Annotated in this window: 40 protein-coding genes, 1 tRNA gene and 1 pseudogene; 25 read left to right on the top strand and 17 right to left on the bottom strand. The window is 71.0% G+C overall.

Going from position 1 to position 54,667, the window contains the following annotated elements; genetic code table 11:
- From GU5_RS0108950 to mtrA, 4 genes and pseudogenes are all read right to left on the bottom strand, one after another.
- A pseudogene (locus GU5_RS0108950) lies at window positions 1–390 on the bottom strand (hypothetical protein); the annotation flags it as partial.
- Between the two features lie 111 nt (window positions 391–501).
- Window positions 502–2,262: an LpqB family beta-propeller domain-containing protein gene (locus GU5_RS0108945; RefSeq protein WP_010525245.1), complete on the bottom strand. Its 1,761-nt coding sequence runs from the start codon at window positions 2,260–2,262 to the stop codon at window positions 502–504.
- Window positions 2,259–4,166, bottom strand: a complete 1,908-nt coding sequence (mtrB, locus tag GU5_RS14940; RefSeq protein WP_010525244.1) for an MtrAB system histidine kinase MtrB — start codon at window positions 4,164–4,166, stop codon at window positions 2,259–2,261. The genes GU5_RS0108945 and mtrB overlap by 4 nt, the downstream gene beginning before the upstream one ends.
- Before the next feature lie 69 nt (window positions 4,167–4,235).
- Window positions 4,236–4,925, bottom strand: a complete 690-nt coding sequence (gene mtrA / locus GU5_RS0108935; RefSeq protein ID WP_010525243.1) for an MtrAB system response regulator MtrA — start codon at window positions 4,923–4,925, stop codon at window positions 4,236–4,238.
- A gap of 330 nt (window positions 4,926–5,255) precedes the next feature.
- Between mtrA and GU5_RS17070 the strand changes: the two genes are divergently transcribed.
- The 9 genes from GU5_RS17070 to GU5_RS0108890 all read left to right on the top strand — a co-directional run bounded on the left by GU5_RS17070 (window position 5,256) and on the right by GU5_RS0108890 (window position 14,518).
- Window positions 5,256–6,614 (top strand): collagen-like protein, encoded by a 1,359-nt coding sequence (locus tag GU5_RS17070; protein ID WP_010525242.1) that lies wholly within the window; start codon window positions 5,256–5,258, stop codon window positions 6,612–6,614.
- Between the two features lie 13 nt (window positions 6,615–6,627).
- Window positions 6,628–7,377, top strand: a complete 750-nt coding sequence (locus GU5_RS14935; RefSeq protein ID WP_158217721.1) for a DUF4129 domain-containing protein — start codon at window positions 6,628–6,630, stop codon at window positions 7,375–7,377.
- Window positions 7,374–8,849, top strand: coding sequence for a DUF4350 domain-containing protein (locus GU5_RS16380; RefSeq protein ID WP_010525240.1), 1,476 nt, complete (start codon window positions 7,374–7,376; stop codon window positions 8,847–8,849). The genes GU5_RS14935 and GU5_RS16380 overlap by 4 nt, the downstream gene beginning before the upstream one ends.
- A complete protein-coding gene (locus GU5_RS0108915) occupies window positions 8,830–9,906 on the top strand; it encodes an AAA family ATPase (protein ID WP_010525239.1) in 1,077 nt (358 codons plus the stop codon). The genes GU5_RS16380 and GU5_RS0108915 overlap by 20 nt, the downstream gene beginning before the upstream one ends.
- Window positions 9,906–11,213, top strand: coding sequence for a DUF58 domain-containing protein (locus tag GU5_RS0108910; RefSeq protein WP_010525238.1), 1,308 nt, complete (start codon window positions 9,906–9,908; stop codon window positions 11,211–11,213). The genes GU5_RS0108915 and GU5_RS0108910 overlap by 1 nt, the downstream gene beginning before the upstream one ends.
- A 112-nt stretch (window positions 11,214–11,325) precedes the next feature.
- Window positions 11,326–12,474, top strand: a complete 1,149-nt coding sequence (mnmA, locus tag GU5_RS0108905; RefSeq protein WP_029514160.1) for a tRNA 2-thiouridine(34) synthase MnmA — start codon at window positions 11,326–11,328, stop codon at window positions 12,472–12,474.
- A gap of 19 nt (window positions 12,475–12,493) precedes the next feature.
- Entirely contained in the window at window positions 12,494–12,913 is a 420-nt protein-coding gene (locus tag GU5_RS14925) for a chorismate mutase (RefSeq protein ID WP_139084399.1), read from the top strand.
- Window positions 12,910–14,019: a hypothetical protein gene (locus tag GU5_RS14920; RefSeq protein ID WP_010525235.1), complete on the top strand. Its 1,110-nt coding sequence runs from the start codon at window positions 12,910–12,912 to the stop codon at window positions 14,017–14,019. Before GU5_RS14925 ends, GU5_RS14920 begins: the two co-directional genes overlap by 4 nt.
- 10 nt (window positions 14,020–14,029) lie before the next feature.
- The gene (locus GU5_RS0108890) at window positions 14,030–14,518 is read left to right on the top strand and encodes a DUF664 domain-containing protein (RefSeq protein WP_010525234.1); all 489 of its coding nucleotides are present in this window, start codon (window positions 14,030–14,032) and stop codon (window positions 14,516–14,518) included.
- A gap of 115 nt (window positions 14,519–14,633) precedes the next feature.
- Here the strand turns inward: GU5_RS0108890 and GU5_RS0108885 are convergent, their stop codons facing one another.
- On the bottom strand, window positions 14,634–15,860 hold the full coding sequence (locus GU5_RS0108885; protein ID WP_010525233.1) for a cysteine desulfurase family protein: 1,227 nt from the start codon (window positions 15,858–15,860) through the stop codon (window positions 14,634–14,636).
- A gap of 44 nt (window positions 15,861–15,904) precedes the next feature.
- Here GU5_RS0108885 and GU5_RS0108880 point away from each other — a divergent pair, with 44 nt between their 5' ends.
- From GU5_RS0108880 to GU5_RS0108870, 3 genes are all read left to right on the top strand, one after another.
- Complete coding sequence (locus GU5_RS0108880; RefSeq protein ID WP_010525232.1) at window positions 15,905–16,909, top strand: J domain-containing protein; 1,005 nt, start codon at window positions 15,905–15,907, stop codon at window positions 16,907–16,909.
- Between the two features lie 46 nt (window positions 16,910–16,955).
- Window positions 16,956–17,492: a TrmH family RNA methyltransferase gene (locus tag GU5_RS0108875; RefSeq protein ID WP_010525231.1), complete on the top strand. Its 537-nt coding sequence runs from the start codon at window positions 16,956–16,958 to the stop codon at window positions 17,490–17,492.
- A 62-nt stretch (window positions 17,493–17,554) separates the two neighbouring features.
- Window positions 17,555–19,270: an anti-sigma factor domain-containing protein gene (locus GU5_RS0108870; protein WP_010525230.1), complete on the top strand. Its 1,716-nt coding sequence runs from the start codon at window positions 17,555–17,557 to the stop codon at window positions 19,268–19,270.
- 33 nt (window positions 19,271–19,303) lie between these two features.
- Here GU5_RS0108870 and GU5_RS0108865 read toward each other — a convergent pair whose 3' ends face one another.
- Window positions 19,304–20,113 (bottom strand): PIG-L deacetylase family protein, encoded by an 810-nt coding sequence (locus tag GU5_RS0108865; protein ID WP_010525229.1) that lies wholly within the window; start codon window positions 20,111–20,113, stop codon window positions 19,304–19,306.
- Between the two features lie 7 nt (window positions 20,114–20,120).
- A complete protein-coding gene (locus tag GU5_RS0108860) occupies window positions 20,121–21,833 on the bottom strand; it encodes a trypsin-like peptidase domain-containing protein (RefSeq protein ID WP_010525228.1) in 1,713 nt (570 codons plus the stop codon).
- A 397-nt stretch (window positions 21,834–22,230) separates the two neighbouring features.
- On the opposite strand from GU5_RS0108860, the gene GU5_RS0108855 reads away from it, so the two are divergent.
- The 5 genes from GU5_RS0108855 (at window position 22,231) to GU5_RS0108835 (ending at window position 27,960) form a co-directional block, all read left to right on the top strand.
- Window positions 22,231–23,775, top strand: a complete 1,545-nt coding sequence (locus GU5_RS0108855; protein ID WP_139084395.1) for a hypothetical protein — start codon at window positions 22,231–22,233, stop codon at window positions 23,773–23,775.
- Window positions 23,776–23,890: 115 nt separating this feature from the next.
- Window positions 23,891–24,709 carry a PspA/IM30 family protein gene (locus tag GU5_RS0108850; RefSeq protein WP_029514157.1) on the top strand — a complete coding sequence of 273 codons (819 nt, stop codon included), beginning with the start codon at window positions 23,891–23,893 and terminating at the stop codon, window positions 24,707–24,709.
- Window positions 24,710–24,890: 181 nt separating this feature from the next.
- On the top strand, window positions 24,891–25,796 hold the full coding sequence (pdxS, locus tag GU5_RS0108845) for a pyridoxal 5'-phosphate synthase lyase subunit PdxS (RefSeq protein WP_010525225.1): 906 nt from the start codon (window positions 24,891–24,893) through the stop codon (window positions 25,794–25,796).
- Window positions 25,793–26,377, top strand: a complete 585-nt coding sequence (gene pdxT, locus GU5_RS0108840) for a pyridoxal 5'-phosphate synthase glutaminase subunit PdxT (protein ID WP_010525224.1) — start codon at window positions 25,793–25,795, stop codon at window positions 26,375–26,377. The genes pdxS and pdxT overlap by 4 nt, the downstream gene beginning before the upstream one ends.
- A 158-nt stretch (window positions 26,378–26,535) precedes the next feature.
- Window positions 26,536–27,960, top strand: a complete 1,425-nt coding sequence (locus tag GU5_RS0108835; RefSeq protein WP_010525223.1) for a hypothetical protein — start codon at window positions 26,536–26,538, stop codon at window positions 27,958–27,960.
- A 42-nt stretch (window positions 27,961–28,002) separates the two neighbouring features.
- Here the strand turns inward: GU5_RS0108835 and GU5_RS17630 are convergent, their stop codons facing one another.
- Window positions 28,003–28,671 (bottom strand): NINE protein, encoded by a 669-nt coding sequence (locus GU5_RS17630; RefSeq protein ID WP_083830435.1) that lies wholly within the window; start codon window positions 28,669–28,671, stop codon window positions 28,003–28,005.
- 235 nt (window positions 28,672–28,906) lie between these two features.
- Window positions 28,907–28,980: transfer RNA gene (locus GU5_RS0108825), tRNA-Met, on the bottom strand.
- Between the two features lie 241 nt (window positions 28,981–29,221).
- On the opposite strand from GU5_RS0108825, the gene GU5_RS0108820 reads away from it, so the two are divergent.
- Entirely contained in the window at window positions 29,222–29,671 is a 450-nt protein-coding gene (locus tag GU5_RS0108820) for a DUF2231 domain-containing protein (RefSeq protein WP_010525221.1), read from the top strand.
- 231 nt (window positions 29,672–29,902) lie between these two features.
- Here GU5_RS0108820 and GU5_RS0108815 read toward each other — a convergent pair whose 3' ends face one another.
- Together GU5_RS0108815 and GU5_RS0108810 are read right to left on the bottom strand one after the other, a co-directional pair.
- Window positions 29,903–33,073, bottom strand: a complete 3,171-nt coding sequence (locus GU5_RS0108815) for a UPF0182 family protein (RefSeq protein ID WP_010525220.1) — start codon at window positions 33,071–33,073, stop codon at window positions 29,903–29,905.
- A gap of 117 nt (window positions 33,074–33,190) precedes the next feature.
- Window positions 33,191–34,390 (bottom strand): PDZ domain-containing protein, encoded by a 1,200-nt coding sequence (locus GU5_RS0108810; RefSeq protein WP_139084393.1) that lies wholly within the window; start codon window positions 34,388–34,390, stop codon window positions 33,191–33,193.
- Window positions 34,391–34,581: 191 nt separating this feature from the next.
- Between GU5_RS0108810 and GU5_RS0108805 the strand changes: the two genes are divergently transcribed.
- Together GU5_RS0108805 and GU5_RS14910 are read left to right on the top strand one after the other, a co-directional pair.
- Window positions 34,582–36,210 carry a zinc-dependent metalloprotease gene (locus GU5_RS0108805; protein ID WP_010525218.1) on the top strand — a complete coding sequence of 543 codons (1,629 nt, stop codon included), beginning with the start codon at window positions 34,582–34,584 and terminating at the stop codon, window positions 36,208–36,210.
- A gap of 11 nt (window positions 36,211–36,221) precedes the next feature.
- Entirely contained in the window at window positions 36,222–36,857 is a 636-nt protein-coding gene (locus tag GU5_RS14910) for a M48 family metallopeptidase (protein WP_010525217.1), read from the top strand.
- Window positions 36,858–36,929: 72 nt separating this feature from the next.
- Here GU5_RS14910 and GU5_RS0108795 read toward each other — a convergent pair whose 3' ends face one another.
- The 4 genes from GU5_RS0108795 to GU5_RS0108775 all read right to left on the bottom strand — a co-directional run bounded on the left by GU5_RS0108795 (window position 36,930) and on the right by GU5_RS0108775 (window position 42,815).
- On the bottom strand, window positions 36,930–39,110 hold the full coding sequence (locus tag GU5_RS0108795) for a UvrD-helicase domain-containing protein (RefSeq protein WP_010525216.1): 2,181 nt from the start codon (window positions 39,108–39,110) through the stop codon (window positions 36,930–36,932).
- Window positions 39,107–40,201: an NAD(+) diphosphatase gene (gene nudC / locus GU5_RS14905; RefSeq protein ID WP_010525215.1), complete on the bottom strand. Its 1,095-nt coding sequence runs from the start codon at window positions 40,199–40,201 to the stop codon at window positions 39,107–39,109. Before nudC ends, GU5_RS0108795 begins: the two co-directional genes overlap by 4 nt.
- 129 nt (window positions 40,202–40,330) lie before the next feature.
- On the bottom strand, window positions 40,331–41,512 hold the full coding sequence (locus GU5_RS16375; protein WP_010525214.1) for a sensor histidine kinase: 1,182 nt from the start codon (window positions 41,510–41,512) through the stop codon (window positions 40,331–40,333).
- Window positions 41,513–41,825: 313 nt separating this feature from the next.
- On the bottom strand, window positions 41,826–42,815 hold the full coding sequence (locus tag GU5_RS0108775) for an arsenic resistance protein (RefSeq protein WP_010525213.1): 990 nt from the start codon (window positions 42,813–42,815) through the stop codon (window positions 41,826–41,828).
- A 127-nt stretch (window positions 42,816–42,942) separates the two neighbouring features.
- On the opposite strand from GU5_RS0108775, the gene GU5_RS14895 reads away from it, so the two are divergent.
- From GU5_RS14895 to GU5_RS0108755, 4 genes are all read left to right on the top strand, one after another.
- Window positions 42,943–44,727, top strand: coding sequence for a phosphotransferase (locus GU5_RS14895; RefSeq protein WP_083830433.1), 1,785 nt, complete (start codon window positions 42,943–42,945; stop codon window positions 44,725–44,727).
- A 262-nt stretch (window positions 44,728–44,989) separates the two neighbouring features.
- Window positions 44,990–46,249: an MFS transporter gene (locus GU5_RS0108765; protein WP_010525211.1), complete on the top strand. Its 1,260-nt coding sequence runs from the start codon at window positions 44,990–44,992 to the stop codon at window positions 46,247–46,249.
- 280 nt (window positions 46,250–46,529) lie between these two features.
- The gene (locus GU5_RS14890; protein WP_050806647.1) at window positions 46,530–48,851 is read left to right on the top strand and encodes an AAA family ATPase; all 2,322 of its coding nucleotides are present in this window, start codon (window positions 46,530–46,532) and stop codon (window positions 48,849–48,851) included.
- A 384-nt stretch (window positions 48,852–49,235) separates the two neighbouring features.
- Window positions 49,236–50,360 carry a DNA cytosine methyltransferase gene (locus tag GU5_RS0108755; protein WP_010525209.1) on the top strand — a complete coding sequence of 375 codons (1,125 nt, stop codon included), beginning with the start codon at window positions 49,236–49,238 and terminating at the stop codon, window positions 50,358–50,360.
- Here the strand turns inward: GU5_RS0108755 and GU5_RS0108750 are convergent.
- The gene (locus tag GU5_RS0108750) at window positions 50,351–52,033 is read right to left on the bottom strand and encodes a restriction endonuclease FokI C-terminal domain-containing protein (protein WP_139084392.1); all 1,683 of its coding nucleotides are present in this window, start codon (window positions 52,031–52,033) and stop codon (window positions 50,351–50,353) included. The two genes, GU5_RS0108755 and GU5_RS0108750, sit on opposite strands and share 10 nt — an antisense overlap.
- A gap of 89 nt (window positions 52,034–52,122) precedes the next feature.
- Between GU5_RS0108750 and GU5_RS0108745 the strand changes: the two genes are divergently transcribed.
- The gene (locus GU5_RS0108745; RefSeq protein ID WP_010525207.1) at window positions 52,123–52,542 is read left to right on the top strand and encodes a DNA mismatch endonuclease Vsr; all 420 of its coding nucleotides are present in this window, start codon (window positions 52,123–52,125) and stop codon (window positions 52,540–52,542) included.
- A gap of 15 nt (window positions 52,543–52,557) precedes the next feature.
- Here the strand turns inward: GU5_RS0108745 and GU5_RS0108740 are convergent.
- The coding region (locus GU5_RS0108740; RefSeq protein ID WP_029514153.1) for a 3'-5' exonuclease at window positions 52,558–54,667 on the bottom strand (2,110 nt) is incomplete at its 5' end.

Genomic DNA, 54,667 nt, shown 5'->3' with positions numbered 1-54,667 from the left:
GATGTGCTCGTGATCCTTGAAGCCCAGCACGGCGCGGGCGACGACGCCGTCGTAGCGCCCGGCGGCGGTGACCGGGAGCACCTCGGGATGCGAGTCGCCGGCGGGATCGCGGCGGTGGACGATCGGCAGGGCCATGGCCTGGCGTTCGGCGGGGCGCGGCCGTGCCAGCGCCCGGCGCAGGTCCTCGGCGCACGGGGAGCACAGCTGCCGGCCCTCGGCCCCGCAGCCCAGACACCACACCGGCACCAGCAGGCCCGCGGCGTCGTCGACCGCGCGCCGCAGGCCGTGGCCTGGGCGGGAGAACCAGAGCCGGTCGAGCAGCGCGGCCGGCCGGGCGGCATCACGCGGACCGAGAGGGGCATCCGGCGGCTCGGACGGAAGGTGCTCCATGACGGCCAGCCTGCCCGGCCTCGGGCCCGAGGACCAGCCGGAATCCGCCCCTGTGGAGAGTCCGGCGTGTCGCCGCCTGCGGCACGCTCGGCCGGCGTCTTCAGCGTGCGCTCACCCTGCGTAGGCGTAGTCGCGCAGCGCGACGTCCTGATCGTCCAGATTCCATATGTCGCCGGGAAGGGTGACCACGGAGGAGTCCGGCGTCTCGGCCATCAGCTCGAGGTCGGCCCCCTCGCCGGTGGAGACGTTGCGCACCGCCAGCAGGACTTCGCCCACGTCCTCGGTGGTCATGTCCAGCGTGACCCGCTGGATCTGCACCGCCTCATCCTCGACGCCGCCGGGCTGCCAGACGACCAGCGCGTCGTTCGCGTCCCAGCGCACGTGTTCGATCTCGACGGTGGTCGGCAGCGCCATCGGAGTGGTCAGCCCCCGCGGGATCCCCTCGGAGTCGCGGACGACGCCGGCGACGTAGAGCGTCCGCTCGCCGCCGTCGTCGACGACCATCGCCGCGCGGGCCCCGTCCTGGGCGATGCGCAGCGAGGTGATCTCCCGGCCGTCGAGCCAGTCGGCGCTGACCTTCACCGCTGGAGCCTCCATCGACTCGTCATAGGGCACCGCGTGGATCGTGGCGCCGGAGTCGGAGTTGCTGACCGTCCAGGTCCAGCCGTCGTTGTCCATCGAAGGCCGGGAGAGCGCCTCCCCCTCGACCACCGACACCGCGGACCGGTCGGGGCGCACGTGATAGAGGTTCTCGCGGTCGCCGTCGAGGAAGGCGTAGACGTCGTCGGCGGCCTCGGGCATCGCCGGAGCCTGCGGATCCAGGTCGGAGATGTCCGGCAGCCCCGCGATCGACAGCGTCTGCAGCCCCTCCAGCAGCTTCAGCCGCCCGTCGTGCACGCCGACCTGCAGCGACTGGACCTCCGGACGATGGGTGATGCCGAGCGCCTCGAGGCTGCTCGAGCCGTCGAAGGTCCACTGTCCGGCACTCAGGTCGACGTCGCCGACATCCGGCAGCCCGTCGAGCGACAGGCTCGCCTGATGGCGCATCAGACTCCGCTCCTCGGCGGTGGTGCCGGCGATGCGCTCGGAGTCCAGCTCGATCGTGGTCGCCCCGTCCTCGCCCTCGAAGGGGCCTCTGGTCATCACCGCGCCGTCCGGGAAGGCAGAGTCCACCGCGGACTGCAGATAGGGGGCGGGTCCGTCGAGCAGCGCGCGCATCGTCTCGGCGGCGACGTCGCGGCCGCGCTCCATGAACCATCGGCGGTCGGGCACGGTGTACTCGTGCTGTCGGTCGTAGAAGTAGAGCGTGTGGGCCCGGAACGTCTGCGAGAACGCCGTGCTGCTGAGCATGATCCCCTGCGGCGCCTCGGCGATCCGCCATTCGCCGTCCTCACCGTCCTCACCGTCCTCACCGTCCTCACGGGTGAGGGTGAACTCCACCGAGTCCGGTGAGGAGGTCCGCGGGGTCATGATGCCGTTCGCGTCCACGGAGGAGTCCACGCCGACCTGCACCGAGTAGGTGTCGTCCCCCTCGGAGAAGATCGCGGGATCCGAGGTGTAGACCAGCGTGCGCTCCGTGGGGCGCCACTGCTGCGAGGCCTCCTCGGTGAGGTACTCGCGGGCGACGGCGAAGTCGTCCTCGGCGCCGACGCCGGCCTTGATGAAGTCCCGGATGATCGTCTCCGCCGTCGCGCCGGGCTGCGGGGAGGCGGGCTGGCTGAGGTACTGCGTGTCGTCGTCCGACTCCGGCTGCGAGGTGCCGACCGGCCCGCTGGTCGGAATCATCGGTGCGCAGGCCGAGACGAGCAACAGCGCCGTCGCGAGGACGACGGCCAGCAGCGCGGTCGCCCGACCGCGACGTCCGGTGCTCATGCGTCCGCCTCCTCGGCCGTCGGGTCCTGCGGGTCCTCGTCGTCGCGCGGCCGGCGGCCGCGCTCCTCTCGCTCGTCGCCCTCCCCATGGTCCGCGGCGACGGCCGTCGTGTCATCCGCGGCGCCGTCGACGCCGTCGGCACCGTCATCGCTGCCGGCGCCGACATACGAGGACTGCTCGCCCAGCGACTGCTCGGTCAGCCGATCGTACGCCGTCGCGCCGGCCGACGGCCCGACGACCTCCGACCCGCTGACCGATCGGCGGTCCGAGGCGCGGTAGACCGGCGGCAGCGCCAGCGGCGAGGCGCGATAGGGCACGTCCTGGCGGCGCGGCAGCACCAGGCGGAAGCAGGCGCCCTGTCCCTTCTGCCCCCAGGCGTCCAGCGCGCCCTGGTGCAGCCGGGTGTCCTCGGTGGCGATGGACAGTCCCAGCCCGGATCCCCCGGTCGTGCGGGCCCGCGCCGGATCGGCGCGCCAGAAGCGGTCGAAGACGTGGCCGACCTCCGAGGGGCTCATCCCGATGCCGTGGTCGCGGACCGCCAGACCCACCGCCGTCGGCGAGGAGGCGATGACCACGTCCACCGGACGCCCCTCGGAATGCTCGACGGCGTTGTTGACCAGGTTCCGCAGGATCCGGTCGATGCGCCGCGGGTCCACCCGCGCGACGAAGTCCTCCCCCTGGACGACGATCGACAGCTTCGCGTCCTGCTGGTCGGCCAGCGGCAGCGCCGAGGTCAGCACCTCCTCGGCCAGGCTGCGCAGGTCGACGTCGGTCAGCGCCAGCTCCGCGGCCCCGGCATCGAAGCGCGACATCTCCAGCAGGTCGCCGAGCAGCGCCTCGAAGCGCTCGACCTGGTGATGGAGCAGCTCGGCGGAGCGCTGGTTGACGACGTCGAAGTCGTCCTTGGACTGATGCAGCACCTCCGAGGCCATCCGCACGGTCGTCAGCGGGGTCCGCAGCTCGTGGGAGACGTCGGAGACGAAGCGCTGCTGCATCTTCGACAGGTTCGCCAGGCGCGTGATCTGCTCCTGCAGGTTGGAGGCCATCCGGTTGAAGGAGATGCCCAGTCGGGCGATCTCGTCCTCGCCGCGAACAGCCAGGCGCTGGTCGAGCTGGCCGGCGGCGATCCGCTCGGAGACCTCGGCGGCGTGCGAGATCGGCTTGACCACCGAGCGCGTCACCCAGGCGACGATGGCCATGTTGAGCACCAGGACGGTCAGGCCGGCCAGCAGCAGGATCCGCAGGAAGAAGGTCAGCGTCTCCTGCACGGTGGAGAAGTCGTAGACGAAGTACAGCCCCCAGGCCTCTCCGGGCGGCAGATTGACCCGAGTGCCGAAGACGACGCCGGGCACCTCCTCGCCGTCGTCCCCGATGGACACCGACTGCCAGTACTGCGCGTCGCCGTCGGCCACCGAGGCGGCCAGCTCGTCGGAGACGACGTCGCTGATCGCGTCGTCGGTCGCCGACGCCTGCACCCAGGACCTCTGCTCGGGGTTCAGCGGCTCCAGCAGGATCCCGCGGCGCAGCTCGGAGCCCTCGTCGGCCAGCACCCCGATGGTGTCGTCGACGCTGCGCTCGGCCTCGGTGGGGTTGGAGGCGGACAGCTCGTTGAACAGCTGCTTGCCCTGCTCCAGACCGCTCACCGCCTGCAGCTCGACCTGGTCGAAGCGCTCCTGGAAGAGTCCGGTGGTCACCTGCTGGGTCAGGAAGGCCGCGACGAGCAGCGTGCTGACCAGGGTGAGCACGCCGGTGAAGGCGACGGCGCGGAACAGCAGCGAACGTCCCCACAGCCGCGGCAGCCGCGACACGGCGCGCCACAGCCGACGCCCGGCGCCGCGGCGGGGCTCGCCCTCGGCCCCCTCGGACGCGCGAGCGGACTCCTCCGCCTCGACCGGCGGGATCACCGGGATCGAGCCCGTGGTGGTCGCGACGGCGCGCGAGGCGGAGGCCCTGGTCTCCTCCTCAGCGATGACCTATCCCTGCCCTCCGGCCTTGTAGCCCACGCCGCGCACGGTCTGGACGATCTCGGGGTTCTCCGGATCCTTCTCGATCTTCGAGCGCAGCCGCTGGACGTGGACGTTGACCAGTCGTGTGTCGGCCTGGTGCTGATAGCCCCAGACCTCCTCGAGCAGCATCTCCCGGTTCCACACCTGCCAGGGCTTGCGCGCCAGCGCAGTCAGCAGGTCGAACTCCAGCGGGGTGAGCGAGATGCTCGTGCTGCCGCGCCGGACCTCATGGCCGGCGACGTCGATGCTCAGATCTCCGATGGTCAGCGGCTCGTCGCCGTGGCGCTCGACATGCTCGGTCGGTCGCAGCCGCGCCCTCACCCGAGCGACGAGCTCGGCGGGCTTGAACGGCTTGGGCACGTAGTCGTCGGCGCCGGCCTCCAGGCCGCGGACGACGTCGGCGGTGTCGGACTTCGCGGTGAGCATGACGATCGGAGTGTCGGCCTCCTCGCGCATCTCCCGGCAGACTTCGATGCCGTCCTTGCCCGGCAGCATCAGATCCAGCAGGACGAGGTCGGGTCTGGTCGTCCGGAAGGCCTCGAGAGCCTCGTCCCCGGTGACGCAGAAGGTGGGTTCGAAGCCGTCGTTGCGCAGCACGATGCCGATCATCTCGGCCAGCGCCTCGTCATCGTCGACGACCAGAATCCTGGCTTTCATCCGCACTCCTGTTCCTCAGTCCCCTGGCTCAGCTGACGTGTGCGGTCAGGATATATGACGACCCCGCGTCACCGGCGACTCCGGCGCGGGATCCGCGTCCCGGCGGAGCCCCCGACGAGACCCTGTGTGGAGTCGATTCCTCCACAACCCTGAAGTGTCGCCTGCGAACTGCACCCGGCGGGCTATAGAGTGAGGAGCGGGACGGAGACGGCCGCAGGCCCGGGACGACGCCGACGCCGCGCCGCCGCGCGACCGCCTCCGCCCGCCTCGGCCGGCGTCGCGCCGACACCCTCCACAGATCACTCCGACGGGGTCGAGGACACGGATGACATGGAAGATACCGATGACCTGGACGCCGTGCGGCCCACGGCGCCGGAGTCCGCTCAGGAGGATGACGTGACCCAGCCCCCTTCGTCCTGGGGCCCGCAGGGCCCCCACGCCGGACCGGGCGCCGCCGCGGGCGATCCGGCCCGCCCCGGCGCCGTCTTCCCGCTGCGCCGGATGAGTCTCGGCGAGGTGCTCGGCGGAGGGACCGCGATGCTGCGCCATGCGCCGAAGGCGGTGCTGGGGCTGCCGGTGCTGGTCGGCCTGGTCACCTTCCTGCTGCTGATGCTCGCCCAGGTGCTCTTCCCCGCCCCGCTGGCGACCTTCGAGAACCAGATGATGGTCTCCACCTGGTCGGAGGATCAGATGTTCTCCGCGCTGGCGGAGTCAGTTCCGTACTACACGGCGACTGTTGTGATCACCATCCTGCAGAACCTGCTGCTGACCGTGGGCTTCGCGCTGATCGTGCTGCCGACGATGCGGGCCGCCTGGGGCTGGCGCACCGAGTTCCTCCAGACGCTGACGCTGCGCCGCGACCGGATCGGAGCGCTGATCGCCAATGTGCTGCTGCTCGCGGTGACCGGCGTGCTGGTGACCGTCGTCGCGGGCACGGCGGCCATCCTGGTCACCGCCCTCACCTTCGGCATCGGCGCGCTGCTCGCTCTGCCGGCCTTCCTGCTGCTGGGCCTCTGGATGACTGCCGGGCTGATGTACGCGCCGATGATCGTGCTCGTCGAGCGTCGCGGCCCGATGGAGTCCCTCGGCCGCTCCTGGGCGCTCAGCACCGGCCGCCGGTGGGCCACGATGGGCACGCTGGCGCTGCTCCTGCTCATGGTCTTCGTCGCCAGCACCATCCTGGGACTCGTCGCCGGGATGATCGGCGCCGCCGGCGCCGGCAGCTCGGTCTCCCCCGGCGGCGTCACCGAGCCGGGGATCGGGTCGACGATCACCCTGGCGGCCGGCACGCTGATCACCACGATGACCAGCTCGCTGGTGGTCGCCCTGATCGGCGCCGTCGTGGCAGTCATGTACCTCGACGCCCGCCATCGCCGGGAGGGGCTCGACGTCGCGCTGATGGCCGCGGCCGAAGGCGCTCACGACGACGGCGTCACCGTGCCCGGTTCGGTGGAGCATCTGGGCCGGCCCCGGGAGGCCGCCCCGCAGACGCATCAGCCCGGATACGGCCACTCGGGCGCCTACGGTCAGCCCGGCCCGTACGGTCAGCCCGGTCCCTATGGCCAGCCGGGCCAGCCCGGTCCCTATGGCCAGCCGGGCCAGCCCGGTCCCTATGGCCAGCCGGACCAGCCCGGTCCCTACGGTCAACCCGGCGGCCCGGACGACGGCGGTCCGGCGAGGCCGCAGTAGGATCCTGGTGCTGATGACCGCTCTTCCTCCGTGGGCCGCTCTCTGGGCCGCGCCCGCCGCCGCCCCGTCGTCCGCCTCCGTCGACGGGTCAGCGACGCTGACTGCGGCCGCGGACTCGCCGCCGCTGCGGCCGACCCGCGACGGCGCCCGCGAGCTGCTCGAGGAGGAGCTCCGCGACAGTCGCTACGACACTGCCGACGGCGGTCCGATCCGCCGACTGATCGCTGATGCGCTGGCCTGGCTGGACGACCGCATGATCACCCTCACCGGCGTGGACATCCCCTACGGCCCGGTGCTGCTGCTGGTGCTCCTCGCCGTCGCGATCGTGCTGGTCCTGCTGCTCGTGCGACCTCGGCTGCGGCATGCCTCCGTCGAGGACCGGGCGTTGGAGGAGGAGCACGGGATCACTGCCGAGGAGCTGCGCGACCGGGCCGCCCGTCGGCTGGCCGCCGGCGATCCGGACGCGGCCTTCCGCGACCGCTTCCGGGCGATCGTCCGCACCGCCGAGGAACGTGATCTGCTGCCCGCCGGGGCCGGGCGCACCGCCACCGAGGCCGCCGTCGGACTGGGCGCGGTCTTCACCGCCCAGCGCGGTCACCTGCGCGTCGCCGCCGATCTGTTCAACCTCTCGCGCTACGGCGGGCGCCCGCTCTCCGCCCGGGACTGCGAGGAGCTGGCCGCCCTCGACGCCGCGCTGCAGACCAGCCGACCCGACGACGGCGCCGAGCCGTTCCCGGCCGTACAGATGGTGGCGCCGCGATGACTGATTCCCACCCCACCTCCGCTGAGACCACCGCCTCCGCCGAGGCTGCCGCGCCGGCCCCGAGCGCCGACATGCCGGGCGCCACCGTCGAGAGCGGCCGCACCGCCCTGCGCAGGACCTGGCGCCGCTGGCAGTTCTGGGTGCTGCTGGTCGTGTGCGGCATGACGCTCACCCTCGCCCAGCAGCTGCTGACCACCCCGGACGTCGCCCCCTACAGCCTGGGCAGCACCGAGCAGGACGGGTACCGGGCCGTCGCCGGGGTCCTGGAGGACCAGGGCGTCACCATCCACGAGGTCGGCGGCGCCGAGCAGCTGCGCACCAGGCTCTCCGAGCATCCGGAGGCCACGATGGTCGGCTTCGAAGCCGACTGGCCGATGGACCGCAGCATCCGCTCCGGGCTCGCCGACGGCACGCTCGCCGAGGAGACCGGCTGGCAGGGCGAGACCGTCTTCCTCTCCCCCTCGGGAGAGACCCTCGACGCCGTCGGCTCGGGGCGCCTCGACGTCGAGGACCTGGTCACCGGGCCGAGCCTCGACCTCGGCGAGCAGCCACCGGTGCTGCGCGCCGGCCCCGCCTGCCCGTCGCCCGCCGCTCGCAGCGCCGGCAGCATCGCCGCCTCCGGTGACCTCTATCGCACGGACCTCCCCTCCTGCTTCGCCCGGTTCGGACCAGGCGACGGCGGCGGACCGGCCGAGACCGGGGAGAACTCCGCGGCGGCGTCCTCCGGCGACGAGCCGAGCTCGGAGACGACGGCACCGGCCGCGACGATGGTGCTCACCGACGCCGGGGCGGTCTTCGGCTCCCCCGATGCCTTCACCAACAGCACGATCGCCGACGAGGGCCACGCGGCGCTGGGACTCTGGCTCTTCGGGCAGGACGAAGATCTGGTCTGGTACCGCAGCACCGCCGCCGACGTCGCCGACGCCGCCCCCGGCTCCGCCTGGGACCACCTGCCGGACTGGGTGGCCACGCTGAGCTGGTGGCTGGTGATCGTCGCCGGACTGCTGATCCTGGTGGCCGGACGACGCCGCGGCCCGATCATCTCCGAACCGCTGCCGGTGCAGGTCCCGGCCTCGGAGACCGCCGAGGGCCGGGCCCGCCTCTACCAGCAGGTCGACGCCGTCGACGCCGCCGCCCGCACGCTCCGCTCGGCACACATGCTGCGGCTCGCCCGGCTGCTGCGTCTCGGCCCGGCCGCCGAGGAGCCCGCGATCGTGCATGCGACGGCGTCGACCACCGGCCGGGAGCCCCGCGCCGTGGCCCGCATGCTCGACGCCGCCGCGGTGACCTCCAGCTCCGATCTGCTGCGCTTCTCCCAGGAGCTGGCCGCCCTGGAGGACGAGGTGCGCATCCGCAGCGGCCTGGGTCCGCGCCGCCCGGACTCCGCCGACCCCGCCGACCCCGCCGACCCTGCCGACCCTGCCGACCCTGCCGACCGACACGACGGAAGCGATGGACTCTCCCGTGACTGACGACCAGACTCCCTTCCCCCAGCAGCTGAGCGACCCGGTGCCCGCCGCACCCGCCCCGACCGGGGCGGGCGACGAATCCGGCGCCGAGCCCAGCGACGAACCCGGCGACGACGTGCTGCGCGACCGCTTCCACCGGGTCCGCCAGGAGGTCGCCAAGGCCGTCGTCGGCCAGGACGGGGCGGTGACCGCAGTGCTCATCGGCCTGCTGGTGCGCGGCCACGTGCTCCTCGAGGGCGTGCCCGGCGTGGCCAAGACGCTGCTGGTGCGCTCGCTCTCCGCCTCGCTCTCGCTGGACACCGCACGAGTGCAGTTCACCCCGGATCTGATGCCCGGCGACGTCACCGGCTCGCTGGTCTACGACTCGACCACCGGCGACTTCAGCTTCCGCGAGGGCCCGATCTTCACCAATCTGCTGCTCGCCGACGAGATCAACCGCACCCCGCCGAAGACCCAGGCCTCGCTGCTCGAGGCCATGGAGGAGCGCCAGGTCTCGGTCGACGGGCTGGGCCACGGGCTGCCGGATCCGTTCCTGGTCGCGGCGACGCAGAACCCCGTCGAGTACGAGGGCACCTACCCGCTGCCGGAAGCTCAGCTCGACCGCTTCCTGCTGAAAGTCACCCTGGAGCTTCCCCAGCGCGGCGAGGAGATCGAGGTCGTCCGCCGCCACGCCGCCGGGTTCAATCCCTCCGACCTCGCCGACGCCGGGGTGCGGCCCATCGCCGGGGCCGACGACGTCCTCGCCGCCCGCCGAGCAGTGTGGCGGGTCGCCATCGCTCCGGAGGTGGTGGCCTACATCGTCGACGTCGCCCGGGCCACCCGCCAGGCGCCCAGCTTCCAGCTCGGCGTCTCGCCGCGCGGCGCCACCGCCCTGCTCAACGCCGCCAAGGCCTGGGCCTGGCTCTCGGGTCGGGACTTCGTGACCCCCGACGACGTCAAGGCGCTGGCACTGCCCTGCCTGCGCCACCGCGTCTCGCTGCGCCCGGAGGCCTCGATGGACGGGGTCAGCGCCGACGACGTGCTGCAGGGCATCCTGGCCACCGTCCCGGTGCCGCGCTGATGGTGCTCACCGGTCGACTGCTGGGCCTCGCCCTGGCGCTGAGCATCGTCGTGGTGGCCGTGCCGGTCCCCGCGACGGTCGCGGTCTGTCTGGCGCTGCTGGCAGTGCTCGTCGTCGTGGACCTGCTGCTGGCCGGCTCCCCGCGGAGGATCCGCGTCGACCGGGTCCCGACGGAGGCGGTCCGGCTGGGGCGGACGACGACGGCGACGACGGCGGTGCATCATCAGGGTCGCCGGCGGCTGCACGGGCTGCTCCGCGACGGATGGCAGCCCAGCGCCGGCGCCGAGGCTCCCGAGCACCGGATCGCGCTGTCGCCCGGAGAGCGGCGCCGTGTGGCCACTGCGCTGCGCCCGACGCGCCGCGGCCGGCTGGTCAGCCCCTCGGCGACGATCCGATCGTTGGGTCCGCTGGGGCTGGCCGGCCGACAGGTCACCCATCACGTCCCCCACGAGCTGCGCGTGCTGCCGGCGTTCAGCTCGCGCCGGCACCTGCCCTCGAAGCTGCAGCGGCTGCGCGAGCTGGACGGTCAGACCGCAGTGCAGCTGCGCGGGGCCGGCACCGAGTTCGACTCGCTGCGCGAATATGTCCGCGGCGACGACGTGCGCTCGATCGACTGGCGCGCCACCGCCCGGCGGCAGGGCGGGGCCGGCCAGCAGCTGGTGGTCCGCACCTGGCGGCCGGAACGTGACCGTCGGGTGGTGCTGTGCCTGGACACCTCGCGCACCTCGGCGGCGAGGGTGGCCGACGAGCCGGTCCTGGACACCGGCATGGAGGCCTCGCTGCTGCTCGGCGTGCTGGCCGCCGGCGCCGGGGACCGGGTCGACTTCCTGGGCTTCGACCGCGACGTCTCCGCCCGGGCCCGCTCGGCCGCCTCCGGCGACTTCCTCCACCGGATGGTCCACGCCATGGCCGAGCTGGAGCCGCAGCTGGTGGAGGCCGACTTCTCCCAGCTGCCGGCCCACGTGCAGAAGGTGACCTCGCAGCGCTCGCTGGTGGTGGTGCTGACCTCGCTGGACTCGGCCTCGCTGGAGGAGGGCCTGCTGCCGGTGCTGCCTCAGCTGACGCAGAAGCACCTGGTGCTCGTCGCCGCCGTCCGCGACCCGGAGCTGGATCGCCGTTCGCTGGCCCGCGGCGACCTCGGCGAGGTCTACCGCGCCGCCGCCGCCGAACGGGCGATGATCGAGCGGCAGGCGCTGATCAGTCAGCTGGGCGCCCTCGGGGCCGAAGTCGTGGACGCGCCGCCGCATGAGCTGCCTCCGCAGCTGGCCGACGCCTACATCCGGCTCAAGGCCGCCGGGAGGCTGTGAGCTCGACGTCGAGCTGGACCGTCCGGGCCCCGCCGACCCCGATCCTTCGTCCGGTTCGCGCCCCGGCGACGGGACTTTGCCGCCCGCGGTGCCGCCCGCGTAGCGTTGAAGGGTGAAGATTCTCGCTGCCATGTCCGGAGGCGTCGACTCCGCCGTCGCCGCCGCCCGCGCCGTCGATGCCGGCCACGAGGTGGTCGGGGTGCATCTGGCGCTCTCCCGCATGCCCGGAACGCTGCGCACCGGCTCGCGCGGCTGCTGCACCATCGAGGACTCCTCCGACGCCTGGCGCGCCTGCGAGACGCTGGGCATCCCCTTCTACGTCTGGGACTTCTCGGCACGGTTCAAGGAGGACGTCGTCGACGACTTCATCGCCGAGTACGCCGCCGGACGCACGCCGAATCCGTGCATGCGGTGCAACGAGAAGATCAAGTTCGAAGCGCTGCTGGACAAGGCCATCGCGCTGGGCTTCGACGCCGTGGTCACCGGCCACTACGCCACGGTGATCACCGACGAGCACGGGGACCGGCAGCTGCACCGTGCGGCGACCTGGACGAAGGACCAGTCCTATGTGCTCGGCGTGCTCACCCACGAGCAGCTGCGCCACTGCTGGTTCCCGCTGGGCGAGACGCCGTCGAAGGAGCTGGTCCGCACCGAGGCCGCCGAGCGCGGCCTCTCCGTGGCGAAGAAGCCCGACTCCCACGACATCTGCTTCATCCCCGACGGCGACACCCGCGGCTGGCTGGCCGAACAGATCGATCTGCAGGACGGACCCATCGTCGATCCCGACGGGGAGACGATCGGCGAGCACGGCGGGTCGCAGGCCTACACCGTCGGGCAGCGCCGCGGCCTGCAGCTCGGCCGCCCCGCCGCCGACGGCAAGCCGCGCTATGTGCTCGAGGTCCGGCCGAAGGAGAACACCGTCGTCGCCGGGCCGAAGGAGATGCTGGAGATCGACGGGCTGACCGGCATCCGGCTCTCCTGGGCCGGCGAGCCGGTGGCCGAGGCGGTCGCCGGCGCCTGGTTCGACGTCGAGCTGCAGATCCGCGCCCACGCCGACCCGGTCCCCGCCCGCGCCCGCGTCGAGTCCCAGGAGCCGGAGACCGAGGACGGCGCCTCACGGCTGATCGTCGAGCTGGTCGAGCCGCTGACGGGCGTCGCGCCCGGCCAGACGGCGGTGATGTACCAGGGGACCCGCGTGCTGGGGCAGGCCACCATCGACACCGCCCGGTCGCACCACTACGAACCGGTCGGCGCCGATTAGGCTGGAGACCATGAGCTCCATGCCTGATACGCCGGATGCGCGCGGCGGCGACGCCGCCGGCCGCGTCGACCCCGAGGTCCTCGACGAGCTGCTGGCCATGCGCGCCAGCATCGACAACATCGACGCGACCCTGGTGTATCTGCTCGCCGAGCGGTTCAAGGCCACCCAGCGGGTCGGGGTGCTCAAGGCGAACCACGACCTGCCGCCGGCCGACCCGGCCCGCGAGCGCCGGCAGATCGAGCGTCTGAAGCGTCTGGCCGAGGACGCGCAGCTGGACCCGGACTTCGCCGAGAAGTTCCTGAACTTCATCATCGAGGAGGTCATCCGCCACCACCAGGCGATCTCGGCCTCCTCCGCCGACGCGGCTCCAGGCGGCTCCTCCGCCCCGGACGTCGCCGGGGCGGCCGACGTCGAGCCGACCGCCGACGACGCCCGATGAGCCCGCGCCCCTCCTCCGCGACGCAGGTGACCGCCTCCGCGCCGGCGACGATGCCCGGTCTCGCCATGCCCGGCGTCGCCGAGCGCCTGGAGGCCGAGCTGGCCGCTCCGCATCTGCCCTCGCTGCCGGCCCTGCCCCGCCGCGGCCATCACGGCACGCAGCTGGGCCGTGCGACGGCGCTGCTCAGCGAGCTGCCCGCCGAGCTGACCTCCTACGGCTGGCGACTCACCCAGCGCCCCGGCGCCGACCGGCAGCGGGCCGAGAGGCAGCTGACCGCCGACGTCGACGCCGTCGCCGATGTGCGCGGCGCCGCCGCCGAATCCGGCGCCCACGCCGACGGCGCCCCAGGCCTGGTGCTGCACCTGCTGGGTCCGGTCAGCCTGGCCGCGCAGCTGGCCGTGCCCTCCGGCGAGAAGGTCCTGGTCGATCACGGCGCCCGACGCGACGTCGCCGCCTCGCTGGCCGCCGGCCTCGGCGAGCATCTGGCCCACGTGCGACGCGCCTGCCAGCCGTCCTCGCTGACGGTGGTGCTGGACGAGGCGGACCATTCACGGGTCCGTGCCGGCGCGGTGCCCACGGTCAGCGGCTACCGCACGATCCGCTCGCTGCCGCGCGACGAGACCCGCCGGATGATCGGCGAGGTCGCCGCCGCGGTGCGCGCCGCCGGCGCCGAGCGCATCCTGCTGGACCTCGGCGCGCCGGTCGCCGCCGAGCACCTCGAAGACCATCTGACCCGCGGCGACGAGCGCGTCGACGGCTTCGGCCTGCCGGTGACCCGGCTGGACACCGCCGACTGGGAGCGCGCCGCGACGCTGGCCGAGCAGGGAGTGGAGTTCCTCGCCGGGCTGCTGCATCCGGGCGAGGTCGTCGGCGTCGACGCTTCGACGCCGGCCGCAGTGCCGGAGGTCAGCACGCTGGCCGCCCGGCTCGCCCAGCCCTGGCACCGGCTGGGCATGGCGCCGTCGTCGCTGGCGGCGATGCTGCTGACCCCCTTCGACGCCGCCCACCACGCTCAGCTGGCCGAGGCCCGGGAGACCGAGGCGCTGCGGGCGGCGACCCGCATCCGCGACGCCGCCGAGGCGCTGACCGACCGGATGGGAGGCTGACAGGAACGCCATGCCGGCGACTGACGGAGTTCCGCACGACGACGAGGTGCTGGTCGCGTTCATCCTGACGAAGTTCGACGAGCTGGTGGAGCTGGTCGCCTCCGGCGACGATGCGACGGCGAACGCCGTGCCCGCCGCCGGCAGGCCGGAGACGATGAACTCCCCGATCCAGCTGCTCGTCCACGTGTGCGGCATGATGCGCCGCTGGTCGTGCTCGGTGAACCGCGGCCTCCCCGTCCCCCGCGACCGGGACGCCGAGTTCACCGCGCGGATGCCGGTGGCCGACGCCCTGGCCCTCGCCTCGCACACCCGCGCGGACTTCCTCGACGACGTCGCCGCCACGGATCTGGACGCCGCGCCTGCGGCTGTGCCCGCCGGGCGGGACCACCCCTGGACGGCCAGCTGCCGCGGAGTGCTGCTGCACGTCTTCGAGGAGGTCTGCCAGCACCTGGGGCATGCGGAGATCACCCGCGACGTGGTGGACGGCCCCGGTCGCTGAGCCCCAGGCCCCCTCCCCGAGTGTCACGTCCTGCCCCGGTTGTCACGAGCCTGCAGCGACGTGACAACTGGGTGCGGACGTGACACCTGGAGAGAGAGCGCCCTCCGGGTCCGCCTCAGCGTCGGTCGCCGGCCATGCCCGCCGCCCGTGCCCGGGAGACGATCTCCGGCAGCGCGGCGATCAGCGCCCCGACGTCGTCCTCGGTGGTCGTGTGCCCCAGCGTGAAGCGCTGGGCGCCTCGGGCGACGTCCTCGCCCAGTCCCATCGCCAGCAGCACGTGCGAGGGCCGCGGCACTCCGGCGGTGCAGGCCGAGCCGGTGGCGGTGTCGAAGCCGGCCATGTCGAGCATGAACAGCAGCGAGTCTCCCTCGGCGCCGTCGACGGTGAGATGCAGGTTGTTCGCCAGCCGCCGCTCCGGGTGCACCCGGGGATCCGGTCCGCGCAGATGCACCCCGTCGAGACCCTCGACGGCGGCCAGCAGCCGGTCGCGGAGCCCGGCCAGCCGTCGGGTCTCCCCGGCCCGCGAGCCCACGGTCTCCTCGGCCACGGCGGCGAAGGCGCTCAGTCCGGCGACGTCGAGAGTGCCGGAGCGGATGTCGCGCTCCTGCCCGCCGCCGTGCAGGACCGGGGTCAGGGCGACGTCGCGGCGGACCAGCAGCGCGCCGACGCCGACCGGCCCGCCGATCTTGTGCGCACTGACCGCCAGCGTGGCCGCCCCGGAGGCGGCGAAGTCCACCGGGGCGGCGCCGGCGGGCTCGGAGCCGAAGGCCTGGACGGCGTCGGTGTGCAGCGGGACCTCGTGCTCGGCGCAGCGCGCGGCGATCTCGGCCACCGGCTGGATCGCGCCGACCTCGTTGTTCGCCCACATCAGCGTGGCCAGCGCGATCGACTCCGGCGCCTCGGCCAGCTGCGCGGCGAAGACGTCGACGTCGACGATCCCGTCGGCGTCGACGGGCGCGAAGACCAGCTCGGCACCCTCATGAGCCTCGAGCCATTCGACAGTGTCCAGCACGGCATGATGCTCGATGCCGGTGAGCAGGATGCGGACGCGCCGCGGATCCTGGTCGCGACGGTGCCAGTAGAGACCCTTCAGCGCCAGGTTGTCGGCCTCTGTGCCCCCTGAGGTGAGGATGACCTCGGAGGCGTCGGCGCCCAGCGCGGCCGCCAGCCTCGCCCGGGCGGAGTCGACCGCCAGCCGGGCCCGACGTCCCGAGCCGTGCAGCGAGGAGGGGTTGGCCAGCCGCGGCTCCGCGGCGGTCAGCGTCTCGGTGAGCGCGTCCAGCGCCGCCGGCTTCATGGGCGTGGTCGCGGCATGGTCGAAGTACCGGGAGGTCGTCGTCATCGTGGCACCGATTCTACGGGCGGAGGCGCTATCGTGAACGGGAGATGAGCTCCCCCTCCCCCGATTCCGACCTCTACGCGGTGCTCGGCGTCGCGCCCGACGCCGACGCCGCGGCCATCCGCACCGCCTACCGGCGGCGTGCCCGCGAGACCCATCCCGACCGCGGCGGCACCGACGAGCAGTTCCAGCGCATCCAGCAGGCGTGGGAGATCCTCGGATCGACCGAGACCCGGGCGGACTACGACCGGCGACGCGGACGGACCGGCGGCGCCGAGCCGGCCGACGACACCCCGTCCTGGACTGCGCCGACGGCGGCCGGCGCCGCGCGCGGGGCCGAACGTGCGGCTCCCTCGGGGGCGGCGCACCGAGCGGTGGTCTATGAGCCGGAGCTGTCCTCCCCGCAGCCGCTCTCGCTGCCGCTGACCAGCCAGAAGGTCCACGGCGAGTTCGCCTCCCGCGGGCTCTTCGGCGGCGGGAGATCGCTGCGTCGTCGTCGGCGCACCGTCGAGCTGCTGGAGCGTCAGGTTCTGCAGGAGCTGCCGGCGGCGCGACTGTTCAACGACGTCCATCTGCTGCCGCCCCAGCGTGACCGCAGGGGCCGTGCCCGGCCGCCGAAGCAGGGCGAGCGCGCCGAGCACGTGCTGGTCTGCGGCGACGCGCTGGTCGTCGTCTTCTCCCTCGAAGTGCCGGCGGCCGCCGCCTCCTGGGACGGGACCACGCTGCGCGCGGCCGGGCGGGCCATCACTCTGCCGGACCTCGCCGGGCAGGCCGCCCAGCTGCAGGAGACGCTCTTCCGCCGGCTGGCCGACGAGCACGGCCGCCGCGCGGAGCTGACCGTCGGCCATCAGGTGATCCTGCACTCGCCCGACGGCGGACTGCTCTCCCCGGTCGTCGAGACCCTGCGTCCCGGCGGTCGGGTTCCGCTGGCCGCCGGACGGGCGGTGCGGGCGATCACCGGCCAGCTGGCCGTCTCCTCCCGGGCGAACGTCGTCGACCGCCACCTGCTGGCCGTGCTGCGCGGCCAGCTGGAGTCGCCGGTGACCGGCTGAGGCGCGCTCCCCGCTTCGAATCGCTAGGATCGTGGGCGTGCCTGAGATGCCCGACACCCCCGACGCTGCTCCGGATGACGCCCCCGACACCTCCCACGATGCGCCGACAGACCGCCCGCGCCTGCGGGTGCTGGTCGACCAGCCCGAGATCCCCGGCAATACCGGCAACATGATCCGCCTGGCGGCGGTGACCGGCGCCGAGCTGCATCTGGCCGAGCCGCTCGGCTTCGACTTCGCCGACGCCAAGCTCAGGCGCGCCGGGCTCGACTACCATGATCTGGCGGTGCTGACCGTGCACCCGGACCTGGAGACCGCCCTGGAGCGGCTGCGCCCCGAGCGGCTCTTCGCCTTCACCGGAGAGGGCACCACGAGCCACACTGCGATCGACTACCGCGACGGCGACGTGCTGCTCTTCGGCCGCGAGTCCACGGGCCTGGACGACGAGGTCAAGGCCGATGCCCGTGTCACCGATCTGGTGCGCATCCCGATGCTGCCCTCCCGACGCTCGCTGAACCTGGCGAACTCGGTCTCCATCGCCGTCTACGAGGCCTGGCGGCAGCAGGGCTTCGACGGCGCCGCCTGAGGTCCGCCGCGGCCCGCGTCGGTCCCCGCCGGCGCCGACGCAGGTCGCTAGACTCGCGAATCATGGAGACCCCTTCCCCACGTCCTGACGACCGCCGCCGGGACGACGCCGACGACCGCGCGGCCCACGACCACGAGAACTCCCCGGACGCGGGGTCCGCGGCCGCTGAGTCCGCGACGTCCTCCGCGACGGTGACCGAGCCGACGCCCGAACCGCCGCTCGAGCCCCCGCACGGCTCCGCCGCGGGCGACCGGGAGCCGACGCTGGCCGACTTGCTCGGCGCCACCGCCGCCGGCGATCAGGCCTCCTTCGCCGCCTTCTACGACGCCACCGCCGACGTCGTGCACGGACTGGCGCTGCTGATGCACGAGGACTCCGACGGTGCGGACACCGCGACGGTGGCGATCTACCGACACCTCTGGGACCAGGCCGGCGAGCGCGCCCGCGACCTGCGGCTGCAGACGGCGGCCTCGCAGTCGCTGACCGACGAGCACGCCGACGCCGAGGCCAGCTACCGGCCCGACGAGTACGAGCAGGTGCTGGAGTGGCTGGTGCCGCTGGCGCACCGCATCATGGTCGAGCGGTTCCGCGAAGGGCAGGCGACGCCGATCACGCTGCAGGTCGTGACCGAGGAGGGCGGCATCAGCGGACTGCCGGAGGAGGTCGTCGACGACCTCTCGGCGCTCTCCGACTCGCAGATCCAGGCCATCGCGCTGAGCTATCTGGTCGGCGCCACACACCGGGAGATCGCCGAGGCCGTCGGCGCGGCGGTCCCGGCGGTGAAGTCGCGGCTGCGCGACGGCATGACCCGGCTGCACAGCCGGCGCACCGCCCGCGAGGAGCAGGTCGATCCGATCCTGCGGGCGGCCGTGACCCGTCGGGACGTGCTGCGCTCCTCCGGGATCAATCGCAACTTCACCCGGGAGATCTCCGCCGACCTGGAGAAGGGGCTACTGGTCGAGCTCGCCGAGGTCTATGCGCTGGACGCCATCGACGAGCGCCAGCGCGCCCTGCTCGACGAGTCGGCGCTCATCGCCGAGTCCGACGTCGCCCAGGAGTGGGACACTCGTGTGCTCGCCGCCCGCCGCTCGCTGGCGGAGGTGTTCACCGTCCACCCGGTGCGTCCGCCGTCGCACCTCATCGAGGAGGTGCTGCTGGACCTGGGCGACCAGGAGGTCGGCATGGGCATGGTCGAGGAGTTCTCCGAGGGGACCGAGGAGGAGCGTCGACGCGAGCCGGTGATGAAACGGTGGATGATCCTCACCGCCCTCGCGCTGGTCGTGATCGTCGCCGGCGTGCTCATCTGGCGGGTCATCGCCGGCGGCGACGTCCGGCAGATCGCCGACGAGGCCCCCGACGCCGAGCACCTCGAGGGCCTGGAACTCGCTCAGGGCGGCAGCGCGACGGCGGTGCTGGCCGAGTCCGAGGACCTCGGCTACGCGGACTTCTCCGACGTCGGCACCCCCGACGGTGCGGCCTACATGGTCTGGCTGATGCCCGCCGATGCCCAGGCGCAGCCGGCTTCGCTGGGCAGCTACACTGCTGAGGAGCTCGACGAGGAGATCATCGAGATCGACGACCTCGCCGAGCACCGCTCCCTGGTGGTCACCGTCGAGGAGGTCACCGGCCGCGAGCGGCCGGCCGGCGACGTCGTCGTCGAGATCCCGCTGCAGGACGGGGGCTCGGGGCCGAGCTACGGCGGACCGGACACGGCCCAGTCGCCGGCCGGGGACGACTCCGAGGACAGCTCCGACGACAGCTCCGACGACGGCGAGTGATCCGGCGGACCCTTCCACCGGCCGGTCGGCGGCTCAGAACCCGGCGAAGGTGTCCGGGCCGTTGACCACGACGTGGTGGAATCCTTCGGCGAGCGCGCCGGATCGCCCCGCCGGATGGGCTGATCGCATCTGCTCGGCCACCCGAGCCTCCATCTGCCCGGGGTCGGGGTGCTGGCTGAAGTGCTTGCGCAGCGCGGCGAGCTTCGTCGGCAGCTGCGCGGTGACCTCCACCCGCACGTCGATGCGCTCCTGCGGAGCGGCCATCAGCAGCAGATGCGCGATCCGGAAGGCCTCCAGGCCCTCGTCCTCGCGCAGATGCGGGAAGGCGAAGGGATTCTCCACCGCCGGGTAGCTGGCACGGACCACCGCCTCCCCGCAGGCCAGGTGATCCGGATGCGACTTCTGCAGCCGGTCCCACGCCCGCTCCGGATGCGGGGAGATGACCACGTCCGGACGCGCCCGCCGCATCACCCGCACCAGCTTCTCCACCAGGGCCGCGCTCGGTTCGACCCAGCCGTCGCGCTCGTCGAGCAGAACGACCTCGGAGATCCCCAGCACCTCGGCGGCCTCGCGCTGCTCGGCCTCCCGGCGCCGAGCCATCTCCACCGGGGCGTGTCCGCCGTCGAAGCCGCCGGCGTCGCCGGCGGTGAGCAGGCACAGGGTGACCTCGACGCCGCGCTCGGCCAGAGCGGCCACCGTCGCCGCGGCGCCGAAGTCGACGTCGTCGGGGTGGGCGCCCACGGCCAGCACGCGGGAGATGCCGAGCCGCTCGATGAGCTGGTCGGGGTCGACCAGCTCATCGGCCGACGGGGCCGGAACGGCGGAGGGGGACGGCGGCTTCATGCGGCGATCACATCGATTCCAGCGTCACGTCGGCCTGCTGTTCCTCGCCGTCGCGCCGGTAGGTGATGGTCACGTCGCTGCCGGCGGAGTACTCCCGGATGGTGGCGGTCAGATCGGTGCTGTCCGCGATGGAGCGGTCGTCGACGCCGGTGATGACGTCGCCGGACTGCAGCTCGGCCTCCGCGGCCGGCGAGTCGGACGCGACCTCCTGGACGGTGGCGCCGGCGGTCGCGGTCTGCTGCTGGGACGGGTCCTGCGAGGGGCCGACCGTCACGCCGAGCAGCCCGTGGGAGACCTCGCCGTCGGCGATGAGCTCCTCGGCCACGCGCTGGGCGTAGTCGACCGGGATGGCGAAGCCGACGCCGATGTTGCCGGAGTCCTGGCTGGTGGTGCTGCCCCCGCCGCCGGAGGCGATGGCGACGTTGACGCCGATGATCCGGCCCTCGTCGTCGACGAGGGCGCCGCCGGAGTTGCCGTGGTTGATCGCCGCGTCGGTCTGCAGCACGTTCAGGTGGATCTGGCTCTGCGGCGCCTGCTCCTCCATGTCCGGGAAATAGAACTCGAAGCCCTCGCCCTCCTGCTGCTCCTGCTGCTCCGGCGCGTCGGCCTCGCCCTCCTCGGGCGCGGCGGAGGAGGCCACCGAGATCGTGCGCTCCTTCGCCGAGATGATGCCGTCGGTGACCGTGCCGGAGAGGCCCAGCGGGGCGCCGATGGCCACCGCCTGGTCGCCGACGTTCAGATCGCCGGAGGAGCCCAGCTCGGCGGGCTGCAGGCCCGAGGGGTCGTCGACCTTGATGACGGCCAGGTCCGAGACCGGATCGGTCCCGACGACCTGCGCCGAGCGGGTGCTGCCGTCGTTCAGCCGCACGCTGATCTGCGGGTCCGAGGCGGCGCCGCCGAGGGTGACCACGTGGGTGTTGGTCAGGATGTGCCCCTCGTCGTCGAGGATGATCCCCGAGCCGGAGCCTCCCTGCCCGCCGGCGCTGACCTGCAGCGTGGTCACCGACGGCGAGGCCTTCGCCGCCGCAGCGGTGACCGCGGTGGCGCTCTCCGGGTTGTTGATCGTCACGCCCTCGCCGGTGCCGCCGCTGGTCTGCACCGTGGGCTGGTCGCTGAGCAGGGCGACGGTGCCGGCGCCGACGCCTCCGCCGAGCAGGCTGGCCACCACGACGCCGGCGGCCAGCGCACCGAGCCCGACCGTCACCGGACGGCGGGACCCGCGGCCGTCAGGACCGCCGGAGGGCGGGACGGCGGCCTGCGAGGCCGCGAACGACGACTCCGCCGGCCGCTGCCCGTACCCGTACGGGTCCTGGGGCGGGACCGGCTGGGCCGTCGGGCGGGGGTCCCCGGAGTCGGCACCGGAGGGCGCGCCGTAGGCCGCCCCGGGCGCAGCCGCATAGGACTCCCCATAGGACTCCCCGTAGTCGGAGCCGTACTGGGCGCTGTACGGGGAGCCGTGCTGAGCTTCGGGCTCCTGGCCGCCGGTCTGTCCGGGATGCTCCCGGCCCTGCTGCGGGTGGATCGGCCCCGTCGGCTCGGACGCGGCCGGAAGATCGCGCGTCGCCTCCTCGGAGGGTCGGGGCGAGGGCGTCGACGGTGTCTGCTCCGGGCCGCCGGGCTCCTGGCCGGGCTCCTGCGGCGGCTGCTCGCCCGCGCCCTGCGGCCGGGACGGGCCGGTGCGGTCGTCGTCGGAATGCGGATCGTACGGACCGGACGTCATGGTGTACCTGCCTTCAGTCTGGTGCGGTCGTGGGCGCATGGGCCACGACCCTGCTCGAGGGGCGGTGCACCTCGTGCGCGGAGCGGAACCGGGCCGTCGCGCCGGCGGCGCTGCCGAGGTGCACCTCCAGCATTGTGCGTCGGCACCCTGTGATGACGACGATAACCCGCTGAATATGTGCTGAACGATTCCCCGACGAGCGTTCACCCCCTGCGAACACCCAGGCGGGCAGCCGCGACGAGCGGTCCCGACGAGCACCCCGGCGGGCACACTGCGAACACTGCGGCGACCCTCTCTCCGGGAGCCCCTGCGACGGTCCCTCGCGCATCTCGGCGAGCCTCCTGCACAGGCGCCGATCTCCATGGACGCCCTCCGGGGCGGACCATAGACTGACCGCATGATTCCAGCCGCCGCGATGTCCCTCCTGCCTCCTGTCGGAGCCGTGATCGTCGGTCCGCTGATCATCGGCGCCGCCGTGCTGGCGCTCATCGGCGTCGGCGCCCTCTACCTGACGCGCGGCGGGGCCCAGTCGCGCCGGATCTCCGCGGCGAACCGGTCGCGGCGATCCGGCGGCGAGGTCGAGCAGCAGCAGACCGACCCGCTGGACGCCGAGGATCTGGATGCGCTGCGCCGCCGCGCGGGGTCCCTGCTGGTCGGTGCGGATGAGGCGGTCCGCTCCTCGGAGCAGGAGGTGCTCTTCGCCCAGGCGTCCTACGGCGACGAACAGGTGGCCGTCTTCCGCGAGGACATCGACGAGGCTCGCCGGCTGCTCACCGAGTCCTTCCGTCTGCAGCAGCAGGCCGACCATGCCGAGCGCGAGCTGGACCCCTCCCGGGAGGATCTCGACCAGGCCAGGGAGACGGCCGTGCGCGGCCCGCTGAAACAGATCGTGGAGAACTGCCGGCGCATCGACGCGACCCTCGAGCAGCACCGTCGGGAGTTCGAGGACCTGCGCAGCCTGGAACGCGACCCGGGCCCCGTCGCGGACCAGCTGGCCGAGCAGCTGGGTCGGCTCCGGGATCGCCGGTCCGCGGCCGAGGAGCGGCTGGCCGAGCTGCGGGAGAACTACGACCCCTCGGCCTTCCCCCAGTACGTGGCGAACCTGCGGCGCACCGGAGAGGAGCTCGACGAGGCCGAGGCGGCGCTGGCCCGCGCCCGCGAGGCGGTGGAGGCGTCGCGGGCCTCCGACGCCGTGGTGGCCATCCATCAGGGCGAGGAGGAGGCCTCCGACGCCGCGGACCTGCTGGATTCGATGGAGACGACCTCGGGACGGCTCGCCGAGGCCCGGCGCGGGCTGGACGGCGAAGTCGCCGACGCCGAGCAGGACATCGCCCAGGCCCGGGCGATCCTCGACGCCGGACAGGCCCCGGAGCTGGCCGGTCCGATCGCCGCGACCGAGCAGGCGGTCGGACGCGTGCGCGCCGCGCTCGACGGCGGGGACCCGATCGACCCTCTGGAGCTGCTCGACGACCTCGAGATCGCCCACCGCGAGCTCGACGCCCCGCTCGAGGATGTCCGCGACCGCCAGGCGCAGGACCGCCGGGCCCGCGCCTCGCTGCAGACCGAGCTGCTCTCCGCCCGCAACCAGGTCCAGTCCTCGGTGGACTTCCTCCGCTCGCGCCGCCGTCAGGTCGGCAGCACCGCCCGCACACGCATGGCCGAGGCCGAGCGGTGCCTCGCCGAGGCTCACGCGCAGGAGAACACCGAACCGGCCAAGGCTCTGCAGTCGGCGACCCAGGCGAAGCAGCTGGCCGTGCAGGCCGCGCAGATCGCCGAGCGCGAGCGCGCCGAGGGCAATCTCGTCGGCGGGGCCGGCTTCGGCGGTATGGGCGGCATGGGCGGCATGGGCGGCATGGGCGGCGGACGCGACTACGGCGCTCCGGGCGGCTTCGGCGGCGTCCTCGGCTCTCCCGGTCGCGCCGGACGGCGACGCCGATTCTGACCCTGGCCCCGCCCGACCCCGCCCCGCTCCCCCGTCGTCGGCCCGTTCACACCCCTGTGCCGCGGGCCACCGACTCACTAGACTGGCACCGCCCCCTCCATGAAAGGTGATCACCGTGTCCAAGCAGTCCATCTTCGGCCGGATGTCCCAGCTGGTCCGCGCGAACATCAACGCGATGCTCGACAACGCCGAAGACCCCGAGAAGATGCTGGACCAGATGGTCCGGGACTTCACCAACAACATCGCCGAGGCCGAGGAGGCCATCGCCCAGACCATCGGCAATCTGCGGATGATGGAGGACGATCACAAGGAGGATCTCGAGACGGCACGCTCCTGGGGTCAGAAGGCGCTGGCCGCCTCGCGCAAGGCCGATGATCTCCGGACGGAGGGCGACACCGCCGACGCCGCGAAGTTCGACAACCTCGCCAAGGTCGCCATCCAGCGTCAGATGGACGCGGAGAGCTCGGCGAAGACCGCCGAGCCGACCATCCAGTCGCAGCGGGAGATCGTCGAGAAGCTCAAGAACGGTCTCGAGCAGATGAAGACCAAGCGCCAGCAGCTGGTCTCGAAGCGCGACGAGCTCGTCGCCCGGTCCCGCGCCGCAGAGGCGCAGTCCCAGGTCCATGACGCCGTGAAGTCGATCGACATCATGGACTCGACCTCCGAGGTGGGTCGCTTCGAGGAGAAGATCCGCCGCGAGGAGGCCAAGGTCCGCGGCCAGTCGGAGCTGGCCGCCTCCAGCCTGGACGCGCAGTTCGAGGACCTCGAGGACCTCGGCGAGCAGGCCGAGGTCGATGCCCGACTCGCGGCGCTGAAGGGCGGCGGCGGCACGAAGTCGCTGGGGGCCGGTCAGGACGACGGCGCCGACGCCACGTCCGGGGACAGTGACCTCGCCGACGACCTGGCGGCGCTGGAGACCGAGCAGCAGCGCTGACACCGCGTCGCCGACCCGTCGTCGGCGGTCCGGAGCACGCTCACCCGTCGGGCTCGGGCCCCGGTCGCGACCCGGCGACGGATGACGCTCTGCGGCCCCATCACGCCGAAACCTCGCGGATCTCTGCTTGAATGGATGTCTGCGCATCCGTGATCCGCATCCATCATCGAGGAGCCCATCAGTGACCCCTGAGAACACCCAGTCGCCCGGACAGGGCGCGACGACGGTCAACACCGGCCTGGCCCACATGCTCAAGGGCGGCGTCATCATGGACGTGGTGACCCCGGAGCAGGCGAAGATCGCCGAGGAGGCCGGCGCCGTCGCCGTCATGGCCCTGGAGCGCGTCCCCGCCGACATCCGCGCCACCGGCGGACTGGCCCGGATGTCCGATCCTGACCTGATCCAGGGCATCATCGACACCGTCTCCATCCCGGTGATGGCCAAGGCCCGCATCGGCCACTTCGTCGAGGCCCAGGTGCTGGAGCACCTCAAGGTCGACTACATCGACGAGTCCGAGGTGCTCTCCCCCGCCGACTACGTCAACCACGTCGACAAGTCGAAGTTCTCGGTGCCCTTCGTCTGCGGCGCCAGCAACCTCGGCGAGGCGCTGCGCCGCATCACCGAGGGCGCCTCGATGATCCGCTCGAAGGGCGAGGCCGGCACCGGCGACGTCTCCGAGGCGGTCAAGCACCTGCGCACCATCAACGCCGAGATCGCACGGCTGACCTCGATGGCCGAGGACGAGCTCTACGTCGCGGCCAAGGAGCTGCAGGCTCCCCACGCCCTGGTCAAGCAGGTCGCCGCGGACGGCCGCCTGCCGGTGGTGACCTTCGTCGCCGGCGGCGTGGCCACTCCCGCCGACGCGGCGATGATGATGCAGATGGGCGCCGACGGCGTCTTCGTCGGCTCGGGCATCTTCAAGTCCGGCGACCCGGCGGGCCGGGCGAAGGCCATCGTGCAGGCCACCACGCACTACGACGACCCGTCGGTGATCACCGACGTCTCCCGCGGACTCGGCGAGGCGATGGTCGGGCTGAACGTCGCGGACCTGCCGGAGCCGCACCGGCTGTCCGAGCGCGGCTGGTGAGCCCGCGGATCGGAGTCCTCGCGCTGCAGGGGGCGGTCGCCGAGCACGTCCGTGCTCTGCAGGCCGTCGGCGTCGAGGCGACCACTGTGCGCCGCCCCGCCGAGCTGGCCGGCCTGGACGGGCTGGTCGTCCCCGGCGGAGAGTCGACCACCATGGCCCGGCTGGCCGCCCCGGTGGGGCTGCTGCCGCAGATCCGTGCCGCCCATGACGACGGCATGGCGCTCTTCGGCACCTGCGCGGGGATGATCCTGATGGCCGACGACGTCGCCGACGCCGAGGCGCTGGAAGGTTTCGAACGTATCGGCGGCCTGGACATCGTCGCCCGGCGCAACGGCTACGGCAGCCAGCTGGACTCGTTCACCGCCGACCTCGACGTCGTCGGGCTGGACTCCCCGCTGCCGGCGGTGTTCATCCGCGCGCCGATCGTCGAGTCTGCCGGCGGCGAGGTCGAAGTGCTCGCCTCCGCGGCAGACCGTCCGGTGGCAGTGCGCCAGGGGCGGATGATGGCCTCCAGCTTCCACCCGGAGCTGACCGAGGACCACCGCCTGCACGAGGTGTTCGTCCAGCTCGCCGGCGCCTGAGTCCCCGCGGGACGCGTCCGTCCGGCCGACGTGTCCCGCGGGGCGGCTCTGCGGATCCCCGGCCCCATGACCGGGGGCAGACTGCCGCTCCGCCGCTCGGCGCTGTAAGCTCTCTCACGACGACCCGAGCCCCGACTGCCTCCCGGCGCCGAGGAACCATGACCTTCAGCTACGACGACGCCCGCCGCCTGGCCTCCGACCCGGAGACCGACTGGGACACCCTGCATTGGATCGCGGAGGAGCACCCCGAGCTCCGCCCCGCCGTGGCGGCGAACCCGTCGACGTATCCGGAGCTGCTGGAAGCGCTGGCCGATCTCGACGACCCGGCGATCACCGCGGCGCTGATGCGTCGCTTCAACCCCGAGGCCGCTCCCTCGGAGGACGCCGAGCGCGACGACGGCGCCGCAGGCCCGAACGGCACGGGCGGGGACGGCACTGAGAGCACCGGCGGCACACCGGAGCCGGCAGAGGCGGCGACGGCGGGCCCGGTCGCCGGCGACGCCGCGGTCTCGGCGACGCCGACTCCCTCGACCCCGGATCCGGCCGAGGCAGACGCAGAGACGGCCGCACCGGCCGGAACCGCCGCCGGCGCAGCGGCCCCGAGACCGGACACCGACCACGGCGACGACGGCAGCGACGGAGCCGAGGGACCTCCCCCGGCGCTCCAGGCCTCGACGCTCGTCGCCGGGGCCGGCACGGGGATCAGCACGACGACTCTCCAGGAGCGTGCGCGCCGTCGTCGCTCACGGGCCGGGCTGGTGCTGCTCGCCGTCGTGCTGCCGGTCATCGCGGTCGTGGCGATCGGCGCGCTGGTGATGGTGCTGCTCGGCGACCGCGGCGATCCGCAGGCCGAGCCTGACGGTGCCGCGGCGAGCGAGTCGCCCTCGTCGTCGGCGACCTCGCCGGAGCCGACGACCTCGGAGGAGCCCAGCCCCTCGCCGACCGGCCCGACGCTCGACGAGCTGCGCACGGCCGTGTCCGAGCTGCCGCAGAACTCCTCCTGCGAGGACGTCACCGACGACGTCGACGTCTTCACAGCCTACGCCGAGCTCGCCGCCGAGGAGGACTCCTGGAGCGCGGAGGACGACGAGCTGGTGCAGCGCACCGTGGAGGATCTGCAGGCAGAATGCGGCGCGCTGCAGAGCGCCCAGGTGCATCAGCAGCTGACCGACGGGTCCGCGGCGGGCATCGCCGCGGCGGCCGAGGACATGGGCACCGAGTGGATCGAGATCGGCTACCCCGCCGACGACACCGCGGAGCTGACCTCGTTCATCACGCCCAGCGGCAACATCCGCTGCGAGATGGGAGACCGGCTGCGCTGCAGCATCGTCGAGCACGACTTCGCCGCGCCGGACGACTGCGACGATGCGGACCTGACCACCTACCAGAGCACGCTGCGCACCACGGCCGCGTCCGACTGCGAGGATCCCGTGGAGGAGTCCGACCGGGAGATCCTCATCTATGGGCAGACGACGGCGAACGAGTACTTCGCCTGCCAGTCGCTGCGGTCGAAGCTGTCGTGCTGGAACCAGATCACCGGGGCGGGCTTCAATCTCTCGCGCAGCGGGCACAGCACGTACTGAGTCCCGACGCCGGCGGCCGTCCCGCGGCGGACCCCGGCGCCGCTACTCCCAGCGGATGGCCCTCAGTGCCGGCGTGCCCTTGCAGATGATGACGATGAGGTCGATCAGCTGCCAGATGCCGAACGTCATCCAGCTCAGCAGCAGCTTCGCCACGCCCAGGCCCACATGACCGAGGTAGAAGCGATCCACCCCGAGAGTCCCCAGGAAGAGCGACAGCAGGATCGCCGCGGCGAAGCTCTTGGGCGGCCCGGGCGCGTAGCCGGCGCCCGCCGGGCCGGACATGGTGTTCACCACGGTGACCCCGCCCTGGTTGACCGGGGCCGAGCCGCCGGCGACCGGTGCCGAGGGAGCCTGCTGACCAGCGGCGAGCGAGGCGGGGTGCGGAAAGCCGACGCTCGCCTGACCAGGACCGTGGAGCACCACGGGGACTTCGACGTCGACTCCCTGCGCCCGCAGCGACCGCAGCGCCGGGGCGCACGTCGCGGCCAGGTGCCGGTCGACGTATCCCACGGGCCGGCCGTCCACGACGATCAGCACGGCGTCAGCGTCGTCGGGGTTCTCGGACTCCTGCACCAGTGTGGCGGGCCGCTGGACGGGACCGTGCACGCCCTGCGACGCGTACCGGTGCACCTCGGCGAGGTTCTGCGGATGGTCGCGCAGCCAGGACAGCACAGGGGCCTCCTGGACAGGCTGAGGCCGGATGGTCGACATGGGGACCCCCTCGTTGCTGGCTTCTCAGGTTCATCGTGCCGGCGCGGGCCCCGACGAGAACCTCGGCAACGCGTTCTCGTCCGGACTGCGCGGTGCGAATGCCCTCGGAGTCTATGCGACGGGTCTGCTACGCCCCGGCACCTGCTGCAGCCGAGTCAGCGGGCCGATCCCGGTCCCGGACATGCAGAAGACCCCCGACCCGGGATCTCTCCCAGGCCGGGGGCCTCTTTCTTCGTTGCGGGGGCAAGATTTGAACTTGCGACCTCCGGGTTATGAGCCCGGCGAGCTACCGAACTGCTCCACCCCGCGGCGACATGCTCCACTCTACCCATGGATGAGCGCGGCGCAAAATCGAGATGAACGACCCCGGGCGTGATCTGCAGCACGTCACGACGACCTCCTCCGCACCACGTCAGATCGGCCCCGTCCACCTGACACCCCGACTGGCCGCCGGGTAGTCTGCGACCACCCGCAGACGCCCGGACCCGACCCTCCCAGGGTCGGCCCGCCCCGGCCGGCGTCCCCTCCGACCACCACCCAGGGAGAGCCCATGATCCTGGATCTGCCCCTCCACCCGCTGATCGTCCACGCCGTGGTCATCCTGGTGCCGCTGTCCGCTGTGCTGGTGCTGCTCGCCGTGCTCGTGCCGCCGCTGCGTCGGAGCTGCGCCCCGGTCGGCGCCGTCCTCGCCGTCGTCGGCGCGATCTCCGCGCTGGTCGCCGAGCGCAGCGGGCGCGAGCTGGCGGAGACGGTCGGCGTGCCTGCCGACCATGAGCCCTGGGGGACCCCGACGCTGATCGCCAGCGCGGTCTTCGCCGTGCTGGCCGTCGTCTGGCACCTGACCCAGCGCCGCGGCGGCCGTCGGCGACGCGGCTCCCCCGCAGTCCGAGTCCTCGGCGCGCTGACGGTGCTGGCAGCGCTGGCCGCCGTCAGCCTGACGCTCATCTCCGGCCACACCGGCGCCGAGGCGGTCTGGGGAAGCATCCAGAACATGCTCTGAGCCGAGCCTCCCGGCCCCACCCCGCGCTGAGTGGTCACTTCTGATGACATTCTCCGGCTTCCGACGGCGTGTCGCCGCCCCGATGTCGTCAGGAGTGGCCACTCAGTGCTGCGAGGGCCCCAGCGCCGAGGCGCCCAGCTCAGGGCCGAGAGACGAGAAAGGGGCCCGGGAGCACACAGCTCCCGGGCCCCGTCTCAGGCCGGTCGGCCGACCGGGCTCAGCGGCGGAGGATCACTCGCCGCCGGAGTCTCCGGAACCGCCGGAGCCGCCCGAACCGCCGGAGGACCCGCCGTCGAGCTCCTCCTGGGCCGCCATGGCGTCCTCCACAGCCTGCTGCAGCGCGTCCTGCGCCTCCCCGTAGGAGGCGAAGTCGTTGTCCTGCAGCGCCTGCTGAGAGTCCTGCATGGCCTGGCTCGCCCGGTCCAGGGCGTCCTGCAGCTGCTCGGCCGCCGGGCCGGTGGGCGCGGAAGTCGGGGCGTCCGGCGACGGCGACTCCTCGGCGGAGCCTTCCGACTCGCCGGTGTCGCCCGAGTCGCCCGAGTCGCCCGAGTCGCCCTCGCCGTCGACGCCGGCTTCCTCCTCGACCTCTTCGCCCTGCACGCCGGCGCCGTCGGCGACCTGCGCGCCGGAGTCGCCGCCGAAGACCTGGTCCAGCGCCTGGTCGAGGCTGTCGGCGAAGCCGACCTCCTCACCGTAGGAGACCACGACCTTCCGCAGCAGCGGGTAGGAGGTGGTGCCCGTGGACTGCACGTAGACCGGCTGGACATAGAGGATGCCGCCGCCGGCGGGCAGGGTGATCATATTGCCGCTGATCACCTCGGAGGCTCCCTGGCGCAGCAGGTTCAGCTCCTGGGAGATGACCGAGTTGGAGTCGAAGTTCGCCTGCGTCTGGCCGGGTCCGGGGACCGCCGTGTCGCGCGGCAGCTCCAGCAGCCGCAGCTGTCCGTAGTCCTCGCTCCTCGTCCCGTCCTCGCCGGTGCCGGCGTCGCCGCTGGCGGCGAGGTAGCCGTAGAGCACGTTGCGCTGCTGGGCGCCCTCGGTCACCTGCGGGATGAACGTGGAGGTCAGCGAGAACTCCGCTTCGTCCTGCCCCGGCATCCGCAGCGTCATGTAGTACGGGGGCTGCTTCACCGAGGCGTCCTCCTCGGTGGGGTCGTCCGGCACCGACCAGGCATCGTTGTCCTCGTAGAACGCCCCGGCGTCAGTGACGTGGTACCGGCCCAGGAGCTCACGCTGCACACGGAACATGTCCTCCGGGTAGCGGACGTGGTCCATCAGTTCCGCGCTCATGTCCTCGTAGGACTGCAGCGCGTCCGGGAAGACCTTCTCCCAGGCCTTCAGGATCGGGTCCTCCTCGTCCCAGGTGTAGAGGTCCACCGAGCCGTTGTAGGCGTCGACGGTGGCCTTCACCGAGTTGCGCATGTAGTTGACCTGGCCGGAGAGCACCGGCTGACCCTGCGTCAGCGAGTCGGTGGTCGCCGACTCGAGCTGCTGCTGCGCCGAGTACGGGAAGTCGTCGGAGGTGGTGTAGCCCTCCACGATCCACTTCACCCGGCCGTCGACGATCGCCGGGTAGGCGTTCTGGTCGACGGTCAGGAACGGCGCGACCTTCTCCACGCGCTCGCGCGGATCCCGGTTGTAGAGGATCTGCGACTCGGAGTTCATGTCGCCGGAGAGCAGAATCTCCGGGGACTGGAACTGGATCGCGTAGACGAGTCGGTTGAACAGGCCGCCCACCGACGGGCCGCCGTCTCCGTCGAAGGTGTAGGTCGCGTCCTCCTCGTTCTGACCCGACGCCGGCCGGTCCAGCTCCATCGGGTCCGCGCCCTCGGGGGCGCCGACGATGGAGAAGTCCGGGGCGTTCTCCCCGAAGTAGATGCGCGGCTCGTAGTCCTCGTCCGAGGCGAGCTCGCCGCGGGTCGGGATGCCCTGCAGCGTGAAGTCCGGCCGCCCCTCGGGGGTCACCGAGGAGGCGTTGGCCGCGACGAGTCCGTAGCCGTGGGTGTAGATCAGGTGCTCGTTGACCCAGGAGGCGTCGTCGGCGACGTTCACCTCACGCGCGGCGACGACGGTGTCCTCGTCCTCGCCGTCGATGCTGTAGCGGTCGACGCTGAGCGTCTCCGGGAACTGGTAGTACTGGCGGAACTGCTGCAGCTGCCCGAAGGAGGAGCTGACCAGGTTCGGATCCAGCAGGCGCACGTTCTCCGTGTTGACCGAGTCCTCGCTCAGCCCGCCCTCCTCGGCGGTGACGTCGGCGTCGTAGCTCTCCTGGCTGATGTCCTGCAGCCCGTAGGCGTAGCGGGTGGTGTCGATGTTGCGCTGGATGTACTCCTGCTCCAGCGTCCGCTCCGACGGCTGGACCTGGTACTCCTGCACCAGGAACGGGTAGATCGCCCCGCCGACGACGGCGGTGACCAGCAGCATCGCGGTGCCGATGATCGAGAAGCGCCAGCGGCCGGTCACCGCGGTGACGATGAAGATCGCGGCCACCAGCACTGCGGCGACGGCGAGGATCGCCTGGGCCGGGATGACGGCGTGGACGTCGGTGTACATCGCACCGGCCCAGTCGCCGTCCTGCGACTGCAGCGTGGAGTAGCGGTCCAGCCACCAGCTCGCCCCCTGCAGCAGCACGAAGAGCGCGGCGGTGACCGCGATGTGCCAGCGGGCGGCCTTCTCGATGATGAAGCGCCCGTTGGGCTCGATCCGGATGCCGCCGTAGAGGTAGTGGCAGATGATGCCGGCGATGCCGGCCACCAGCACCACCGAGACCATGAACCCGGTCAGGAAGCCGATGAACGGCAGGTTGAAGACGTAGAAGGCGTAGTCGAGGCCGAACTCGGGGTCGCTGTCGCCGAAGGGTTCACGGTTGAAGAACAGCAGCACCGTGTCCCAGGCGCCCGAGGCCGCGGTGCCGGCGAAGAAGCCCATCAGCACCGGCAGGCCGATCATGAACAGCCGGCGCATCGAGTCCAGCGTGCGCTGATAGCGCTGCACCGACTCGTTGACCTGCCGCCCGAGGGTCTGCGGGCGATGCCGGAAGGCCAGGAAGAGGCTCAGCCAGACGAAGGCGCCCATCACCACGAATCCGGCGGCGAAGACTCCGATCCGGGCCAGCCGCTCGGTCCAGAAGACGTCGGAGTAGCCGACCTGGTTGTACCAGAGGATCTCGGCGTAGAAGCCGGAGAAGATCATGAACGCCCCGATCAGCAGGGCGATGATGATGATCGTCAGCGTCAGCGCCGACGGCCGTCGCGAACCGCTGCGTGCTCCGTTCGATCCGCCGTCGTCACCTCCTCGCCCGCCGCGGCCGGAGCCGCCGGAGCTGTCGTCGTCGTTCCCGGAGCCGAACAGGCCTCCGCCGCTGAAGGGGTTCGCGGAACCGAATCCCTGGGAGAAACTCACGTCTACCCTCTCCTCGCCTCTGCCGCGGCCCCGAGGGGCCCACGGCGTCGTGGGTGTGCTCGTCGGTGCTTCAGTGCTTCAGTGATGCTGTGCGGTGGTCGGGGCCGACGGACCCGCTCATCCGCAGGTCTCCGCGGCGTCCAGCGCGGCCTCGTCGCCGTCGCCGACCGCCTGGACGATCGACCGGCCCTGGTGGACGTCCTCGACGCTGTAGACGTCGATGCCGGAGGGGACTCGCCCCTCGAGCCCGGCGCAGTTGCCGGCCGGAGCCAGGAAATGGTCCGCACCCTCGGCCTCGGCCCCGCGGACCTTCTGGGCGATGCCCCCGATGGGGCCGACCGTCCCGTCCGCGTCCACCGTGCCGGTTCCGGCCCAGTGCTCCCCCGCTGTCATCGACCCCTCGGTGAGCGTGTCGATCACTCCCAGCGAGAACATCATCCCCGCGCTGGGGCCCCCGACGTCGTCGAGCCGGATGTCGACGTCGACCGGAAAGTCGAAACGTCCCTGCAGGAGAACCCCCATGTAGTGCTGGCCGTCCGACTCCTCGTAGGTGGGGACTTCGACCTCCTGCCGCTCGCCGTCCCGGATCACGTCCAATCCTACCGGCTGACCTGCGGCCTCGGTGACCGCATCACGCAGTCCCTGCACGCCGGCCACCGGTTCGCCGGCGGCCGCGACGACCTGGTCGCCGATCCGCAGCACGTCGTCGGCACCGGACTCCTCCGCGCCGTCGGTGAACTCCACGACCTCCAGGCGCTGCGAGTGCTCGATCCCCAGCTCGTCCAGGGCGGCGGCCACCGCCTGGTCCTGGGAGCTGGTCATCGCCTGCGCATTCTGCTGCTCGACCTCCTCGGCCGAGGTGCCCGAGGGGTAGACCAGCTCATGGGGCTCGATGTCGACCGAGGGGTCGAACCAGCCGCGGATCATGTCCGGCACGCGGACCACCGAGGTGGGCTGGCCGTTGACATAGACCGTGGTCAGGTCCAGATTGCCGTCGGTCTCATAGGTCTCGGCGCCGTCGACGGTGATGATCGGATGGCCGTCGGTCTCACCGATGGTGTTGAAGGTCGGCCCCGGGGACTCGATGAGGAAAGCGCTGGGAGCCGAGAGCGACGCCGCACCCAGCAGCAGGGCCGAGGCGCCGGCGACCAGCTGGACTCCCCGACGCAGGCGCCGACGACGCGGCGGTCCGGCGGAGGTGCCGGTGCCGGCGGCAGGATGATCGGACGAGGGCGCGGCGGAGGTCTGCTCGGGGTCGGGCTCCGGGACCGACGGGGCGGGCTGCGCGGCGCGCGGCGGCTGATGCTGGTCTGTCATGGTGATCCAGGACATTGTCTCATCCCGGCCATGGCGGGGCGAACGCGCCGTCGGAGGCGACGACGACGCCGCGCCGGCCGGCCCGTCCACCGAGCGCGAACTCGGGCCCGCGGGGCGGACACCACGCTCGACGGCTCGATACTCTGGAGACTCCACAGACCCATGGTCAGCGACGAGTCAGGGAGCAACCGATGAATGGTGACAACTCCGAGCGCCGCGACGGCGACGGCGAGGACCCGCAGAACCCCATGGAGGAGCTGTTCAAGCAGCTCTTCGGCTCCGACCCCTCCGGGAACCAGAGCGGGTCGGGCGACTCGTCGCAGGGCCCGTCGATCGGCTTCACCGGCACCCCCGGCTCCGGTCAGTCCGGCCAGTCCGGCGCGCAGGGCTTCGACCCCTCGCAGATGGGCATGCCCGGCATGGATCCGCAGATGATGCAGCAGATCATGGGCCAGGTGCAGGCGATGTTCAGCGCTATGCAGAACTCCTCCGAGGAGGACCGGCAGGGGCCGGTCAACTGGTCGATGGCCAAGAACGCCGCCCGTCAGGCCGCCTCCGGCGACGACCCCAGCGTCTCGCCGGCCGAGTCCCGGGAGATCGACGAGGCGCTGCGGCTGGCCGACATGTGGCTCGACGCGGCGACCACCTTCACCTCCACCGGCCAGCTCGGCAAGGCCTGGTCGCGGGCGCAGTGGATCGAGGAGACCTTCGACTCCTGGAAGCGGCTGACCGAACCGGTGGCCGAGTCTGTCTCCACCGCGCTGTCGCAGACCATGAAGGACCAGCTCGGCGAGCAGGGCGACCTCACCGCCGGACTGCCGCCGGAGATGCAGGGCATGCTCGGCGGCGCCGGCTCCGAACAGATCACCGGCATGCTCGAGCAGATGGGGGGCATGGCCTTCGGCATGCAGCTCGGCCAGGCCGTCGGCGAGCTCGCCAAGGAGGTCCACTCCGCGTCGGACATCGGGCTCCCGCTGGCCGGCCGGACTCTGGCGCTGCTGCCGAAGAACATCGCCGAGTTCGGCGAGGGCCTGCAGGTCGACCGCCAGGAGATCGTGCTCTACCTGGCGCTGCGCGAGGCCGCCCGGATGCGGCTGTTCACCCACGCACCCTGGTTGGAGCAGGACCTCTTCAACGCCGTCGCGCAGTACGCGGCGGGCATCAGCATCGACATGGGTCGGATCGAGGAGGCCGCCTCGCAGGTGGACCCGACCAACCCCGAGGCGATGCAGCAGATCATGGGCGAGGGGCTGTTCTCCTCCGAGCGCACGCCGATGCAGGATGCCGCGCTGCGCCGCATCGAGACCACGCTGGCGCTGGTCGAGGGCTGGGTCGACGACGTCGTCAGCCAGGCCGCCGAGCACCTCGAGTCGCTCGGCGCGCTACGCGAGACGATGAACCGTCGCCGGGCCGCCGGCGGCCCGGCCGAGGAGACCTTCGCCTCGCTGGTCGGCCTGGAGCTGCGGCCCCGCCGACTGCGCGACGCCGCCGCGCTGTGGGCCCACCTGCGCACCGCCGACGGCATGGCCGGCCGAGACGAGGTCTGGTCCCACCCGGACGTGCAGCCCGACGAGCAGGACCTCGACGATCCCGAGGGCTTCCATCGCCGTCGCGCCGAGCGGGAGGCGGAGTCGGCCGAGCTCGACGAGGCGCTGGAGAAGCTGCTGGCCGGCGGCTACGACGGCCCGTCCGAGTCCGGCCCCTCCCCCGAGGACGAGAGCACCGGCGAAACCGGCGACGCCGACGAGTCGGGCAAGTCCGGCGAGTCCGACGACGACTCCGACCGCCCGGGCGGCTCCGGCGGCTCCCCGACCTCCTGAGCGCCGCGTCGATGCCCTCATCGTCGTCATCGTCGTCCTCGCCCTCCCGCGGGCGTCCGCGCACAGGGGGCGGATCGCGGCCCGGGCAGAAGTCGTCGCAGACTCGGCGCGAGACCGAGCAGATCGAGGTCGACGGCCATCCGGTGATCGTGGTGCGCTCCTCGCGGCGCACCCGCACCGTCTCGGCCGACCAGGTCGACGGCGTGCTGCGGCTGCGGGTGCCGATGCGGCTGGGCCGCCGCCAGGTCGACGGCCACGCCCGCGCCTTCCGCCGGAAGCTGGAGCGGCGCGCGGCCCGGAGCGAGCGCACCGAGGACGAGCTGATGCAGCGCGCGCACCAGCTCGTCGAGGAGCACTTCGGCGGCCTCCTGGATCCCGACGAGGTCCGGTCGGTGACCTGGTCGGATCGGCAGAACACGCTCTGGGGGTCGACGACGGCGCTGGAGGGCACCATCCGGCTGTCCTCGCGGCTGAGCGGCATGCCGCGCTGGGTCCAGGATTCGGTGCTGATCCACGAGCTGGCCCACCTGATCGAGCCGGATCACGGCCCGGAGTTCCAGCGGCTGGTGGCGGCCTATCCGCACACTGTCGCCGCCGACGCCTTCCTCGAGGGCGTCAGCTACGGCTGGCGGAACCCGCAGGACTGAGACCGTCGCGCGCCCGAGCCGCCGAGTCGCCCGGGGCCGTTCGACTGAAAATCGACATCTCCCGTGCTCGGCTCAGCCGCGGCCCTCGAGCACCGCGCGCAGCGCCTCGCCGTGCTTCTCCAGCTTCCGCTCCCCCACTCCGGGGACCTCGAGGAGCTCGTCGCGGGTGGTCGGCCGCCGCTCGGCGATGACCTCCAGAGTGGCGTCGGTGAAGACCACGAAGGCCGGCACCTCGAGGCTCTGGGCCTGCTCGGCCCGCCACTGGCGCAGTCGTTCGAAGAGCTCCTCGTCGTAGCGGGCCGGGCAGTCCGCGCAGCGCCTCCGCTTGACCTCGGTGCCGGTGGTCAGCACCTCCCCGCAGCTCGAGCAGGTCGCCGTCGACTTCCGCACCCGGGAATTCGGGTTCGCCCGCCCCGAGGACGGCGCGATCTTCCGGGTGGGCTCCTCCAGCCCGAGCTCGCGGCGCAGCGGACGCAGGAACCGCGAGGGGCTGCGCCGCCCGCGGCCGCCGCTGTGCCGCGATCGGGCGGAGGAGAGGCTCAGATACTTCCGCGCACGGGTGATGCCGACGTAGAGCAGCCGCCGCTCCTCGTCGATCTCGCGCTGCTCCTTCGCGAAGGTGATCGGCATCAGCCCCTCGGAGAGCCCGGCGAGGAACACCGCGTCCCATTCCAGTCCCTTGGCCGAGTGCAGCGAGGCCAGCGTGACGCCCTCCACCGTCGGGGCGTGCTGGGCGGCCGAGCGCTCCTCCAGCTCGGCGAGGAACCGGCGCATGGTGAAGTCCTCGCGCTCGGCGTCGAGCTGGTCGGCCAGCGAGACCAGCGCGGCCATCGACTCCCAGCGCTCGCGCACCGCGCCGGTGGACTCGGGGGCCTCGCGCCGCCATCCGTGGGCGGAGAGGATGTCGCGGACGGTCTTGGGCACCGATTCTTCGGACTCGGCCACCAGCGAGGAGGTGCGCAGCGCCGCGATGGCCTCGCGGACCTCGCGGCGGGAGAAGAACCGTTCGGAGCCGCGCAGCTGATAGGACACCCCGACCTTGGCCAGCGCCTGCTCGATCGCCTGGGACTGGCCGTTGGTGCGGTAGAGCACCGCGACTTCGCTCAGCGAGACCCCCGAGCGCTGCAGCCCGGCGATCTGGTCGGCGATCCAGGCGGCCTCGGAGTCGTCGTCATCGTGCAGGGTGATCTGCGGGTTCGGGCCGTGCTCGCGCTGCGAGACCAGCCGCAGCGGATCCGGCCAGGCCGGCACCGTCTCGCCGGTGTCGCGGCTGCGCGCCTGCAGACTCGCCTGCTCCCGGGTGCGGTCGGTCAGCAGCCCGTTGGCCAGCTGGACCACCTCCGGGGTGGAGCGGTAGTCGCGGACCAGCTTGACCACTTTCGCCTCGGGATGGCGGCGGGTGAACTCCAGCAGGTAGGACGGCGTCGCACCGGTGAAGGAGTAGATGGTCTGGGCGGCGTCGCCGACCACGCAGAGCTCGTCGCGACCGCCGAGCCAGAGGTCGAGCAGCCGGTGCTGCAGCGGCGAGACGTCCTGGTACTCGTCGACGACGAAGTGCCGGTACTGCTGGCGGACCTGGGCGGCGACGCGCTCGTCGTCCTCGAGGATGCCGACCATCAGCAGCAGCACGTCCTCGAAGTCGATCAGGTGCTTGTCCAGCTTCACGTCCTCGTAGGACTGGTAGAGCTTGGCGAAGGTGCGGTGGTCCACCCCTCCGGGCTCGGCGCGGCCGGCGGCGACCTCCAGGTACGAGTCCGGCGTCAGCGTGGAGACCTTGGCCCACTCGATCTCCGAGGCCAGGTCGCGCAGCGCGGCCCGGTCGGTGGTGATGTGCAGCCGCCGGGCGGCCTCGGAGAGCAGCCTGACCTTGTGGTCGAGGATCTCGGGCATCGTCCCGCCGATGGCCATCGGCCAGAAGTACTGCAGCTGGCGCAGCGCGGCGGCGTGGAAGGTCCGCGCCTGCACCCCGGGGGCGCCCAGCGAGTTCAGCCGCGAGCGCATCTCGGCGGCCGCGCGGGCGGTGAAGGTCACCGCCAGCAGCCGGTGCGGGTCATAGACCCCGGAACGGACCCCGTAGGCGATGCGGTGGGTGATCGCCCGAGTCTTGCCGGTGCCGGCGCCGGCGAGGATGCACAGCGGCCCGGTGAGGGTGGCCGCGGCCTCGCGCTGCTCGTCGTCGAGTCCGGCGAGCACCGCCTCCGGGGGCTGTGCCGCCTGCGCGTCTGCTCCTGCGGGCTGCACGGACGCCGTCATCGGCGATCGCCCCCTTCGTCTCGTCGGTGGTCTCGGCTGCTGTCTCGGTCTCGATCGCGGACTGGCGTCTGCGGGCCGGGGTGCGGCTCTGCGTCCTCGATCCGCCCGCCGTGCCAGTGCTCGATCAGCGCCCGGGAGATGGACGAGCGCGGCGGCAGCCCGATCCGGCCGGCGGCGGTCTCGGCGGCGAGCTCCTCGCGGGTGAACCAGCGGACGTGGCGGATCTCGTCGCGGTCGGCGACGGCGCGCTCGGCGTCGTCGACCACCGCCAGGTGCCCCAGCATCAGCGAGCGCGGGAACGGCCAGGACTGCGAGCCCAGGTAGCGGACCTCGACGACGTCGACCCCGGCCTCCTCGGCGACCTCGCGGGCGACGGCCTGCTCGACCGATTCGCCGGCCTCCACGAAGCCGGCGAAGGTCGAGTAGCGGGAGGCGTCCCAGCGCACCGCCGAGCCCAGCAGCAACCGGTCGTCGCGGTCGACGACGGCGGTGATCACCGCCGGGTCGGTGCGCGGGAAGGACTGGGCGCCGCACTGCGGGCAGGCGCGCATCCAGCCGGAGCTTCGGACCTCGGTGGCCGCGCCGCAGGCGGGGCAGAAGGGTGCACCGCGGTGCCAGGCGAGGATCGCGACGGCCTGGGTGAGCAGCCCGGCGTCGACGGCGGCCAGCTCGGCGGCGTCGCGGCGCAGCATGAACGTCGAGACCATGTCCGCGGCGGCGTCGGCGTGGTCGTCCTCCGGCTCCTCGACGGCGACGACGTGAACGCCGCCGGGCGCGTCGGCGGAGACCTCGTCGGAGGCGCCGGCGAGATCGGCTGCCAGATCGGCGGCCAGATCGGCGGCGGGCACCTCGCCGAGGTAGACGGTCCCGACCGGCAGCTCGCCGTGCGCCGGCTCCAGGGCGGGCCGTGCGCCGTCGGCGGTGCGGCGCACCCGGTCTCCGGTCACCCGCAGCACCCGCGTCCCGGGGCGCCGCCAGACCTCGGCCAGCCAGTCCTCCCGCTGCCGGTCGGCATCGTGCCGGTCGATCCGGTGGCCGGTCTGCGGCAGAGCGAGGGGCCCTTCATCGAGGGCCGGGCTGACGACGTGCATGTCCTCCAGCGTATCGCCCCGGCACCGGCCCGACGCATCCGGAGGCCCCCTGTGCAGGAGTCGGCCACTGTGCAGGAGCGCCCCGGAGCGGCTCGTCGGAGCCTCGCCGCGCGAGGGACGTCCGGCGTCTCAGCCCCGGCCGCGCAGCGGCAGCGTCGCCGACACCAGCCAGCGTCCGTCGGCCGGGCCCCAGCCCAGCGTGCCCTCGAAGACTCGGAGCCGCTCCTCCATCCCGGCCAGCCCCATGCCTGCACCGGTGGTGTTGCGGCCGGCCTCCTGCTCCCGGATCGGGCTGGAGACCTCGACGCGCACTTCCCCGTCCTCGGCCACGACCTCCAGGACCACCTCGCCCTCGCCCGGGCCGTGCTTGAGGATGTTGGTCACCGACTCCTGGACCACGCGCAGCACGGTCAGCTCCAGCGAGCGCTGCAGGTCCTCGGGCACCTCGAGGCGCAGCCGCACGGTGTAGCCGCCCTCCTCGAGCCGCTCGCCGAAGCGCCGCAGCGCGTCCAGGCCCTCGCCGCCGTCGGGCGCGTCCGCGCCGTCGGACCGTTGGCTGCCGTGCAGCGCGACCAGCAGCCGCCGCAGGTCCACCAGCGACTGACCCGCCGCCTCCCGGATGGTGCGCTGCACCGAGCGGCGGGCCTCGGGCTCGTCGAGGGTCTCCAGCACCGAGCACTGCATGGCCACCACCGTCATCCCGTGGGCGACGACGTCGTGCATCTCCGAGGCGATCCGTCGGCGCTCGGCGACGACGGCCTCCTCGCGGATCTCGGCCTGGCGGTCCAGGTCCTCCACGATCCGCCGCACCCGCGCGTCGTGGGCCCGGAAGTACCAGCCGATGGTCGTGCCGAGCAGCACCAGGAAGAAGGAGACCAGCACGACGGCGATCGGGTGGCCGGTCAGCAGCACCGCCGCCGCCCAGCCCAGGTAGAGGACGGCGCTGAAGGCGGTGAATCCCCAGGTCGCGGTGCGCGTCAGGCAGGCGGCGATGAACACGAAGCCCATCGCGAAGTTCATCGGGTACCAGTCGGCCACCGTGCCGAAGGCGAAGGCGAACATCAGCAGGGTCCCGGCGGGTGCGGAGATCGAAGCCAGCACGATCAGCAGCCCGACCACCGCGACCTCGGCGAAGCCGTCCCGTCCGACGCCGGCGGTGGTCTCGCCGAACATCCCCAGCGCCGAGGCGAGCTCGAGCGCCAGATAGGCGACCAGGAAGCCCCAGATGATCAGTCGAGTCCGCCAGCTCAGCGGCGGCGCGGTGAGGTGGCGGCGCAGCGAGCGGCCGATGCGGGGCAGCACAGACTCCATCAGCGGCCCTGCCTCGGCATATCCGGCGCGGCGGTCGTCTCCGGGATCACAGCAGGCATACTACTCACCGCCGGCGTCGGCACGGGCATCCGCTCCCCGCCGCCCGGCCACCGGATGGTCACCTCTCAGTCACCGGACCGGGGCCGGCAGGTCTGGCCCTCGTCACCGATCTGCAGGAGACTGACCTCGGAGACTGAGCGTCTCACGATCACACTCGCAGACCCCGAGAGGAGAGGTCCGATGAACCTCCTGACATCCCTGGCCACACTGATCACCAGCATGAACGCCGCCGGCGACCCGTTCTACTGCTGGGTCATCCCCTGCCCGTGAGGAGCTGCGGCACCAGCCGCGGCACCGCCCGGACCATGATCACCATGAGCACCAGCTCGACCAGGGTCTGGGTCACCACCACCAGCGCGGCGAGCGCGAACCGGTCCGGCAGGGCGAGCACCAGCGGCAGCACGACCAGCGAGTTGCGCGTCGCCCCGGTGAAGATCACCGCCCGCCGACCGGCGACGTCCAGACCGGCCAGCCGCCCGACGGCCAGGCCGAGGACGATCATGATCGCCGCGAAGAGCACATAGAGCGGAATCACCTGCAGCAGCGCGGCGAGCTGGTCAGCGACGGCGGCGATCTGCGAGATCACCACCGTCGCCAGGGTGAGCATCATCAGCGGCACCATCGCCGCGGATCCGGTCCGCGCCAGCGCCGCCGCAGGTCGGGTGCGCCGCGCGGCGGCCTGGGTGAGCCAGGCCGCCGCCAGCGGCAGCACGATCAGCAGCGCGAAGGCGGTGAGGAAGGGCTCCGGGTGCAGCGTCTGAAGCGCCTGCGGCCCGGCGAGCAGCCACAGACCCGCCGGCAGCAGCGCCATCTGCCCGATCATCAGCAGCGGTGTGGTCGCCAGCAGCCGCTCCCGCGCTCCCCCGGCCAGCCCGGCGAAGACCACGACGTAGTCCACGCACGGGGTCAGCAGCACGAACAGCACGCCGAGCAGCACGGCCGGATCGTCGGCGACCGTGCGGGAGAGCAGCAGCACCACCGGCGGGACGAGCAGCAGGTTGATGCCCAGCGCCGCGGCGAGGAAGCGCCGATCGCGCATCGCACGCCCGACGGCGGCCGCCGGCACCTCCAGGAAGGTCGCGTAGAGCAGCAGCCCCAGCACCGGGTGCACGAGGGCTTCGGCGACGCCGGCCAGCGACGGCGCGACCAGCCCGACGGCGGCCCCGGCCGCCAACGCGGCCAGGTACAGCGGAACCTGGCGGCGACGCATCCAGGAGCCGGCGGGCACGGCGGAGTCGGTCATGTCTGCGATTCTTCCAGTCCGGACGCGCTCCCGGACGGTCGGCCGGCGAGGGCCGGCGACGGGAGATTTCGAGGAAACACCGTGCCCCATCGTGTCGTCGCCCGCGGCGTCCCATACGCTGGGGTGCGTGCGATGGACTTCGATGGAGCTGGCGGCGATGGCCACCGCCGCCGTGCCGGGACTCTCCCCCACGGGTGTGGCCGCGGCCGCCGACGATGCCCGGGACTTCACCTCGGCGATCGTCGTCGACGTCGAGGGCGGCCGCTGGCGCGTGCGCTCGCCGCAGCACCAGGAGGCCGCGATGCGCCTGGAGACCGAGCTGCAGGTGCTGCGCGGCTTCTCCACCGGGATCCGGGCGGAGCTGCCCTTCCGGCTGCCCTCAGTGGCCGGCGCCGTCCGCCGCGGCGAGCTGCGCACCTTCGTCTACAACCACCTGCCCGGCGCCTCGATGGAGCTCGAGGAGCTCAACCGCGGCCCGGCGGAGCTGATCGACGACATCGGCGCCACCGTCGCCGCGATCCATGACCTGGACGAGGCCGTCGTCGACGACGCCGACCTGCCCCGCTACTCCGCCGAGCGCTTCCGCCAGCGCCGGCTCAACGAGCTCGACCAAGCCGCGACCACCGGCCAGATCCCGGCGACGCTGCTGCGCCGCTGGGAGCATGCCATGGAGGAGCGCGAGCTCTGGGACTTCACTCCGACGGTCACCCACGGCGATCTGCACGAGGACTCGCTGCTGATCGACGAGCAGCGCGTGGTCGCGGTGACCGGCTGGACCGACCTGCACATCGGGGACCCGGCCGACGACTTCGCCTGGCTGACCGCCTCGCCGGACGTGGAGTTCTCCGACGCGGTGCTGGCCGCCTACCGCTCTCACCGCCGGGGCCCCTCGGACCCGCACCTGATGCGGCGGGCGGCGCTCTCGGCGGAGTTCGCCCTGGCCCAGTGGCTGGTGCGCGGACACACCACGGAGAACCAGGAGATGGTCGACGAGGCCCGTGAGCTGCTGCGCCAGCTGGAGGAGGACGTCCTCGCCAACGGCGGGCAGCCGATCTCGCTGAGCTCGCCGGACGCCGAGCCGGCCGGCGAGGACGAGCCGACCGGGCAGACCGGGCAGACCGGGCCGGCGGGCACCCAGGACTCGAAGCCGGTGGCCCGTCCCGGGGCCGCGGCCACCGTGGCCGACACCGGCGAGTGGGCCGACTCCGGCGTCGGCGACGACGAGCCGGCGGTGATCACCGACGCCAGCGCCGACGAGTCCGGGCAGGAGGACACGGAGGAGGTCGCGGATCAGCCGGCCGGCGAGGCTGCTGAGTCCGGGCCGCAGCCGGAGCTCGACGCCGAGCCCTCGCCGGCCGTCGCGGACGACGACGCCCAGCACACAGCGCCAGTGCCGCGCCCGCCGCAGCACGCGGCCGAGGAGCAGCCCACCGGCGAGATCCCGCCGCTGGGCTCCGGCGCGCCCGCCGGCGCCGAGTCGGGCATCGAGGCGGACGAGCAGCCCACCGGGGCGCTCCCCGCCGTCGACGCCGAGGGCCCGGAGCACGCCGCCGAGTCTGCTGAGACGACCGAGACCGCTGAGACCACCGGACCGACCACCGGGGAGCTTCCCATCGCCCCCGACGAGGACGCCGACCGGCGGGCCCGGGAGAAGCGCTTCTTCCCGCCGCAGAGCTCCGACTCCGCCGCCTCGGCGGACTCGGCCCGCTCGGCCGAGTCGGCGACCTCCGCCGGGGATCCGGACGACACGTCGGAGCAGTCGGAACAGTCGGAACAGTCGCGGCCTGAGGAGCAGGAGGATGTGGCGGCCGCGGCGGACGCGCCGTCGTCGTCCTCCCGGCCGAGCCGGCTGACGGACACCTCCGACTCGGTCTACTCGGCCTTCCCGGGCCTGCGGCCGCCGAAGTCCTGAGGCCCGTTCCCCCGCCTCGGCCGACCCGCTTCCCCGGGGCCGGCCGGGTGTTCCCGGACGACGTCCGGCCGCGGTCTCGTCGACTTCGGGTTTGATCTGTCTCTCACCGGGCGCGTGCGGGGAATGGCCGCCCCGTCGCACCAGTTGGCTATTGGTGCGCTGCACATCGGTGTGCGGGGCCGAGCCGTGCCGCGGCTCCGACTCTGACACTGCGACCCGCCGGACGGGCGATCGCTCCGACGACCGATGAAAGGGCTGCTGCTTGGCAACCTCGACACAGTCTCCCGACCACGACGGCGCACCGCTGGTCACCGATGCTCCACGCTTCTCGCGCAAGCAGGTGGTGCTGGCGATCCTCGCGCTGGCCACCGGCGGCTTCGCGATCGGCACCACCGAGTTCGCGATCATGGGCCTGCTCCAGGAGGCCGTGGCCGATCTGGACGTCACCCGCTCGCAGGGCGGCCTGCTGATCAGCGCCTATGCGCTCGGCGTGGTCGTCGGTGCTCCGGTGCTGGGACTCTTCGGCGCCACCCGTGAACGGCGCTCCTACGCCCTGATCCTGCTGGGGCTGTTCACCGTCGGGCACCTGCTGAGTCTGCTCGCGCCGAACTATGAGCTGATGCTCGTCGCCCGTTTCATCTCCGGGCTGCCCCATGGGGCGTTCTTCGGCGTGGCCGCACTGATGGCCGCGCATCTGGCCGGGCCGACGAAGCGTTCCCGGGCGATCGCCGTGGTGATGGGCGGTCTGGCCGTCGCCAATGTGATCGGCGTGCCAATCGTGACGTGGGCGGGTCAGCAGTTCGGCTGGCGCTGGATGTTCGCCATCGTGATGCTGCTGGCGGTGATCACCATGATCGCAGTGGCGACACTGACTCCTCGGCAGGAGCCGCATGCCTCAGCCTCGAAGCGCGGCGAGCTCAAGGGTCTGGCCAACCGGCGGCTGTGGGTCGGCATCGGACTCTCGGTGATCGGCTTCTCCGGAATGTTCGCGCTGTACTCCTACATCTCCCCGGTGATGACCGACGTGACCGGGCTGGATGCGACGTACCTGCCGTGGGTCGTGGGGCTCTACGGCTTCGGCATGGTCTGCGGCAACTTCCTGGGCGGCTGGAGCTCGGACAAGACAGTGCTGGGCACCGTCGTGCTCGCGATGAGCCTGGTGGCGGTGTTCATGGTGCTCTTCGCAGCCACCGCCCACGTGGTGGTGCCGGCGCTGTTCTTCCTGTTCCTGGTCGGCGTCTCCGCCTCCGCGCTGGGTCCGGCGATGCAGACGCACCTGATCGACGCCACCCCGAACTCCCCGCAGCTGGCGGCCTCGCTGCACCACTCAGCCTTCAACGCCGCCAACGCGCTCGGCGCGGCCATGGGCGCGGCCGTGATCGACCTGGACTGGGGCCTGCGGGCGCCCAGCTACGTCGGGTCGATCGCGGCGGTCATCGGCGTGGCCATCACGATGTACGCGGTGGTGCTGGCCCGCCGCGCCCACCCCGGGCAGCCGGTGCTGAAGCCTGTGCGGGGGTGAAAGTCCTGGCTCGCATTGCCCAAGTTGCCACGATACCCGCCCACAACGCCCAACGGCCCGCTTCAATACCAATGAGCTCAGGACTCTCATGCGACGCCGTACGGGGCATAGTCGTAACGACCGACCCTGCGACACTCCCCAGGTGCCAACGCCCTACATGCTCGGCGATGCTAATTGGCCAATGACCGAGGACCTTTCACAACAGCCAGTACGCAACGAACGCAAGTCACGCGAGAACCTCGCACCCGATCTCCCTCGATAAAGCACCTAGGATTGAATCATGCTTCGCCGAATTGATCCTAAAGCTCCGTGGCGGTCGCTTGACCAGAACTTCTGGCCCGAAGACCTCCCGCTTGGCGGCCGGACCGTAATCTACGGCCACAACGGCAGCGGAAAATCGACCCTATCTGAGCTACTGCTCGAACTGGCCGAGGGATCGTCACCTACTGATCTCGTATGGGAAGACCACGAGAAAAAACGGACCACCATCAATTCAGGAGAAGTGATCGCCGCACCACCCATATCGGTCTTCACACGCAAATGGGTGGAAACGAACCTGTCAGCGTTCCTCGACGGCGAGAGCGCCTCTGCCATTGTGACGCTGGGCCATGAGGCGATCGACGCTAAAGAGGAGGAAACTCGGCTCACAGACGAGATTGACAAACGACTAGCTGAGGCGAACAAAGCTGAGGAGCGACGGAAGGCCGCGAACGCAGAAGTCGACAATCTAGCCCGAGCAGTCCAGGATCGCCTTGTAGCCGAGCTCAAAGAGTTCGACTACAGCTACTTCACAAAGAACCGCTTCACGATTGCCAGAGTCAAACACGACCTTCGCAGCTTCGAGGGTGAGGCTCCTGACAGCAAAGCCCACGCTCAGGCCTTGAAGCGACTGGCCGAGCGGGCTCCCACGCCTATCCCTGAGGTTCCGGCGCCGCCCGAGGGGATCACAAGCGAATTGCAAGGCCTGTCAGACCTCCTCGCCGAAACTCCGACTCGAGCCGCTATTGCGGCCCTAGAAGACAATCCAACGGCCCAAAAATGGGTCGAGGATGGACTTGAGCTCCACGAAGGGGTCGACCACTGCTTCTTCTGCGCTGGGGAGATAACCAACGAGCGGCATACGCAATTGGCCCGCCACTTCGACGAGAGCTGGCTCAGAATCCGGGGCAGAACCAAGACCCTGATAGAGGCTGTCACTCGCGAGAAGCAGCAGCTCTCTGCTTGGCTCTCCAAATTGCCCGCCACTGACAGCCTGGCTGGTGATGTAAAACCGGCGTACGAGGAAGCATGGAAGAACACGGAGAAAGAGGCAGGAAAAAGGCTCGACGTTCTGGAGACTATTGAAACGACTCTCGCCATCAAAGCTGACGACCCAAGCGCAGCCCCCGAAGCTCCCGACTGGTCAGTTCTCCTTAGTGCGCTTTCCACTGCAACGCTCAATCAAGCAGTAGCCCGACATAACGAGCAGGCGAATCACCACAGGGAGATGACCGCCGAGCGGACACGAACGGTCATGGATCACCTGGTTGGCACACAGGCCGAGGCCTTCCGCACACTTGAAGGGCAGGCCCAGGAGCTGGCATTCAGGAGCTCGGCATGCACGCAGACTGCGGAACAGACAGAGCGCCAACTCAATGAGGTTCGTCAGGCAATGTTCACGACCAAGGACATGGCCGACACTCTCACTCGCGATCTATCCCGCGTCTACGGCAATGGCCACCTCAGCGTGACCGTGACTGAGGACGGGAAGTCGTACGAGTGCCGCCGAAGCGTCAATGCCGCATCGAACCTCAGTGATGGTGAGCGAACAACCCTCTCATTGCTCTACTTCCTGCGAAAGCTAGAGGACGAGCAGACCCCTGGTGGGGACCCGTCGAAGCGGATCGTGGTCATCGACGATCCATCCAGCTCCCTCGACCGTGAATCACTATTCTCCACACATCAGTGGCTTGTAGACAAACTCAAAAGATTCGGTCAGTACATTGTGCTAACGCACGATTTCAACCTACTTCGACTGTTCCTCAAGTCCCAAAACAATACTTGGGGAAAGTCCATGAAAAAAATAGACCAGGGAAACTCGAATGAGTCAACATTTCCCAAGGTGTCATTCCTAGAAATGTATGCCGACGTTATTGGCGGACAGCGCCGATCACAGTTCGACAAGCTTCCGCGATTTTTGCTCAACAATATCTCCGAGTACGCCTACCTCTTCTCGATGGTCATGACGGGAATAGCCAATCCAAAAGACCACGAGCGCCTCTTCTTGTTGCCGAACGCGAGCCGCCGAGTTCTCGAGATCTTTGCGAGCTACAAGGCGCCCCACCGGACCAACTTCCTCCAAGCACTTGAGGAACTAGTCCGAGCCCAGGACGGCGAGCCGTACCGTGATGTATACGACTTCTGCAACCGATTTTCGCACGGCGAAGGCAACGAGAGTGTCGATGTGCTCGATGCACGGACTGTGCACGGCCAGATCATGCGCTGCATGCAATTCCTGAAAGAAGTCGACGGAGAGCATTTTGAGCGCATGTGCACAGCTACGGACGTTGATCCCACTATGCTCCCGCAGGGACCGATGGACAAGGTCAGCGGACAATCATAGCTTTGGCGACAGCTCCGACTATCAACCCCGGGTCGAACAGGAACCCCCAAGGAACGCGGCCCTTGATCTTCGAGGCTCGAGGCCAGACAGGCAGGGACCATCACGCCTGCTACCAGCAACCGCCGACCACCGATCTTAGCGACTGTGGTTGGTCACACCCATGTCAGAGCTCGAACATATATTCGGAACAGGTACACTGCACAGACTTGCATGCTTCTGCAGTTGCCACTGATTGCGCGAGAAGCACGCAACCCGCTTTGGGCTGAGACAGCACCTGAGCCAGACCAGGGCACGAGCTGCAATGACGCGCTTCGCTCAGTAAGCTGGAAGCTAGCACCGCCGCACCCGCGGCGTGACCGCATCGGACCGAGGAGACAGACCACCGTGACAACTATCGTGGAACCTCATGCCTCCCCCACGACGACCGTTGGGCAGGAGAGTTCGACGAGGACTTTCAGATTCGGCGAGCTCTTCTCCGGACCCGGCGGTCTGGGCCTGGCAGCCAAGCGAGCCTCTCGGCCGGGACAGCGCATCGTTCACCAATGGGCCACGGACTACGACGCCGACACGTGCCGGACGTACTCGTACAACGTGTGCGGAACCCAGGACGACCCGTCAGTCGTGAACGCGGACATCCGGACTCTTGATTACGACGTGCTGGCCGAACTCGGAGATATCGACGGCCTCGCCTTCGGCTTCCCCTGCAATGATTTCAGTGCTGTCGGCGAGCGCAAGGGCTTCGACGGAGAGTTCGGCCCTCTCTATACATACGGAGTCGAGGCGTTGCGGCGTTTCCAACCGGACTGGTTCCTGGCAGAGAACGTCGGAGGCATTCGGGCCAACGGGGGCGCGGCTCTGAAGCGCATCTTCAAGGACATGCAGGACGCCGGCTACCGCATCTACCCACACTACTACCATTTTGAGGACTACGGTGTTCCTCAGGCGAGGCACCGGATGATCGTCGTCGGAATCCGGTCGGACCTCAACGTCGAGTTCGAGGTCCCCGACCCCAAGCGTTTCGCGGACGTGGATGTCACGGCTCGCACGGCGCTTGCCAACATCGATCCAGATGCGCCCAACCAGGAAGCGACCAGGCAGTCCGAGGTCGTCGTAGAGCGGCTGGGGCACATTCCACCTGGCGGCAATGCATGGATCGGCGATATGCCGGAGCATCTGCAGATCAAGACCAAGACGCGCCTGTCATCGATCTATCGCCGCCTCGATCCGGACAAACCGGCCTATACTGTCACCGGCTCGGGCGGCGGAGGCACGCACATCTATCACTGGTCCGAACCGAGGGCTCTGACGAATCGTGAACGCGCCCGCCTGCAGACGTTTCCCGACACGTTCGAGTTCCTCGGTTCCAAGGAATCGGTACGCAAGCAGATCGGCATGGCGGTCCCCCCGCAGGGGGCCCAGGTCATCTTCGAAGCTATCCTGGATTCCTTCGCCGGGGAACCCTACTCATCAGTCGATCCGTCGTTGGCAGATCTCATCCCTCAGGACTGATCGGCGCTCCCCAGGGCCTCCGCGACGTCCTGGACCGTGATCTCACGTCCCAAAGACCAGAGCTCCAGGAGGTCGTCATGTGTCATTGCCGATTCCGGGTACTCGTGGATGAGGTTCCGCCACGCCCGGATCGAAATACCAGAACCTGCGATCCCGGCCTTGTCGATGACGTTTCGGAGCTTCCCATCGAAGCTGGGCACGAAGCCTCCTGCGATGTACATGAAGAAGCGTAGAGGGCGCCCTTCCACTCCAGCGGCGTAGTCGGGGACGTAGTCTGCATGCATTCGCAACTGGTGATCGTGAGGCAGGTCGTACGCGGCGTAGGCCTTCGTATCGATGATGCCGCCCCAGGAGTCTGACCACACTTCGACGTCGGGGACCGTCCCCGCCTGGCCGACGTGTTCGGCACCGAGACCGAAGACCTCGCTGAGGACGGTCTCCGTGGCTTTCTCGAACGTGATCGCCTCTTCAGTCCCTCGATAGGCCATCTGTTCGTATCGGTCCAGAAACGCACTCTTGCCGGTTGCCGGAGAACTGATGATTGCCGCCAGCGTCTTAGCTACGGTCTGACGGTCCAGCCCACAATGATTCACTACGGCATCGATCACTTTGTCCGTCACTTCCGTGACCATCTCGGTCTCGTACAGACGCGCCAGCGACCCCGTCACGAGTGCGTGATTGCGATCGGTCTCGCTGCGACCCCTGATGTCACGAACCAGTCGCTGGTCCTTCGTCATACCGACCTTGACGCCATATCCCCGCTGGAACGCTTTCTTCGATTCCGCGAGTGCGAACTTGTCGTTCTCAGGCTCGTACATTGTCTCGAGGGGTTTGGCCCCCCACTCGTCGACGACCTGGTCGATTTCCTTCACCAGTTCTGGGTTCAAAGCCGTGACCGTCCGCTCCCGCGCGCCGTATACCTCGCCGGGTGCAGGCACCGCATAACCGATGTAACGAAGCCACTGGACGAAGGTGTCAGCGATATCTCCGAGCGTGCCGCCACCTTCGATGAGTTTGTCCGCCGTCCAGTCCTTCTTAGACCTCGGCGACGCGAACTTCCTCGCAAAGGACTCTTCCAGAGTCGTGGTGTCGTGAAGCCGGAATTCGCGGATCTGTACTGCAGCTTGATCGACGGCCCGATCTGTATGAGATGTCATATAGGGGATCACGCAGGATGCGATCTCCCGGTCGGTCAGATATCCTTCGATCTTCGGATGCTTCAGCAACTTGAGCAGGGCCACGAATGGGCGCAGCTTGAAGATGCGATCTACGTTCTGGGCGATGGAAAACGCCGACGGGAACTGATACGCGAGGATCTGTTTGCGGAGAATGGGGAGTGCATCTTCCTGGTCAACCAGGGCCTGTCCGGCGAGGGTCAGGTGGATTTCCTCCCTCGAGTCCGGCGAGTCCTGGTGGTGGAAGAAGAGCCCGAGGCTGTAGAGCAAGGCGGCGTGGGTACGGCCCCCGCTTCCGCCTCGACCGCGGGCTCTCTCTGTGTACTCCCCCTGGCGCTTCAGACCCAGCTCGACGAGACGATTCTCGTAGGCCATCTGCAGTTCTCGGTTCCCGGACCACTTCTGCCCGGAAGCGACGCCGGCGAAAGCCGCCAACGACTGGGGAACGTTGACAGGCTTTCGGTGGGGTCGAGTGATCCACCAATAGGGCTTTGGCATAGTCCAGGACCTCCTGGAGAGACGTGAGCATTGACGTACCTATACCCTAGTCATGACCAGCGACGAACATGTCTCGAAGGACACGCATCGTGGGCTCTTGGGCCTCCTCGGAGAACGCGAGACTGACCATGCGCGCCAATCGCGCCCGGGACACCAAGCCCGAGCTCGCGGTGCGCCGCCTGCTCCACGCCCGGGGCCGGCGGTACCGCGTCTCGTACCGGCCGCTCCCCCAGGACCGCCGGCGCAGCGTCGATCTCGCCTTCGCCCGGAAGAAGATCGCGGTGCTCATCGACGGCTGCTACTGGCACGGTTGTCCGGAGCACTTCATCATGCCGAAGAGCAACGTCGACTACTGGTCCGCCAAGATCGCGCGGAACCGGGAGCGCGACGCCGAGACGACACTCCTGCTGCAGGAGGCCGGTTGGACAGTGCTGCGCTTCTGGGAGCACGAGGACCCGGAGCACATCGCCGCCGCCGTCGAACGCGCTCTGGACGGCCCGGCCGGCTGACCCGGACCGCCTCCCTCACTCCGCGAAGTGTCGCCGCGCCGAGCGGATCACCGACCGCAGCTGCTCGGCGTCGGGCAGGTTCTCCGCGTGCACCGGCGTCTGATGGTCCACGTAGTAGAACGAGGCTTCGATCTGCCGCAGGTCCACGCCGTAGTTCAGGCTGAAGGCCAGCCGGTAGATCGCCAGCTGCAGCTGCTTGTTCCGCAGGTCCTCGCCCTTCGGCACGCGCCCGGTCTTCCAGTCGACCAGGTGCCAGCTGCACCGGCTCATCAGCGCGTTGCGCTCGTCGCGGGGCAGCATCTGCCACCGGTCGAAGTCTTCGGTGAGCACGTCGTCGCCGTCGGCGGTGGTGCCGAAGACCGCGTCGATGCGGCCGCTGATGGTCACTCCGTCCAGCGACGTCTTCATCGCGATCTCCATCGCCGCCATCTGCCGCTCCCCCCACGGCGAGACCTCCAGGGCCTCGCGCACCTCAGCGATGCCGAAGGCCTCGTCCAGGTGCTGATCGCCCTCCAGCGGATCCTCCACGCCGTCGAGGCCGGCCTTGTGCCCGTAGAAGTCCTCGATGAAGGCATGCACCGCGGTGCCGCGACGCATCACGTAAGAAGGTTTCTTCGGCACCGGGCGCAGGTACTGCTGGGCGACGTCGGCGCTGTCCTTCTCCAGCTCCACGAACCGTGAGGTGCTCAGGTTCTGCGGCATCTGCGGCCGGCCGATGGGCCGCCGGGCAGTCAGGAACCGGTCGACCACCCACTGGGCTTCCTGCTCCACCTCGCTGGCCGGATCCGGCTCCACTCCCTCGGCGACGGCCCGACGCACTGCCTCCAGGCTCGCCTCGACTGCCGGTCGACGGGTGATCGGGGTGAGCTCGCCGTCGTCCACCGGTTCCAGTTCCGGGGCGCGCCAGGGCTGGTCGGCGAAGCGACGCTCCACATAGCGGCGCACCGGCGTGGTCGCCAGCGGATCGATCGGCCAGTCGACGCCGAGCTTCTCCGTCCCGCGCGGGTTGGGCTCGTTCGTGAACTCCTTGGCGACCGCCTCGTCGTCGGGGTCGGACGACTCCTCGAGCAGCGGATCGGCGACCTCGTCGGGCAGCCGCAGCTCCCGGGTCTCGCCGGTCTCGTCCTCGGCCGTCATCCACTCGACGCCGTCGACCTCGGCCAGCTCGCGCAGGAACACGGAGGGCAGATTCCCCTTGGTCGCCCCGTAGAACCGCGCCCCGGTGGCCAGCAGCAGCCGCTCCGCCCGGGTGACGGCCACATAGACCAGCCGCCGCTCCTCCTGCCGGGAGAACTCCTTGATCTGCTTCTTATACGACGCCACTTGGGATTCGTCGATGCCCAGCCGCTCGGCTTCGGCCTTGCGATAGGCGGTGTCCGCGGCCTCTCCGGAGGCGGCCGACCACAGCGCCACCGTCTCCTGGTCGCTCTCCCACTGCGGCAGACTCTCGGCGTCCCCGCGCAGCGGTGCGGGCAGCTGACCGTTCCGCTGCAGCCAGTGATCGGCCTTGTCCGAGGGGAACTGGCCCTCGCGCAGGCCGACGACGGCGACGACCTCCCACTCCAGGCCCTTCGAGGCGTGGACGGTCAGCAGCTGCACCGCCCCCGGCGTCGGCTCCACCGACGCCTGGGCGAGGCCGTTCTCCTGGTCCTCGGCGGCATCGACCCACTCCAGGAAACCCGTGAGATCCGCACGGCCGGGCGCCTGGGCGACGAAGGACTCGGCATGCTGGATCAGCGCGTCCAGCTGACGGGTGGCGGTATGCTGCTCCTCCCCCGGCCGGGTCAGGACTTCGACGCCGAGCCCGGTGTCCTCGATGATTCGCTCGATCAGCGAGGACAGGTCCAGGCCCGCGGCACCGCGCAGCCGCTGCAGATCCTGCTGGGCCGCGCGCAGCTGGGCCAGGCCCTCGGCGCTGAAGCCTGCGATGTCGGGATGCTCGCCGTCAGGGTGATCGGCCTCCCCCGGCAGCTGGGCCAGCGCCTCGACCAGCGAGGCCATCTCGGCGACCTCCTGGGCCGGGGCCGCGGCGTCGGCGTCGTCGGACGCCGGGGTGCCGGACTCCCCGGCTGCTCCGCGTTCCTCGGCCTCCCGCGCCGCCCGCTTCTCGCGGCGCTTCACCAGC

Source organism: Nesterenkonia sp. F (genome assembly GCF_000220985.1).
Taxonomy (GTDB): Bacteria; Actinomycetota; Actinomycetes; order Actinomycetales; family Micrococcaceae; genus Nesterenkonia.
Note: the sequence above shows the minus strand (reverse complement) of the source record. Positions and strands in the feature narration are given on the sequence as shown.

Bases quoted from the DNA above. Each gene is read 5' to 3' on its own strand.
- GU5_RS0108945 (WP_010525245.1), bottom strand. From the start codon at position 2,262: ATGAGCACCGGACGTCGCGGTCGGGCGACCGCGCTGCTGGCCGTCGTC.
- GU5_RS0108875 (WP_010525231.1), top strand. From the start codon at position 16,956: ATGCCCGACACCCCCGACGCTGCTCCGGATGACGCCCCCGACACCTCC.
- GU5_RS14910 (WP_010525217.1), top strand. From the start codon at position 36,222: ATGCCCTCATCGTCGTCATCGTCGTCCTCGCCCTCCCGCGGGCGTCCG.
- GU5_RS0108910 (WP_010525238.1), top strand. From the start codon at position 9,906: ATGGTGCTCACCGGTCGACTGCTGGGCCTCGCCCTGGCGCTGAGCATC.
- GU5_RS0108915 (WP_010525239.1), top strand. From the start codon at position 8,830: ATGGACTCTCCCGTGACTGACGACCAGACTCCCTTCCCCCAGCAGCTG.
- GU5_RS17070 (WP_010525242.1), top strand. From the start codon at position 5,256: ATGGAAGATACCGATGACCTGGACGCCGTGCGGCCCACGGCGCCGGAG.
- GU5_RS0108890 (WP_010525234.1), top strand. From the start codon at position 14,030: ATGCCGGCGACTGACGGAGTTCCGCACGACGACGAGGTGCTGGTCGCG.
- GU5_RS16375 (WP_010525214.1), bottom strand. From the start codon at position 41,512: ATGGAGTCTGTGCTGCCCCGCATCGGCCGCTCGCTGCGCCGCCACCTC.
- GU5_RS0108885 (WP_010525233.1), bottom strand. From the start codon at position 15,860: ATGACGACGACCTCCCGGTACTTCGACCATGCCGCGACCACGCCCATG.
- GU5_RS0108835 (WP_010525223.1), top strand. From the start codon at position 26,536: ATGACCTTCAGCTACGACGACGCCCGCCGCCTGGCCTCCGACCCGGAG.
- GU5_RS14925 (WP_139084399.1), top strand. From the start codon at position 12,494: ATGCCTGATACGCCGGATGCGCGCGGCGGCGACGCCGCCGGCCGCGTC.
- GU5_RS0108880 (WP_010525232.1), top strand. From the start codon at position 15,905: ATGAGCTCCCCCTCCCCCGATTCCGACCTCTACGCGGTGCTCGGCGTC.
- mtrA (WP_010525243.1), bottom strand. From the start codon at position 4,925: ATGAAAGCCAGGATTCTGGTCGTCGACGATGACGAGGCGCTGGCCGAG.
- GU5_RS17630 (WP_083830435.1), bottom strand. From the start codon at position 28,671: ATGTCGACCATCCGGCCTCAGCCTGTCCAGGAGGCCCCTGTGCTGTCC.
- GU5_RS0108750 (WP_139084392.1), bottom strand. From the start codon at position 52,033: ATGCCAAAGCCCTATTGGTGGATCACTCGACCCCACCGAAAGCCTGTC.
- GU5_RS16380 (WP_010525240.1), top strand. From the start codon at position 7,374: ATGACTGATTCCCACCCCACCTCCGCTGAGACCACCGCCTCCGCCGAG.
- GU5_RS0108795 (WP_010525216.1), bottom strand. From the start codon at position 39,110: ATGACGGCGTCCGTGCAGCCCGCAGGAGCAGACGCGCAGGCGGCACAG.
- GU5_RS0108810 (WP_139084393.1), bottom strand. From the start codon at position 34,390: ATGACAGACCAGCATCAGCCGCCGCGCGCCGCGCAGCCCGCCCCGTCG.
- GU5_RS14920 (WP_010525235.1), top strand. From the start codon at position 12,910: ATGAGCCCGCGCCCCTCCTCCGCGACGCAGGTGACCGCCTCCGCGCCG.
- GU5_RS0108820 (WP_010525221.1), top strand. From the start codon at position 29,222: ATGATCCTGGATCTGCCCCTCCACCCGCTGATCGTCCACGCCGTGGTC.
- GU5_RS14935 (WP_158217721.1), top strand. From the start codon at position 6,628: ATGACCGCTCTTCCTCCGTGGGCCGCTCTCTGGGCCGCGCCCGCCGCC.
- GU5_RS14890 (WP_050806647.1), top strand. From the start codon at position 46,530: ATGCTTCGCCGAATTGATCCTAAAGCTCCGTGGCGGTCGCTTGACCAG.
- GU5_RS0108860 (WP_010525228.1), bottom strand. From the start codon at position 21,833: ATGACGTCCGGTCCGTACGATCCGCATTCCGACGACGACCGCACCGGC.
- GU5_RS0108865 (WP_010525229.1), bottom strand. From the start codon at position 20,113: ATGAAGCCGCCGTCCCCCTCCGCCGTTCCGGCCCCGTCGGCCGATGAG.
- GU5_RS0108805 (WP_010525218.1), top strand. From the start codon at position 34,582: ATGAATGGTGACAACTCCGAGCGCCGCGACGGCGACGGCGAGGACCCG.
- GU5_RS0108775 (WP_010525213.1), bottom strand. From the start codon at position 42,815: ATGACCGACTCCGCCGTGCCCGCCGGCTCCTGGATGCGTCGCCGCCAG.
- GU5_RS0108870 (WP_010525230.1), top strand. From the start codon at position 17,555: ATGGAGACCCCTTCCCCACGTCCTGACGACCGCCGCCGGGACGACGCC.
- nudC (WP_010525215.1), bottom strand. From the start codon at position 40,201: ATGCACGTCGTCAGCCCGGCCCTCGATGAAGGGCCCCTCGCTCTGCCG.
- GU5_RS0108855 (WP_139084395.1), top strand. From the start codon at position 22,231: ATGATTCCAGCCGCCGCGATGTCCCTCCTGCCTCCTGTCGGAGCCGTG.